Source organism: Chthoniobacterales bacterium (assembly GCA_018883245.1).
Taxonomy (GTDB): Bacteria; Verrucomicrobiota; Verrucomicrobiia; order Chthoniobacterales; family JACTMZ01; genus JACTMZ01.
In genome coordinates, this window is the sequence record VEQL01000021.1 from 1 (window position 1) to 49,148 (window position 49,148).

A 49,148-nucleotide genomic window follows, 5' to 3' on the forward strand; every position below is an offset into this window, starting at 1 on the left:
TTTGAACTCGAGCAAGTTGGCGATGTAGCGTCCTTTGGCCGCACGGCCCATCTCCGGAATATTGTAGGCTTTCTCCACGTAGCATCGGCCCTTTTTGGTGAAGAACACGAGGTAATCGTGCGTGCTGGCGGTGAAGAGGTGTTCGACGAAATCGTCTTCCTCGTTCTCGGTCGTGGCCTCGCGGGTCTGCATGCCGATGACGCCTTTGCCGCCGCGTTTCTGGGCGCGGTAGTTGCTGACCGCGGTGCGTTTGATGAACCCGCGGTGGGTCACGGTGATGATGCAGCCTTCGTTGGTGATGAGGTCTTCGATGTTGATCTCGCCTTCGTCGGGGACGATGTCGGTGAGGCGGGGGCCGGCGTATTTGGTCTTAATCTCGCGCAGCTCGGTCTTGATGATGTCGAGGACGCGCTCCTCGCGGGCGAGGATGTCCATGAGGTCCTCGATGGTGGAGAGCAGTTCTTTGTATTCTCCGAGGACCTTGTCGCTTTCCAGTCCGGTCAGTTGGTAGAGGCGGAGTTCGAGGATGTCGTCGACCTGCTGTTCGCTGAGGAGGTATTCGCCGTCGGTCAGGCGCACTTCGCTGCGGATTTTGACCCCGAATTTCTCGACCTGCTTGCGGGTGAATTCGAAGGCGAGGAGTTTGACTTTGGCTTCTTCGCGGTTTTTCGATCCGCGGATGATGCGGATGAATTCGTCGAGGTTGGCCAAGGCGATGAGGAAAGCCTCGAGTTTCTCGGCGCGGACTTCGGCTTCGCCGAGGAGGTGGGACGTGCGGCGGAGGACGACTTCGCGGCGGTGCTCGATGTAGCAGAAGATGGCTTCTTTAAGCGAAAGGAGCTTCGGCTTCCCGTGGTCGATGGCCAGCATCGTGATGGGGAAGGAGGATTCGAGCGCGGTGTGCTTGTAGAGGTTGTTGATGACAACCTTCGGGTTGGCGTCGCGTTTGAGTTCGACCACGACGCGCGTTTTTTCGTCCGACTCGTCGCGGATGGCGCTGATGTCGGTGATCGTCTTCTGGTTGACCAGATCGGCGATGCGCTCGACGAGGGTGGCGCGGTTGACGTTGTAGGGGATCTCGGTGATGACGATCTGCTCGCGGTTGCCCTTGAGTTCCTCCACTCCGGCTTTGCCGCGGACTTTGACCGAACCGCGGCCGGTTTCGAGGTATTGGCGGATGCCGCCGACGCCGCAAAGTTGGCAGCCCGTCGGGAAGTCCGGGCCTTTGACGTGCTTCATCAGGCCGTCGAGCGTGATGTCGGGCTTGTCGATCTGCGCGCAGATGGCGTCGATGACCTCGCCGAGATTGTGCGGCGGCATGTTGGTGGCCATGCCGACGGCGATGCCGGTGCCGCCGTTGACAAGGAGATTCGGGAACGCGGCAGGAAAGACGACCGGTTCGGTCAGGCGCTCGTCATAGTTCGGGACAAAATCGACGGTGGACTTGTCCATGTCGGCCATGAGAGCCGTGCCCAGATGGGTGAGGCGCGCCTCGGTGTAACGCATGGCGGCCGGCGGATCGCCTTCCACCGAGCCGAAGTTTCCCTGGCCATCGACGAGCGTCTCGCGCATGGCCCAGTCCTGCGCCATGTGCACGAGTGTGGGGTAGATGACCGCTTCGCCGTGCGGATGGTAGTTGCCGCTGGTGTCACCGCAAATTTTTGCGCACTTGATGTGCTGCCGCCCGGGAAACAAGCGCAGGTCGTGCATCGCGTAGAGGATGCGGCGCTGGGCGGGCTTGAGTCCGTCGCGCGCATCAGGCAAGGCGCGGGAGATGATGACGGACATGGAGTAATCGAGGAAGGAGCGTGACATCTCCTCCGCGACATCGATGGGTTCGACTTTTTCGTTCTGCGTATACACGGGTTGAAACGGCGTTGAATAGAGAACCGGACGTGGTCCGGTGAAGCGGAAAGGATTGTGTTCGTTGGGAGCGCTTTACTCCAGCGCAAAGGAGGCTGTCGTTGCGGTTTTTTGACGTTGCATTCGGACAAAGAAAAACGGCGCCGGATTTCTCCGGCGCCGTTTGTGAATCGAATCAGACGTTCAATTAGAACGCGAAGCGGACGCCATAACGCCACTGCATCTGATTGTTAGCGAGGCCGCTAACATTCGAGAAGAGATAGCGCAGGTCGCTGAACAGACCGATGTTTTCGGTCACGCGATATTCCAGACCGCCGCCGACATGGCCGAAGCCTTGACCGGACATACGATAGCGCTGACCGGTGGTGCCACTCAAAGTGCCACTAGTATATCCAGCACTGTTAGGAACATTGCCGTATTGCGCACCGCCACCGACCAAGAGGTAGGGAGCGAGGTTCCACGAGCAGATCGGGTAACGCAGAATGAGGTTACCAGTGGTCTGCCAGCGGGTGTAGCCGTAGTTGCCGATGTCAGTGCTACCGGTTCCAGCTGAGTTACGCCCGAAGACGCTCTGTTCGATGCCCAAGCCGACATACTTCATGAAGAAGTAGTTCACGCCGAGGCCACCACCCCAAGCCGGACGGCCCGAGAGCTGACGGCTGGTCGTGTTGGGAATGAAGAAGTTGCCGGAGTTACCTTTGTAGAAATCTCCCAGACCGAAAAGGTCGAGTTGGATTTCTTGGTCGCGGAAGAGGCAAGGCTCTTCGACGGCAACCACTTCTTTGGAGGCGGTGGCAGTGCCCGCGAACGCCGAGGTAGCGGCGACAGCGGCCATGACACCTGTGATGATGTATTTTTTCATGATGGTTTTAGGTTTGTTTGCGTTACGGAATTGTTCCGTGACGCCAAAGTAGTGCAAACGTTCAAAACCCGGCAAGGATTTTTTTCACAAAACGGGAAATTCTTCGCACTTTGTTTTCGCTGTTTTTGCACGATTCCTCGAACTTTCAGGCATTGGCCGATTTTTTCCCAGTGAGCACTCACAATCTGCGGGACTTTGGCCGGGCGGGAACCCACGGCGGGGATCGGTCCTCCAGCCAGCAAGGGCGCGATATAAAAAGTCACTTCATCGGCCAGACTTTCTTTGAATAGCTGCCCCAAGGTGTGTCCGCCGCCTTCGACCAAGACCGATTGAATGCCGCGCTTGGCAAGATCACGAAGGACGCCTTTTAGCGTCTGGTTCGTGGCAACGATCGTTTTGTGGCGCCAGCGATCTTTGAACACTTTGCTTTTGGCTGGCGGTCTTCCACGCGGCGCCCAAATCACGCGCCAAGGCTGCGCAGCACCGCGGATGCCGCGCACGGTCAATGCTGGATCATCGGTCCGCACAGTATTGGCGCCGACCAGCATGGCATCGACCCGGGCGCGGAGTTTCATGGCGTCCGCCCGCGCGGCCTTGGAAGTTATCCACTGACTTTCGCCCGGCGGGCGGCTGAGGCGCCCGTCGAGCGACATTCCGCATTTGGCAACGACCCACGGTCGTCCGGTGGACATGAAATGGTTGAACTCCGGGTTCAGTGCCGCGCATTCCTTATCCAACACGCCGGATGTGAGCGCCAAACCCGCCTTTCGAAGAATGCGCAATCCGCGTCCGCGGTGTTTCGGATTCGGGTCGATGGCTCCTGCCACAACGCGTGCAACGCCGGCGGCGATCAGCGCCTCGGTGCACGGTCCGGTGCGCCCGCGGGTCGAGCACGGTTCGAGAGTCACATACAGCGTTGCTCCCAGCGCGGCGCGCGAATTTTTCAGAGAGCGCAGCGCTTCGATCTCCGCATGTGGTGCTCCCGCGCGCCGGTGCCATCCGCGTCCGATGATGCGTCCGTCCTTGACGATCACGCATCCCACGGCGGGGTTCGGGCGCGTGTGTCCGTGACCCTTGCACGCAAGCCGGATCGCCTCGCGCATGAATTTTTCGTCGCGGGTCATGGTCAGGTTAATCTATGCAAACCATGTTTTCGACGCCGAGCGCGGTATGATGGAACGGGTGGCCGACGGGACTCGAACCCGCAACAACCGGAATCACAATCCGGGGCTCTGCCATTGAGCTACGGCCACCATTATCGGGGTGGGAATTCTTAAGCAGCGCGGCGCGTGGTGTCAAACGCGCCCGCGCCGCAGTTGCGCTGCGCGGCGGGAAGGTGTAGCCAAGCGTGTATGCGCCTGCTTGCGCTTTTGTTGCCGCTGCTTCTGCTCTGCGGTTGCGCGCGTCTGAGCGACACGGAGATTTATTACACGCCGGTGGCGGGTCCGGTTTACCCGCCCCTGGACAAGAAAGCGCCGGTGCCCGTGCTGTCCGAGCCGCCTTCGTGGCCGCACCGGGTGATCGGTCGCTTCGCAACGGTGTCGGACCAGGGCTATCCGTTCCTTTACCGTGCGTTGCTTTACAATGCTCGGCGCGCGGGCGCGGATGCCGTGATCCTGCGCAAGCTGGCCTTCGACACACGCCAGAACTTCAACTACATCCCGGCGCACTGGGAGAACATCCCGCAGACCAACATTTTCTACCAGACGGTGCAAAACAGTCAGGGCCAGTGGGTGACGGTGCCTCAGGTTTACACCACGTTTGTCCCTGTTTTCCGGCCCGAGCAAACAGTCGTGACCGACGTGCAATGGACGGAGATTGCGGCCGAAATGATCGTGCGCAAGGGCAAAGCGCCCCTGGCCATCGCGCCGGTGGACAGCCGTTAGCCGCCATGGAAGAGACGCATCTCCGCAAGCAGAGGCAGACGGTCAAACTCGGGCTGATCAAGGCGGTGTCGGATCTGTTTCCCGACTATCGTTTGAAGACGGCCTATTCGATCCAGGAGGGCGTGTATTGCAATCTCGTCGGATCGACGCTGTCCGAGCGCGAGGTGCGGCGCATCGAAGAGCATCTCGATGCGTGGGTGGCGTCCGACCGTCCCGTGCATTTTCTGCGCCATGAGGACGGCTATTACCATTATGACGTGGACGGCTTGCTGGTCCGCGCTCTTTACCCCGCGGAAAACCGTTCCTCGCTTGTCGAGCCGTTCAACATCATCCCTTTTTCCTCCGGCTTCATCGTGGACTTCGGCGACGTGAAGTGCAGCGGCGACACGCCTTTGATCCCGCCGGAGAAGTTGGCGGAATCCTACGAAAAGACCCAGCGGTGGCTGCGCAACATCAACATCGAGCTGGTGGCCGATGTGAACGAATTCATGGACTCCGGCCGGAGCCACGAAATCCTCGGCATCTCGGAGGCTTTGCAGGAAAAAGAGATTTCCGACATCGCGGACATGATTTTGCAACAGCGCCGCGCCCTGCGTGTGCTGCTCATTTCCGGTCCCTCGTCGTCCGGCAAAACAAGTTTTGCCCAGCGACTGGCCACGCAGCTCAAGGTCAACGGTCTGCGTCCGGTCCCGCTCTCGCTCGACGACTACTTTCTCGACCGCGAGCAGACGCCGCGCGATGCGTCGGGGCGGCCCGATTTCGAGAGTCTCGGGGCGCTCGACTTGCACCTGCTTCAGGATCATGTCGCGCGGCTTGTGGAGGGTGAAGAGGTTGCGGCCCCGCGATTCGATTTCCATTGCGGTTGCCGCATCGCCGAAACGCGCCCCATGCGCCTCGGGCGCGGGGAGATCCTGGTGATCGAGGGTATCCACGCTCTCAATCCGCAACTTCTTCCAGGTCTCGAGCGCAACGTCTGCTGGAAAATCTACATCAACGCCCTTTTCGAGTTGAACCTCGACCTGATGAACCGCATTCCCACTACCGAGGTGCGGCTTATCCGGCGTCTTGTGCGCGGCGACCTGTTCCGCGGGACGCATCCGGAGAAGACCATCGACCAATGGTCGAGCGTCCGGCGCGGCGAATACCTCCATGTGTTCAAATACCAGGAGGAGGCGGACGCGATGTTCAACTCGAGCATGCTTTACGAGATGAATGCGTTGCGTCCGTTTGCCGAGAAGTCCCTTTGCAAAATCCCCGACCGCAGCACTCATGTGGCGACCCGCGACCGCCTGCTCAACCTGCTGGGATTTTTCCGTCCGATGCCGTCGGACAAAGTGCCGTGGAATTCGATCCTTCGCGAATTCATCGGGGGAAGTGTCTATTTCGACCCTGCCAACGGCGGCCACAAGCTGCCGCACTGAAGAAACTCAGCCCGGAGGCCAGTCCATGGGGCGTCCGCCCAGCAGATGAATGTGCAGGTGGGGGACGCTTTCGCCCGCGTCCGGGCCGTTGTTCATGACAAGCCGGTAGCCGCTTTTGTCGAGCCCCAACTCCACGGCGATTTCGCGGGCGGCAAGAAGGAGTTTTCCGAGCAATGGTCCGTCGGAATCGCGCGCCGCGCCGATGCGCGGGATGGCGCGTTGGGGGATGATAAGAACGTGCACCGGGGCCTGGGGATTGATGTCGTGGAATGCGAGGACATCGTCGTCGTTGCGGACGATATTCGCGGGGATTTCCCCCGCGGCGATGCGTTCGAAGATGGTCATGTGAGTTCCAGATCGAGCGTGCGGCGGCGCCCGAGGCGGGCGGCTTGACCGCGCACGTGGGCGACGATCTCGTTGCGCAGTTGCGCGCAGTCCTTGCGCCATGCGCGGGCGCGGCGCAGGCGTTTCACGCATGCGGCGAGATCGCAGAATTCAACCCGCGCCGTGCGGGTGGCGAGAATTCGGTGAAGTGTGCGGTCGAGTTCGCGGAAGAACGCGAGTTCGTATCCCGTGCCCGCCGTTTCGGCCAGCGCCGCCAGCGAGATGCGGACGGGCGGTTCCGGAAGGCGGAACCCGCGGGCCACATCCGGGTAGCCGATGACTTGCAGCACGCTTGAGACGAGGGTGTGGAGGCATTGGCTGGCGATGACATTCTCATCGAACTCGCGCTCGAGGTAGCTGGTGACGCTTTCCGCCACGTGGGGTGCGAGCCACCAGCGGTCGTAGCCGGCCGCGCCCGCGGCGTCGGCGACCGCGCGCTCGAGCCAGTGGCGCTCGAACCGCACGGCGCGGCTGTCGGAAAGGCGGACCAGCGGCAAGTTGTCGGCGAGGGCGATCAAGAGAAGTTGAGGTATGAGAGTTGAGAGAAAAGTTGAAAGAGAGATCAGGCGGGGACGGCTGATTCTTTCGCGACTTTGGACGGGACGTTGAAAAGCTCGGGTTGGTCGGGGCGGCGCGGGCTGCGCTTTTTCATCTGCTCGACTTCATCGACAAATTCGCCGGCCTCCTGGAACTGCCGGTAGATCGAGGCGTAGCGCACGTAGGCCACGGGATCGACCGCCTGCAATTTTTCCATGGCCCTCAGGCCGATGAGGCGGCTGGGCACTTCGCGTCCTGTTTCCGCGCCGAGTTCGGTGACGATTTCGTCCACCAGGCGCTCGAGAGTTTCCAGTTTGATCGGGCGCTTTTCGCAGGCTTTCGAGAGGCTGCTGAGCAATTTGTAACGGTGGAAAGGCTCGATCCGCCCGTTGCGCTTGAGCACGCGGAGTTCGATCTGCTCTATGGCCTCGTAGGTCGTGTAGCGGGTGCGGCAGGCGACACACTGGCGACGGCGGCGGATCCGCTCGCCTTCCTGGATGACTCGCGAGTCGATGACGCGATCGCGCAGGTCTCCACATCGGGGGCAACGCATAGTGTTGTCGTAAGAACTAACATGGTTGATACCACAAGGGATTGTGGCGTCAATTGCCGATCTGGCAGATTTTTCCCGTCTCCGGATCCCGCTGCAAGTGTCTCAGGCCGTCGGCTCCCGCGACGATCAAGTCGTCGGTCATGCCGAGAAAGAGCCCGTGGTCCACAACGCCGGCCCGATTGCACAATTCGGCCCCGAGTTCCTCGGGATTTTCGATGGGGCCGAAGTCGCAGTCGTAGATGAAGTTGCCCTCGTCTGTCTTGAAAGGCTGTCCGTCTTTTCCGAGGCGCAGGACGGGATTGCCTCCGAGGGCGGCGAGAAATTCCTTTTGGCTGCCGCGTCCGAAAGGAATCACCTCGACGGGAAGGTGGTGGATTGTTCCAAGGCGCGGGGACAGCTTCGATTCGTCGACCACGATGATCTGCCTCTTCGTGGCCTGCGCGACGACCTTCTCGTGCAGCAATGCGCCGCCGCCGCCCTTGATCACGTTGAGTTCCGGATCCACCTCGTCGGCACCGTCGATCGTCAGGTCGATGAAAGCCGGTCCTTCGTCATCGACGAGCGGCAGTCCGGCCTCGGCCGCGGCACGGGCGACCTCGTGCGAAGTGGCGAATGTGCGCAGTCCGGGCAATTCGCCGGCGCCATAACGGCGGGCGATCTCGCGCACCGCGTGGATCGCCGTCGAGCCGGTGCCGAGTCCGACGAGCATTCCCGGTTCGACAAAATCCACGGCACGCACGGCGGCGGCGCGTTTGAGGGCATCACGGTCTGGCTTGGACATCGGCGCATTGTGCCATGTCCCGTCGCGGACGGGAGAATTTTCGCCTGCGATCCGCCGGTCTTGACCTCCCTTGGAGCCGCGCGGAGTATCGGCCATCGGCGCGAAAGCGCGCAACGTTCCCATGGAAGAAGTCCTGCGCAACCAGATCCGCGAGTTTCTCGCAAGCAAGGGGCTGCGCAAGACCACGCAGCGCGACGCGATCATCGAAGCGGCCTTCAGCACCGACAAACACTATACGGCCGACGAACTGCTCGACATGGCGCGCGGGGTCGACCCCACCGTGAGTCGCGCCACGGTTTACCGCACGCTTCCCATTCTCGTGGAAAGCGGTCTTTTGCGCGAATTGGACCTGGCCCAGGGCCGCAAAGTTTACGACCCGAATTTTGTCGATCACCCGCATCACAACCACCTCATTTGCCTCGACTGCCATGCGATCCTGGAGTTCGAGGATCTCAACATGGAGCTTCTGGAAAACTGCATGGCCAAGCGCATGGGGTTCACCCCGGCCAACAAGCAGGTGCGCATCGAGGCGCGCTGCGACGAACTGCGGCTGAGCGGCATCTGCCACAAGCGGCGCGACGGAGTGGCGGGGGCTGTCTGAATTATGTGGCACGGCAGATTTTCCAAGGATCCTTCGGAGCGGTTGCGCGCCTTCGGCGAGTCGGTGTCTTTCGACAAACGTTTGGCGCTTCATGACATCGCGGGATCCAAAGCGCACGCGGCGGCGCTGCAACGGGCGGGGTTGATCGGCGCAGAAGAGTTGGCGGCGATGCGGTCCGGGCTCGACCAAATCGCTGACGAGATCCGCGCCGGCAATTTTGTTTGGCGCGAGGAACTCGAGGATGTCCACATGAACATCGAGTCGGCGCTCACGGCAAAAATCGGGGCGCCCGGAGCCAAGCTGCACACCGCGCGTTCCCGCAACGACCAAGTCGCGACCGACCTGCGCCTGTGGCTCCGCGATGAGACGGCTTCACTCGTCGATGCGGTGCGGGACTTGCAGCGCTCTTTGACCGGTCTCGCCGCCAAAGCGGCGGATGCAATTATGCCGGGCTACACGCATTTGCAGCGGGCCCAGCCCGTGCCGGCCGCCCATCATCTCCTGGCTTACGTGGAAATGCTCGAACGCGATGCGGGCCGCCTGCTCGATGCGTCGCGCCGCGCCAATGTGCTGCCGCTGGGTTCCGGCGCCATCGCGGGTTCGACCATCGTGCTCGACCGCGCGAAGGTTGCCGAGGAACTCGGTTTCGACGGCGTGACGCAGAACAGCATGGATGCCGTGTCCGACCGCGATTTCGCCTGCGAATACCTTTCCGCCTGCGCGATCTGCGGGATGCACCTGTCGCGCCTTTGCGAGGACGTCATCCTCTGGGCCTCCTCCGAATTCGGGTTCATCCGCCTGAGCGATGCGCACACCACGGGCTCGAGTTTGATGCCGCAGAAAAAGAATCCCGACATCGCGGAGCTTGCGCGCGGCAAGACGGGACGGCTCTACGGCAATCTTGTTTCGCTGCTCACAACGCTCAAGGGTCTGCCGCTGGCTTACAACCGCGACATGCAGGAAGACAAAGAGCCGGTGTTCGACTCGGCGGACACGCTGGGTGCATCGCTGGCGATCCTTGCCGAGATGTTCTCCGCCGCGGAATGGGATACCGATCGCATGCGCGCCGCTGCGGATGACCCATTGCTTGTGGCAACCGACTGGGCGGATTACCTGGTGCGCAAGGGAATGCCTTTCCGCGAGGCGCACGAGGTGGTTGGAAAATTGGTGGCGCTCGCCGCCGGACGCGGCGTGACGCTGCGCGAGTTGAAAGATGCCGACCTCGCCGCGGCCAGCAAGCTGTTCGGTCCCGATGCCAAGAATTGCCTCGATGCCGTGCGATCACTTGCGGCACGCACGGCCGAGGGTGCCCCTTCGCCCGCAAATGTGGCGAAGCGTCTGGACTGGTGGCGCAAGCATCTGTCGTCCGGAAAATGAGCGCCGGTTGGGAAGTCATCGGCGAAGACGTCCTTCTCGACACGCCGCATCTGCGGGTGACGAGGGAAACGGTGCGCACCCCGGCGAACCCTGCGGGAAGGGAGTGGACGAAAGTCACGCGCCGGGTGGGAGTGACGGTGGCGCCGAGGCTGGCGGACGGCGCGTTCATCCTGATCCGCGAGGAGCGGGTGCCGGCGCGCCGCGAGTTCTGGCAATTTCCGGCGGGCCAGGTGGAGCAGGAGCCGACGCGGCACGCGGTCGAGCAGGCGGCGCGGCGCGAACTGCTCGAGGAAGCGGGTTGCACGGTGACCGGATGCCTCGAATATCTCGGGAAATTTTTCACTTCGCCCGGCTTCACCGACGAACATGCACACCAATTCCTCGCGACCGAGGTCCGCTGGGATCGCGCAGCGGCAGTGCATGACGGCGAGGAGGAAATTCTCGAGGTGAAGGCGTTCTCCGCCGAGGATTTGCGCGAAATGATCACGCACGGGGTGATAGAAGACGCCAACACGCTGGCGCTTTACGCGCGCCTGGCGGCGGGGAGGTGGCTGTGAGCCTCGGGAAGTTCCTGCGTTACCGCGAGCTTCGCGATTCGCCCAAGCCCTTCCTCGAGCACCTCGAGGATCTGCGGACCATGGTGATCCGGATGGCCGTGGTGGTTTTTGTCGCCATGGGAGCGGCCTTCTTTTTCCGATCGGCCATCGCGCGTTTCGTGCAGGCTCCGCTGCTTGCGGTCGATCCCTCGCGCGCTGACAACTTGCAGTCGCTGGGCGTGGCCGACTCCATGACGATCTCGCTGCAACTCTCCTTTTATGCCGGTCTGGTTTTCTCTTTTCCGGTGCTGCTTTATTTTCTCGCGGAGTTTGTGATGCCTGCGCTGAGCCCGCGCGAGCGGCGCGTGGTGATGGTGGCGGCGCTGATCGGCTTCGGTCTGTTTCTTGCCGGCGCGGCGTTTGCTTTCTTCGGCGTCCTTCCGGGAACGTTGGAATTCTTTTTCCGCGATGCGCAATCGATGAATTGGCGGCCGACATGGACGGTCGGCGAGTATTACAGCTTCGTCACGCAGTTCACCCTGGGGTTCGGCCTGGCGTTCGAATTGCCGGTGGTGGTGCTTGCGCTGGTGAAGATGGGGCTTCTCGGGCACGCGCAGATGCGGGCGACGCGACCTTACGCCGTGGTCGTGATCTTCCTGCTGGCCGCTGTCATAACGCCCACCACCGATGTTTTCACCCTTTTGCTCATGGGCGGACCGATGGTGCTCCTCTACGAGGCGTGCATCTGGATCGCCAAGCGCATGGAACCCAAGGAACCGCCGGCCGATCTCTCCGGCGATGCAGCATGAGACTCCACCGTTCCATCTCGCTGGAGAAGCCTCTGCTGGTCGTCGCGCTCGAAGAGGAGGCGCAGCACCTCCACGTCTCCGGTCTGCCGGTTCTCGTGACCGGCGTTGGGAAGATCTGCGCGGCGCATGCCTTGGCTGCGGTGCTCGCGCGCAAGCGCCCTTCCCGTGTGATCAACGTCGGAACGGCCGGCGCCCTGCATGAAGGGCTTTCGGGCACGCAGGTGGTCGGGCGCGTTTTGCAGCACGACTTCGATGATGACGGAATCGCCGCGCTGACGGGGGAGCATTTCGGGGAACCGATCGATCTCGAGGGCGATGGCCCGACCTTGGGTTCCGGGGATGTCTTTGTCTCGGGCGGGGACGCGCGCGGGCGACTTGTTGCGCGGGGCATCGACCTGGTTGACATGGAGGGCTATGCCGTGGCCCGGGTGGCACGCGAGTTCGGACTGCCCGTCACGATCGTCAAAGAAATCAGCGATCGCGCCGGCGAGGGTGCGGACAAGACTTGGAAGCAATCCCTGGACGATTGCGCCGAGCGGTTGGGTGCCTGGCTGAGGCGCGAAATTCCGGGTGCTTGACGCCGTGTGCCATTGCAGGGGAGCTTGAGGCGACATGAATATCGACGCCTACACCAAGATTGTTCTCACCGTGATTGCCGGATGCCTGCTGTGGATCGTGGCGAGGGACATCGTCATCCTGCCGCCCGCGCACGCACAGGCCACCGCGACCGTGACGGATATCAACATCGCGCAAATCGGCGGAGCCCCCGTCACCGCGCCGGTCGATAGCAGGACAGTGGCCACCTTGCCGGTCCGCGTTCTCGACTGAGTTGCCCCCGCTGCAAAAAAAAGCGCCGCCGGGTCGGAACCGCGGCGGCGCGTGAATGATCTTTGGCTTTGTCCTCTTACTCGGACTTCTTGGCCTTGGTTTTCTTGGGTTCCGTTTCGGCTTCGGTTTCCACGCTTGCTGTGTCCACCCACTCGAGGACAGCCATGGGAGCGCTGTCGCTCTTGCGCGGTCCGAGCTTGATGATGCGCGTGTAGCCTCCGGCGCGTGACGCAGAGCGCGGAGCGATCTCCTCGAAGAGCGCTTTTACCGCGGCATCCTGGTTCAGGTAGGCGGCGGCTGTGCGGCGCGCATGGATTGTTCCCTTTTTGCCGAGAGTGACCATTTTTTCCGCCAAGGGCCGCGCGGCCTTGGCCTTGGCCAAGGTCGTGCGGATGCGTTGGTGGATGATCAGGCTGCAGACCTGGTTGGCGAGCAGCGCGTCGCGGTGGGCTTGGGAGCGCCCGAGTTTGACGGTCTTTTTCCGGTGCCTCATGGCTTACTTTTTCTTTTTGGTTTCTTTCTCCTCATCCTCGGCTTCCGGCTCGGCGGCGGTGATTTCGATGAGGCCGGGCTCGAACTTCATGCCGAGACCGAGACCGAGTTCCTCGAGCTTGTCCTTGATCTCGTTGAGCGACTTCTTGCCGAAGTTGCGGTATTTGAGCATTTCGGCCTCCGACTTCAGCGCGAGCTGGCCGACGGTGGTGATGTTCGCGTTGTTCAGGCAGTTGGCCGCGCGCACGCTCAGCTCGATCTCGTTGACCGACATGTTGAGAAGTTTGCGCAGTTTGGCGTTTTCCTGGCTGACGGCTTCCGGCGTCTGGTCGAACTCCACCTGCGAGTCGTCGTGGCCGACGAACACATCAAGGTGGTGGCGAAGGATCGCCGCGGACTGGAGGAGAGCCTCGTCGGGAGTGATGCGTCCGTCCGTCCAAATCTCGAGCACGAGCTTGTCATAGTCGGTGCGCTGGCCGACGCGCGTGGCCTCGACCGCGTATTTCACGCGGGTGACGGGCGAGAAGATCGAGTCGATCGCGATCACGCCGATGGCCTGGTCGGCCGTCTTGTTCTCGTCGCCGGTGGCAAAACCGCGGCCCTTGCGCACGTTCATCTCGGCGGAGAACTTCATTTTCTTGTCGAGGGTGGCGATGTGCTGCTTCGGGTTGAGGACTTCGCACTGGGCGGTGGACTCGATGTCCTTGGCGGTGACTTCGCCCTCCTTGTTCACGTTGAGCACGACGCGGTGGGAGTCATGATCGTGCGTGTTGAATTTGACCTTCTTGAGGTTGAGGATGATTTCGACGACGTCCTCGACCACTCCGGGAATGGTCTGGAACTCGTGGTTCACCCCCTCGATCTGGATCGAGGTGATGGCGGCGCCTTCGAGTGAGGAGAGAAGCACGCGGCGGAGCGAGTTGCCGACCGTGTGGCCGTAGCCGGCCTCGAAGGGTTCAGCGATGAATTTCGCGTAGGTGTCCGTGGAAGTCTTCTCGTCCTTCACGAGCGACTTGGGCATTTCAAAACGTCCGAGACGAATGGGCATGGTATTGAATCTGATCTTCGCCGGGTTTCCCTTGGCGCGTTTGACTCCGCCAGCGAGGCGGCGGAACCCAAGGACCAACGGCGCGGTTTTTGTCGCGCAATCGGTAATATGTCGGCGAGCCCGCGCACCGACAAGAGAAATCTACTCGTCCGTGAGAACTCCTTCCGCCCGGATGCCGTCGCGGGTGGCGCGGAATACCTCGCGACTGACGGGATGCACGGCCATGTGGTGCTTTTCCAGAAGCATGGCTGCTTCGGCTGCGGGGATGCCGCCCGCGAGGCGCGGATAGAGGGCGATGGTCGTGCGGTCCGGGACAACGACGTAAAAGCCGTCGCCCAAAATGGGCTCGAACCGGCGGTAAAAAGCGGGCGTCATTGGCAGGGCCATTGTCAGTGTTCCGTCACCCGTGATCAAAATGCGTTTCACCACGCGTTTTTTATCGCGGAGGAATTCGATGTTTGCCCCCGAAAGCCAGTCGTCGCCCTGCTCGCGTGCGGTTTCGCGGGCGCGGCGCCAGGCGCCGCGGGTGGTCGCGTATTCGAGTCCGCCGTAATCGATCTCGCGGGCTGCGGCGATGATGGCTGTTTCCGAGCCGGGAATCCTTTCGTGTTGGGCCGGGCGTTCGAACGATGGAACGAGCATCAAACGCCACCCCGGGTCGGGCGGCCCCTCGGCGCGGGCAAGCGAAGCAGCGGTGCATATCGCAAGAAAAGCGCGCTTGCCGTAATGGCGCGGTCTGTTAGCGATCATTTTCAGTGATTACTTATCTCGAGGGAGTTTTGCGCGAGGTCCTTCCGACCCAAGTGGTCATCGAGGTCCGCGGAGTAGGCTACGAGGTTTTTATCCCGCTCTCCAGCTACGATCGGCTCCCGCCGCCCGGCCAATCGGTGCGCCTGCTCACGCATCTGCAGGTTCGCGAGGACGCTCACATTCTTTTCGGCTTCGCGTCGTCCGAGGAGCGGGATCTCTTCCGCCTGCTCGTCACCCGGGTCAGCGGAGTCGGGCCGAAGCTGGCTTTGGCCGTCTTGAGCGGGATGGACGTCATGCGCTTCAAGGCTGCGGTGGTCGATGCTGATATCGCTTCGATCGCCAAGATCAGCGGGCTGGGAAAGAAGACCGCCGAGCGGATAGTTCTCGAGTTGAAAGACAAACTCGGTGTGGCTGCGGCGTGGGAGGCGGCCGGCGCGGACAAGGCCCCGTCCGCCGAGGCGCGCGCGGCCAACGATGCTGTCCTGGCGCTCATCGCTCTCGGCTACAAGCAGGTCGATGCCGCCAAGGCCGTGCGGGAGGTGGCGTTGAAAAACAAGGACGCGGGGGCCGAAGATCTCGTGCGCTTGGCGCTCAAGTCGTTGGTGTGAGCGCGAACGCGACGGAACCCGAGCGCGTCGCACGCGCGCAACGCATACGCGCGGCCATGCCGCACGGCGGACTTTTTGCCGGCAAGGAATGGCGTGTCGCTCCCGAACCGCTCCTCCTTCCTCCGGAACTGGGCGAGGATCTGGCGAAACTGGGTTTCCGCCTGCGCAAGTTCACGGAGGCTTGCAACTTGCTCTACAGACTCAGCGTGTCGGGAAAACGTCCCGCGTGGATCGCGGAGCTTCTCGACCGCGGCAAGCCGCGGGAGTTGGTCGAGTTGGCGCGCTCCAAGGCCATCGCCGAGGACGTGCCGCGCGTCCTGCGTCCGGATGTGATCCTTGCCGAAGGCGGATTCACGATCACGGAGTTGGACAATGTTCCCGGCGGGATAGGCCTCACCTCGTGGCTCAACGGGACTTATGCAGACGAAGGTTTCCACGTGCTGGGCGGGAAAGGTATGGACGAGGGGTTCCGTGCCCTCATCGAGGCCGGCGACATCGTCCTTTCCGAAGAGGCCGCCGATTACCGTCCGGAGATGGAATGGATGGCCGGGCGCATCGGTGCGCGGGTTGTCGATGCGCACCGGTTGCCGGACGACTTGCGTGCAAACGTTTACCGGTTCTTCGAGCTTTTCGATTTGCCGAACATCCCGGGATCGGCCGACTTGCTGCGCGAGGTGGCCGACGGGAAGCGGAGCATGACTCCACCGCCGAAGCCGTGGATCGAAGAGAAGCTTTGGTTTGCGCTCTTTTGGTTGCGCCCGCTCGCCGATTTTTGGCGGCGCGAACTGGGCGAAAAACATTTTCTCGCGCTTCAAAAAGTCATCCCGCGCACGTGGCTGATGGATCCGCATCCGTTGCCGCCCACCGGGGTTTACCCGGGCTTGGACATCCAAAGTTGGGACGAGTTGAAGAGATTCAGCCAACGCGAGCGCGAACTGGTGCTGAAAATCAGCGGTTTCAGCGAGTTGGCGTGGGGCTCTCGCAGTGTGCGTGTCGGGCAGGATCTCTCCCAAGAAGATTGGGCCCGCTCGATTGACGAGGCGCTCGCCGATTGGGAGAAACACCCGTGGATCCTCCAGAAGTTCCACCATTCGCGCGTTTTCGAGATCGATTACGTCGAAGGTGGTGAAATATATCGCATGAAAGGTCGCGTGAGATTGTGCCCCTATTATTTTTGCGGGGACCGCGAGACCAAACTCGGCGGAGTGCTTGCGACGGTCTGCCCGGCTGACAAAAAGCTTCTGCATGGCATGCGCGATGCGGTCCTCGCGCCGGTCGTGATCGGAGAGTCCTGATCGGTGCTGGCAACGTCGCAATCCGGAGGCAAAATGCCGCGAGGATGAACAACCGTTGCGCGTGGACATCCCGGTTTTATGTCGCCGTGCCACCGGCGGCCGCGGTCGCGCTGTTTTTCCTGGCGCCTTTCGCTCGCGGCGAGGTGGTCACCTGGGCAGAATGCGTGCGTGAAGCCGCGATGAACAATCCCGGCATTGCGGCGGCGGTGCAGGAAATCGGGAGATCCGATGCCGTGCGCAAGGGAGCCTACAGCACGTTCATACCGCGCCTGACTGTCTCGGGAGGAATGAGCCGCGCGAAAGCGGAAGAGATCGTATCGACGTCGGGCGGTTCCACGGAGGTGGTCGGTTCGACCTTCGGCGAGTCGGGTTTCTGGTCGAATTACGCGGACAGCTACACCGCCCAGGTCGAACTGCAGCAGACTGTGTTCGACGGGTTTGCCACGCGCGGCAACGTCGCCAAGGCGCGCGCGGAAACGTCCGTTGCCGTGGCCAAGCTGCTCACGCAGAAAGCAGGGGCGAGTTACGAGTTGAAAAGCGCGTTTGCGCAGCTCCTTTATGCCCAGGAGCTGATGAAAATTCTCGCCGACATCATCGACCAGCGCGAAAGGAACCTGCGGATGGTCGAGCTGAAATACGAAAACGGGAGGGAGAACAAAGGTGCGCTGCTTTTGAGCAAGGCCCAGTTGAGCCAGGCTCGTCTCGATCTCACGCAAGCGGGCCGCCTCCTGCGGGTGTCGCGCATCCAGCTCGCCACGGTCATGGGCCGATCGTCTTTCGGCGATTTCGAGGCGAAGGGAAAACTCGCGACCTCGGTGCCCGTGAAAGATCCGGACTACCGCAAGCTGGCTTTGCGCACGCCCGCGAGTTTCCAGCAGGCGGCGGTCGCGGACGCGGCCAAGGCGGGTATCACCGTGGCGCAAAGCGACTTTTACCCGCAGATCGCCGCCTTCGCCAATATCAGCAGCCAAGGCGCGACCGGTTTCGAAGCGCCGGAAGGTTGGGCGGTCGGTTTGAGCGGAACCTGGGCCGTCTTCGACGGCACGAAAACCTACTTCAACGTGCGTGCCGCGCGTTCCGCCCACGAAGTTTCGCTCTCCACCCTGCGCCAGACCCTCGATGAAACGATCCGGGCCTTGGCCGAGAACTACCGGACCTATGTCAATGCCGTGGACCAAATCGCGGTGGGTGCGGAGCTTTACGCGGCCTCGTTGCTGCGTGCGCAGATCGCCGAGGCGCAATACCGCAACGGCCTCGTTTCCTTCCAGGATTTCGACACCATAACAAACGACAAAATCAACCGCCAAAAGCAGGATCTGTTGAACCGCCGCGATGCCGTGCTGGCCGAGGCCGCGTGGGAGCAGTCGCTGGGGGCGGGGGCCATTCCATGAAAAAAACCACTTACCTCATACTTTTTGCGGCGGCCGTGTTGTTCCTTTGGTCGTGGCAATGCAAACGCGGCAAGGCGATCTCCGCCGAGGCTGACCGTGACAACACCGAGACGGTCGCCGTGCAGCGAGGTGACGTTGTAACCGAGGTGACGTCGAGCGCGATGATCACGCCGGAGAACAGGCTCGACATCAAGCCGCCCATCGCCGGCCGCGCCGAATCGGTGCTCGTGGATATCGGGCAGGAGGTGAAGCGCGGCCAGCCTCTCGCCATGATGAGTTCATCCGAGCGTGCGGCGCTGTTGGATGCGGCGCGGGCCAAAGGGCCGAAGGAGGTCGCCTTTTGGGAGGATGTTTACAAGGCCGCGCCGCTCGTCGCGCCCCTCGACGGTGTGATTATTTCCCGCACGCTCGTGCCCGGCCAAGTGGTCTCAACCACCGACGTCGCGTTCATCATGTCCGACCGCCTTATTGCCAAGGCCAGTTTGGACGAGACGGACTTGGCCAAAGTTTACATGGGTCAGCCGGCGACGGTGACGCTCGACAGCTACCCCGATGACAAGATCGCCGGCGAGGTGTCGAAAATCGCCTACAACAGCACGACGACCAACAACGTCACCACTTATCCCGTGGACGTCAGTATGCAAAAAATACCCGACTTCGCGCGCAGCGGGATGACGGCGAACGTGGGATTTGTTCTCGAGGGCAAAACGAATGTGCTGGTGCTGCCGGCGGATGCGGTCGGCGAGGACGGCACCGTGCAGCTTGCGCCGCAGGAAGCCGGGGCTGATCCGGTCGTGCGGAAAGTTGTGACCGGTTTGTCGGACGGAAAAAACATCGAGATCAAGGAGGGGCTGATCGAGGGCCAGCGCGTGATGCGGAAAGCCTACCAGCTCCCCGAGCAGAAAAAGACCGAGGGCTTTTCGCTCCTGCCCCGGCCCAAGCGGGTCACCGGCACCAACGCACAGGGCCGCGGTGGTCCGCCGTCACCGTGACACGGTCGCCATGATCGAGCTCGAGCACATCGATAAAATTTACCGCATGGGCCGGCTCGAAGTCGCGGCCCTCCGCGACGTCTCGTTGAGCATCGCGCCGGGCGAGTTTGTGGCCATCACGGGACAATCCGGATCCGGCAAATCGACGCTTTTGCATATCCTCGGATTGCTGGACAGGCCGACCAGCGGCCGTTTCCTTTTCTCCGGACGCGATGTCTCGCGATTGGACGACGCGGAATTGGCCGCCTTGCGTTCCGGTGAAATCGGTTTTGTTTTTCAGCAATTCCACCTGCTCCGACGGACCAATGCGGTGGACAATGTGAATCTCCCTCTCGTTTACAGCCCGGAGCGCGAAGAGGAGCGTGGCATGGAGTTGCTGCGGAAGGTTGGCTTGGCCGACCGGGCCCGGCACCGGCCGGGGGAACTTTCGGGCGGACAACAGCAGCGCGTCGCGATTGCGCGTTCCCTGGTGCGCAACCCGCGTCTTCTTCTTGCCGACGAGCCCACGGGCAATCTCGACTCGTCAAGCGGCGGTGAAATCATGGCGCTTTTCCGCGAACTCAACTCGGAGGGCATCACGGTGGTGCTGGTGACGCACGAACCGGAAATCGCCGCCCTGGCCAGGCGCGAGATCCGCATCGCGGACGGACGCGTGGAACGCGATGTGAGCAAAGCCGTGGCCGTTGCCTTGCCCGAGTTGCCCGCGAGACCCACCGCGCGCCCGCGGCATGTCGGTCGCCTGCGGCGCATTCGCTCGCATTTCCATCAGGCTGTGCGTGCGCTGCTGCTGAATAAAATGCGCACATTCCTGTCGGCCATAGGAATCATCATCGGTGTCGGTGCGGTCATCGGAATGTTGTCCCTCGGCAAAGGTGCCCAGGCATCCATCGCCGACCAGTTGTCGGGTATCGGTTCGAACCGGCTTTCCATCCGCCCCGAAGCGCAGACCGTCGGCGGCGTGGTCCAGCAGATCGGAGGAGTCAGCCGCATCACCCAGGAGCAAGCGGAGGAAATTCTGGCGAAAGTTCCCCTGGTCAAGGCTGCTGCTGCCAGCGTGCGTGGTCGCGGCCAAGTGGTGTGGCGCAACGCGAATGCGAACACCGAAATCATCGGCACAATGCCCGGCTATGCGGATATCTACAATGCGCCGGCTGTCGCCGGTCGGTTTTTTACCGCCGAAGAAAATCGCCGGCGCGACCGTGTCGCCCTGGTCGGTCGCACCGTGGCGGAAAAAGTTTTCGGAAACGCGAATCCGGTCGGTGAAACGATCAAACTCAACAAAGTTCCGTTCCGCGTCATCGGAGTTCTCAAGCCCCGGGGCGACCAAGGACCTTGGGATGCCGATGATGTCGTGGTGATTCCTCTGCAGACCGCGATGTATCGCGTCATGGGAAAGCGCTACGTCGATTCGATCGACGTGGCGGTGCGCGATTCCGACATGGTCGATCAGGCGCAAGCGCAGATTTGGGATCTTTTTTCCTCCTGGCCCAAAGCGCCGGGTGTCATCGGCGAAGGTTTCCGCATCGCCAACTACGCCTCGATGCAGGAAGCCTTCACGTCGATCATCCGCAGTGTCTCGATCCTTCTTGCCACGGTTGCGGCGATTTCGCTCGTCGTCGGCGGCATCGGGGTGATGAACATCATGCTGGTCTCGGTGACCGAGCGCACGCGGGAGATCGGATTGCGGAAGGCCTTGGGAGCGAACAACGGCGATATCCTGGCGCAGTTTCTCGTGGAAGCCGTCACGCTCTGTCTCGGCGGCGGCGCCATCGGACTGGGGCTCGGCGTGCTGCTGACTTACAGCGGCTCGTGGTTGACCGGTTGGTCGCTGTCCGTCACCGCGGGCTCGGTTGTTCTTGCCGTCGGGTTTTCCGTCGCTGTCGGACTCGTCTTCGGAATCTGGCCGGCGCGCAAAGCATCACTTCTGAATCCGATCGAGGCCTTGCGGCACGAATAAGCGGCGCGGACAACAGCCGCCACCGCTCGCAATTTGGTGTGGATTGGGCCCGCAAAGCATGAGTCAATCAGCTGCCCTTCCCGCGCTGCCCGATGAGTTCCACCATGCGATTTCTTCGTCCATTCACGCCGGCTGTTGCCGTTTGTGCGCTGTTGCTGGCCTCCGGTTGCGCGGCAAAAAAAGGACTCATCGTCGAACCTTCGAAGCCCGAGATTGTCTATGACGCGACACCGGTTTCCGTGCTCCACGGCAAGGCGTCGTATTATTACGGACGCTGGATCGGACGGTTGACAGCCAACGGTGAAACTTACCGGGCGACCGATGTGACGGCGGCGCACAAGACGCTTCCGTTCAACACCATGGTGCGCGTGACCAATCTGAAGAACGGCAAGTCGGTCATCGTGCGCATCAACAACCGCGGACCCTACGTCAAGGGCCGCATCCTCGATCTCAGTCTCGTCGCTGCGCAGAAGATCGAAATGACCACCGCCGGTGTCGTTCCGGTGAAGGCCGAGATTTTGAAGAGGATCGACGTTGTCGCGAAACCCAACGTCAAGCTCACTGCATCCGAAAAGCGTGCTGCCGAGAAGCGCTTGGCGCAGGCGGCCAAGGAGGCCCGCGAGAAGAAGGCGAAGCAGTCCCCCGGGCTCAGCAAGGTGTTTTCATTCCTCCGGCCTGCGCAATAGCGCGCCGACCTGCATCGAAAGTCAGGAATTGCTCCACGCCGAGTTGCAGGGCGGTGCGGTTTCAAGTCGATGCCGCGGAAGAAGGTGACTTTGACGCGTTTGGTCAGGCAGTGGATACCGAGGAGCCAGTCACCTTTGGCAATCTGAGGGTTGCCGCTGGAGTGGAGTTTGGGTTTTTCCTTTGGCGTTCAATGCCCAAAAAGCCAGGGGTTGAGCTCAGTAGTTATCAAACCAGGACTCATTGACGGAGATTTCTTCTACTGTTTTCTGCTCGACCGAAATCCCCAAGCGGTAGTCTTTCAGCATTTGCACGAACTCATCGCCGTCGATCAAGTCAAGCGGAGGTGCTCCGTCACGAAGAGCTTCAGCCTTTGCCTCTCTGGTGAATGTTCCAGTTGTTAGAATTATGCCTTTGTCTGCTCGCCCAACCATTGCGCCCCGAAAGTCACGTATTACGGGCGCTGGGACGGTGTCTTTGTAGCGTTTGCATTGAAAGTGAACATGGAACGAAAGAATTGCTCCGAGTTTTACTACTCCGCGTCCATCGATGCCTCCGTCTCCGGACCTCCCCGTCACTTCGACCTGGATAAATCCTGACTCGCGAAGCACGCGTTGGCAGAGTCTTTCGAATGCTTCGGGAGACATCTTCTTGAGCGAGTTGAGGACTTCCTCCTCCCATCCTGTTTCGTCAGGGCTTTCAGTTTCTTGAGATTCTCTCTCCGCCTTCTTCTTTCGATCCTCGTCCTGCACCAATTTTTTCACGGCCTCTTTCTTAACGGTCGAGGTCTTCTGACCTTTGCTTGTCAGCGCCCAAACACCTCGCGAGGAGTTTTCGATTAACCCGAATCTTTTCAGGTAAGTTCTGGCCCACGCCAGATTGTAGGAAAACTTCGTTCGGTTGCCGTCGTGAGGTTCCTCCAAGTCTGCTTCAGAAAGCTTGAGAATTTTAGCGACTTGCTGTTCCAGCTCGGAAATTGACGCTGAACTTCCCAGCTCATGTAGAGCAGCAAGAAGTGGATTAAAAAGGTCGTCGTATTTGGGAACGGCCATCTCGGTGCAAGCTGATCAGAGTTGATACTCGGGCGTCAAGAATGACTCCCACAACCAACTCCCCCATGTTATCGCGGTGTAAGGATGCGCACGAGCAACTGCTGCAGAATAAGCGCCGGGTCGGAGCCGGTGGACATGATGGATGTGGCGGCTTCGGCGCAGGCGATAGTGGCGTCGGCCAGTTCGCGGACTTTGAAGCGTTTGGCTTCCTGCGCGGACATGTAGAACCCGTAGGCGTTGAGGGTGCCGTCTTTTTTGCGCGGGAGGATTTCTTTGGCATCCTCCGGGAGTTGTTCGAGAGCTGACTGGAAAGCAGGGTAGCTCGGGGGCACACGCAGTCCATATTCCTCGATGAGGATGGCAGCGGCGGTCATGCGCTGGATGGTCGGCATGATGGCGGCGTAGAGGAGTCCGACAGAGTCCTCGCCTTGGGCGAGAAGTTTTTGCAGGCAGTTGCTGGCCGACTGCAGATTGCGGCGGGCGATGCAGTTGCCCAGCTCGAAGATGATGCCGCGGCGGGTTTGGGGGACGAGGAGGGTGATGTCTTCCTCGCTGATGTCGCGGCGTTCGTCGCCGAGGTAGGTGTCGATCTTGTCGAGTTCGTTGAGGACTTGGCGCGTGTCGGAGCCGACATAGGCAGCGAAACGCTCCAAGGCGTCGGGCGCGAACTTCAGTTTTCGCTCGCGCGCGGCGGACACGGCCGCCTGACGCGCCGCATCGTCTTCGTCGAAGCGCGGCCCGCCGCTCGGTTTGTCGAGGACTTCAGCCGCCGCAAGTTTGGTCAGCGATTTGTAGAACGTGCGGCGCTTGTCCGGACTGATCGCGCTGAAGAGCAAACGCGTTCCTTCCGGTAATCCGCCTTCGAGGATTTTTTGCAATGCCTCAAGCGCTTCGAGGACGGTTTTGCTTCCGCCAAGTTGCGTGTCGGAAAGAAAATTGGCGCTCTTCAGCCAGACGAGTTTCTCCGAGGCGAGGAATCCCGGCATGCTGAGCGAGAGGATGGCCTCGCGGATGATCGAGGCGGCGTGCTCGGCATTGTCGGCATGCGCATCGAGCGTCTCGACGGCGAACTCACCGCCTTCAGCGGGCGCCAACTCCGCTGCCAATTCCTTGGCCCGTGCTTTGACCGCCATTTCGTCATTGCCGGCGACGAGCTGGACATTTGCAGTTTTGGCGGTTTTTTTGGGTTTGGTTGCCATTCTTGTCAAGTAGCGGCGACCTCGCCGCCGGTTGTTGTTCGATCCGCCGCTGAGGACGTCGGCGCTACTCAATTATCGTAGCTGCGGCACTCTGTGTAGCGCCAGAAAGGAAAACGCAGCACGGATTGCCGCATCCCCGGGCTTGCGCGTTGCCGGTTGGCGTCGTTCCGAGTAGCGTTTTGCCATGAAGGAGCCTCACAACGTGCTCGCCGATTCTGTCTTGCAGGGGGTGGCCGACCGGCTCGGACAGGAAAGAGCGGTTGCCGCCGCCTACCTTCTGGGTTCGGCCGCGAACGGGCGTCTGCGTGCGGACAGCGATGTGGATATCGCGTTGCTGCCGGTGCGAGGCGCAGCCATCAGCGGCTTGGAGCGTGTGGATCTTGCGGCGGACCTCGAACTCCTCCTCGGTCGACCGGTGGACTTGGGCATCCTTCACACGGGAAATCTCGTCTATGCGAAGGAGGCGGTGGCGCATGGAAAATTGCTTTTCGAGCGTGATCGAACCGCCCGCGTCCGCTTTGGCGCACTCGTGTTGTCTATGTATGCGGATTTGCAGGAAAATCGTCGGGAGGTGATTCATGCCTACGCCGCCTGACGATATCCTTCTCAACAAGGCGGCGATCATCGAGCGGTGCATCCGACGTCTGGGCGAGGAGGCGCGGGCCTGTCCGGATTACGATGATTTCACCCACGTCGATGCCCTCACGCTCAATATCGAACGTGCATGCCAAGCGGCCATTGTTTTCTTCCGTGGCTGCGTCGCTGCGCCCGGGACTGTATTGCAGAGGATGCAACCGCTTCGCTTGCTCCTTGCCACAAACGAAAATTATCCGCAGCGCCACCCTTGAGGTTTTGGGACAGGTCCTAGCGCCGGCGCTTCTTCGCGCCGTAGGTCACAAGGCGGCGGGTCGGGGAGATTTTTTCCAAGCCTGTGCCGGCTTTGAGTTCGGTGATCTGGTCGCGGAGGAGGGCGGCGCGCTCGAATTCGAGGGCGGAGGAGGCTTCTTCCATTTCCTGGGTCAGCTCGGCCAGCAACTCGGAGAGGGAAAGTCCGGCGCCGTCCTCGGCCACGCGCGCGGTTTCTTCGGATTTGCCCTTGAGGATGACGTGGAGGCTTTCCTGCACGGCCCGCTGCACACTGCGGGGGGTGATGCCGTGCTCCTCGTTATATGCCATCTGACGGCGCCGGCGGTAATCGCTGATCTCGATGAGGGCGCGGATGCTGCCGGTCATGTTGTCGGCAAAAAGGACGACCTCGCCATCGACGTGCCGCGCGGCGCGTCCGGCCGTCTGGATGAGCGAGGTTTGGCTGCGCAGGTAGCCCTCCTTGTCGGCGTCGAGGATGCAGACGAGTCCGACCTCGGGAAGGTCGAGGCCTTCACGCAGGAGGTTGATGCCGACGAGGATGTCGAACTCGCCGGCGCGGAGGGCGCGGAGGATTTCCACGCGCTCGATGGTGTCGATCTCGCTGTGCAGGTAGCGGACCTTGAGCCCGATGTCGCGCAGGTAGTCGGCGAGGTCCTCGGCCGTGCGTTTGGTGAGCGTCGTGACGAGGACGCGCTGCTTTTTCTCGATGCGCTGGCGGCAGAGTTCGATCGTCTCGTCAATCTGCTCCTTCAACGGACGCATGGTGATCTTCGGGTCGAGCAGTCCGGTGGGACGGATGATCTGCTCTGCGACAAGCGGCGCGCCGGACGTGGCGGTGTCGAAATTGTCCCGCGCGCGCTGTAGCAGGTCGGCGCTTTCCTCGATGGTCAGGCGGTTGTCGCTGCGGCTCGAGGGAAGAAAAGTCGTGTTGCCCACATGGCTGTTGCGAAGTTCGAAGTCCCCCGGCGTGGCGCTCATGTAAAGAAGCTGGTTGGTCATTTCCATGAACTCGGGGAAATTGAGCGGGCGGTTGTCGAGGGCGCTGGGAAGACGGAACCCGTAGTCCACGAGCACTTGTTTGCGTGATCGGTCGCCGGCATACATGCCGCCGATCTGCGGAATCGAGGCATGGGATTCATCGATGACGCAGAGATAGTCCTCGGGAAAGAAGTCGAGCAGGGTGAACGGACGCGATCTGGGCGGGCGTCCGCTGAGGTGGCGCGAATAATTTTCTATGCCGTTGCAGAATCCCATTTCTTCCATCATTTCGAGGTCGAATTCGGTGCGCATTTTGAGCCGCTGGGATTCGAGGAGCTTGCCCTGCGATTCGAGTTCGGCGAGCCGTCCGTCGAGTTCGGTGCGTATGGTGCCGAGTGCGCGGCGGAGTTTGTCCTGCGGGGTCACGAACTGTTTGGCGGGGAAAATAGTCAGGCCGGGCACGGAATCCGAAGCGTGTCCGGTCAGCGGATCGATGATGCTGATGCGGTCGATCTCATCACCGAAGAATTCCACGCGGACGGCTTCGTCGTCCATGTTGGCGGGGTGGACTTCGACAACATCACCGCGCACCCGGAATTTGCCGCGGCCGAAGGCGATGTCGTTGCGCTCGTAGAGCAGATCGACGAGACGTCCGAGAAATTTCTCCCGCGACATGGTCTCGCCGGTCTTCAGCGGAAGCAGCATGTTCTTGTAATCCTCGGGAGAGCCCAATCCGTAGATGCAGGACACGCTGGCCACGACGAGGACATCGCGGCGCGAGAGCAGTGAACTTGTCGCCGAGAGTCGCAGGCGCTCGATCTCCTCGTTGATCGACGAATCTTTCTCGATGTATGTGTCGGTGCGGGGGATGTAGGCCTCGGGCTGGTAGTAGTCGAAGTAGCTGACGAAATACTCGACGGCATTGTCGGGGAAGAATTGCTTGAATTCGGAGTAAAGCTGCGCGGCCAGCGTCTTGTTGTGCGAGATGACGAGCGTGGGCCGGTCGAGATTGCGGATGATGTTGGCCGCGGTGAAGGTTTTGCCCGAACCGGTCACGCCGAGCAGTGTCTGGTGCCGGTTGCCAGCCTCGAGAGCGCGCGTCAGCTTTTCGATGGCCGGACCTTGGTCCCCGCAGGGCGCATGGGGTGAGGCGAGACGGAACGAATTGGCCATAACTTTCCAACTTACGCGCGCCGCACGCCGGACGCCAGCGGGAGGAACAATGTTGAGAAAAAATCGGGGCAGCTTTACTTTGCCTTCTGCGCCGTGTCCTCATGACGCGGGAATTTTCTCAAAGTTTTATGGTCAAAATCGTCACTCAACTCGCCGTCTTCATCGAAAACAAACCGGGCACCCTCGCCGCCGTATGCGACGCGCTGGCAAAGGAAGGGATCAATATCTGGGGGTTGGCCACTTCCGACACCACGGACCACAACGTGGTTCGTCTCGTGCTCAGCGATCCGAAACGCGCATTGGATGTCTTCGAAGAGCGCGGAACCCTCGTCGTCGAAAGCGACGTGCTGATGGTGGAAAACCGCAACAGTCCCGGTGCCTTGGTGAAAATCGCCAAAGCCCTCGCCAAGAAGAAGATCAACATCGAATACGCCTACCTCGCGAGCCATCCGGGAGACGTGCGCGGATTGCTCATCCTGCGCGTCAACAACGCGAAAGCCGCGCTCGGCACGCTCAAAACTTTGAGGATCTGACCGCGGTCAGGGCGGGGTCATTCCCGTGCCGCCGTGAACATCGGTGACATATTCGCGCACCGCGCCGGTGATGGCTGACGCGATATCGGCGCGCTGCTTGGCGAACTTCGGTTTGAACCACGGAAACAAGCCGACGAGGTCGTGCAGGACGAGAATCTGTCCGTCGCAACCTTCGCCGCTGCCGATGCCTATGGTGGGGATTTGCAGCGTCGGTGTGATTTCGGCGGCGAGGCCGGGGATGACGATCTCCATGACCACAGCGAACGCGCCGGCTTCCTGCACGGCCGCAGCGTCGCGCCGGATGGCCTCGGCCTCTTCGGTGGTGCGCCCCTTCACTTTGTATCCGCCCTCTTCGCGGATGTGTTGCGGGAGCATGCCGATGTGGGCCAGCACGGGAATGCCCGCGGCGACAAGCGAGCCGATCTGTGACGCGACGGCCGCACCGCCTTCGAGCTTCACGGCCTGCGCGCCGGCTGCGACGAGCCGGCGGGCACTGTCATGCGCTTCGTCCGGGGTGCGGTAAGTGTCGATCGGCAGATCGGCGACGATGATGGATTTTTTCGCTCCGCGAGCTACCGCGCCGGTGTGTCGGATCATGTCGTCGAGGCTGACTGAAGTGGTGTCCGGATACCCGAGCACAACCATGCCTAGGGAATCGCCGACAAGAATCAGATCGACGCCCGCGTCGTCCAGCAGACGCGCGGTTGGATAATCATACGCGGTCAGTGCCGCGACTTTGCGTCCGCTTCGCTTGAGATTCCGGAAATGGATGTCGAGGTCGTTCATCATCTTGCGGAATGCAATTTCGTTTCCCGCGGTGCGGACGGCAAGCTTGCTCGCGCTACCAGTCGGAGGCAAAGAGCCGGACGCCGGACTTGTCGGGAAGCTCCGCGAGGAGTTCGGCGATCGTCATCGTCTGCCCGGGCAGGACGAGTTCCGGTCTGATGTCGGCCAAGGGTTGCAGGACGAACCGTCGAAGGTGCAGGCGGGGGTGGGGAAGGGTTATCGCTTCACCAGCCATCCGCGTGTCGCCCGCGTAAAGGATGTCGAGATCAAGAGGGCGCGGGCTGTTTTTTGCGCTGCCCCCGGCTCGCCCTAGTCGCTGCTCGCATCCGGCAAGTTTTTCGAGAAGCTCCGCGGGTCGCAGCGTGGTTTCGATCTCCATCACCGCGTTGAGAAATGCGGGCGATCCGGGCGGACAGCCGACCGGCGAAGTTTCGTAAACAGCGGAGACGGCAGCCGGCAAAGTTCCCTCATGCAGCTTCAACAGCAGATCGCGGCCGTCCCCGAGGTTGGCCAGACGGTCGCCGAGATTTGATCCGAGTGCGATGCCCGTGCGCATTCGCGGCATCATTCCATCGCGGGGCAACGCGGCCAAGCGGCATCCGCGGATTTGCCGCTGCGCTTCCGGCGTGGTAGGGACTGGTGCGTGCGCGCACTTTTCATTCTTTCCGTGTGTCTGCTGACAGTCGCGCCCTGTCTTTTCGCGCAGGAGGACGAGGACGTTTCGCCCTACAGGGAAATGAAGACCCTGGCGCGGGCGGTAGAGCTGATCCGTCAGGATTACGTGGACGAGGACAAGACCGGCTACGAGGAGCTTATCTACAGCGCGATGCGCGGAATGCTCGAGGAGTTGGATCCGCACAGCGACTTCATGGACCCGAAGGACTTCAAGGGTATGCAGGAGGACACAAAGAGCGAGTTCGGGGGGCTCGGTGTCGTGGTGGGCATGAAAAACGAACGGCTCACGATCGTGTCGCCGATGGAGGGAACGCCGGGTTTCCGCGCGGGGCTTTTGCCCGGCGATGTGCTGCTCGAAATCGACGGTCGCTCAACCGAAAAAATGACCTTGCGCGATGCGGTGGACAAACTTCGCGGCGAACCGGGCACCGCGGTGAAACTCGCCATCGGGCGCTCCGATGCGCCGAAGCCGATCAACTTCAACATCGAGCGCGAAGTCATCAAGGTTCCCAGCGTGCGCGGCGCCAAGATCTTGGACGATGTGGCCGGGCCGAAGATCGGCTACGTCCGGATCTCGCAGTTCAGCGAGCCGACGGTCAAAGAGTTCGCCAAGGCGTTGTCCCAGCTTGAGAAGCAGGGGATGGAGGCGCTGATCCTCGATCTGCGGTTCAATCCGGGCGGCTTGCTCGGCAGCGCCGTCGAGGTTGCGGGAGAATTTTTGCCCGGCGGTGCGCTCGTGGCTTACACGGAAGGTCGCTCGCCGTCGGCCGGGCGGCGCTACCTTGCGCCCGGCAAAGGCCGCAAACCGCGGAATTATCCGCTTGCCGTGCTGGTCAACGGCTCGAGCGCGAGCGGCGCCGAGATCGTGGCCGGCGCACTCAAGGATTCCGGAAGGGCTTTGCTCGTAGGCGAGACGACTTTCGGCAAAGGTTCGGTGCAGAGCGTGGTGTCCCTGCCAGACGGTTCGGCGGTGCGGCTGACCACCGCAAAATATTTCACGCCCGGCAAGCAACCGATCCACGAAAAGGGAGTCTCGCCGCACGTCCGCGCCCCGATGACGGGGGAAGACGAGGCGCGCCTGCTGGCGGAGCGCAGGCGCGAGGATCTGCCGGCGGGAAGCGAAAAAGAAGAGATCGGGGGAGTGGATGATGTGCCTCTGCAGCGCGCTGCCGATGCGCTGCGCGGAGTGCTGCTCCATGCGCGGGAGGGGACGGGCGGGCCGTCCAGCGAGGGTTGAACGATCCCTTGGTCCTCGCCTTGGAGACCTCGTGCGACGAAACTGCCGCCGCGATCTTGCAGGGTCCCGACCGTCTGCGGGCCAGTGTCATATCTTCCCAGGCCGCGCTCCATGCCGCATACGGAGGCGTGGTTCCCGAGGTGGCGTCGCGCAATCACTTGGCATCGATCCGGCAGGTCGTTGCCGGCGCGATGGAGCAAGCCGGCGTGCGGTTGGACAAGATTGATTTTTTTGCCGCGACCAACGGTCCGGGTTTGGCCAGCGCCCTGCTCGTGGGGTTGTCGGCCGCCAAAGGCTTGGCCATCGCACTGGAAAAACCTTTCCTCGCCGTCAATCACGTGGAGGGGCACCTGCTGTCGCCGTTTTTCGGACAAAAGGAGATTCCGCCCTCCGTGGGTCTGGTTGTGAGCGGGGGCCACACGCTCCTGGTCGATATCGAGGCCGCCGGTCGCTACCGCCTGCTCGGCCGCACGCTGGATGATGCGGCAGGCGAGGCCTTCGACAAGGTGGCCAAGTTGCTGGGCTTGGGGTATCCGGGCGGTCCGGAAATCGAGGCGCGCGCGCGTCTCGGCGATGCCGAGCGCTTCAATTTTCCGCGGGGCATGAAAGACTCCGGAGACTTCAACTTCAGCTTCAGCGGCCTGAAGACCGCGGTGCGCTATATGCAGCCGGAAACTTCTTCGGGCGACATTGCCGATCTGTGTGCCTCCTTCCAAGAAGCCGTTGTGGACGTTCTGGCTCACAAAGCGGTGGGCGCGGCGATCCAGTGCCGTCGCAACTTGATCGCCGTGAGCGGCGGGGTTTGTCTGAACAAAAGACTTCGTGGAGAGCTTTTGTCCCGCGCCCGTGCCGCGGGTGTCGAGGTTGTGTTCGCCGCACCGGAATTTTGCGCGGACAACGCCGCGATGATCGCCTACACGGCGATGCAGCATTGGCGGCGGGGTGCATCCTCCCGACTCGAAACGGATATTTTTCCCACCCTGGGCGACGATTTGTTCGGCTCGCGCTGATAATTGGCTCGAAAATTGCTTGCAGTAAACGCCGCATCCGTGCGTTTTAGCTGAGATGCCCGGTCTCGAGCAAAGCGCGCACATGGCGCAGCAGCAGGTGCTATCACCGCAGATGCGCCAGAGCCTGGAGATTCTGCAGGCCGCTTCGCTCGATCTTCAACAAATGGTGAGGCGGGAACTCGAAAGCAATCCCGCTCTTGAGGAGGAAGAACAGCTGAACGAGGAGTCCCCGGACGAGGAAACTCCGGAAGGCGGGACCGACGAGACCGACGAACTGAACAGGCTTGAAGAGGACTGGGGCGATTTTTCCGCCGAGGGCGCGCAGGCTTTTGATTCGGCGTCCGATTTGCGGCGCCGTCATTTTCTCGAGGGCGTGGCACCGGAGGAAACCCTCGCGCAGCATCTCGAGAAGCAGTTGGCGAGGTTGGCGCTTGATCCCGTGCAGCGGCGGATCGCGGCGCTTCTGGTCGGAAATCTCGACGAAGACGGCCGCTTGGCGGCAACGCCCGAGGAGGTGGCCGACGAGGCGGGAGTGGAGACCGAGGAGGTTCAAGAGGTGCTCGCCCTGCTGCAAACGCTCGATCCGGCCGGGGTGGGGGCTCGCAACCTCCCGGAGTGTCTCATGCTGCAGCTTGCAAGACGCGGTCAGGCGGACAGCGTGGCTGCCCGTATTGTCGGGAGTCATCTCGAGTTGCTCGGGCGGAAGAAATTTCCCGAAATCGCCGCTTTGCTCGGAGTGCCGCAGGACGAGGTCCGGGCGGCGGGTTCCTTGATCGCCTCGCTTGATCCCAAACCCGCGCGGGCCTTTGCCGGCGAGGTCGCCCAGGCGTTGTCGCCCGATGTCGTGATTGAAAAGTCGGGCGGCGACTTTGTTGTATCGCTGGTGCACGACAACATCCCGCGTTTACGGATCAGCCGCGCGTGCCGCGACCTGCTCGGCAAGGAAAACGCGGAAGCCGAGGTGCGCGGCTATCTGCGCGAGAAAATCCGCGGCGGGAAATTCCTCATCAGGAGCATCCAGCAACGGCAGCAGACCATACTCGCCATCGCGCGCGAGATCGCGGCCCGGCAGCGCGCTTTTCTCGAGCACGGTGTTTCGGCGTTGGCGCCGATGACCATGGCCCAGGTCGCGGAAGCCGTGGGGGTGCACGAGACGACTGTGAGCCGCGCGATCGCCGGCAAGGCCGTGGCCACGCCCCACGGTGTCTTCGACATGAAATTCTTTTTCACAACCGGTTACCGTTCGGATGACGGTGCCGAAGTGAGCAGCGCAAGCGTGAAGGATGCGATAGCCGCGCTGGTCCGCGGTGAGGACGCGCATCGCCCGATGAGCGACCAGCAGATCGTGGAAAAACTCAAGTCCGAGGGATTGTCCGTGGCGCGTCGCACGGTCACGAAATACCGCGAGGCGCTGGGGATACTTCCCAGCCATCTGCGAAAATCTTTTTGAGCGCCGCCGCCGCGGCGGCTATCAACGCCGCATGTCGTCAATCAACGCGGAGACCGTCAGGGAAGCGCTGCGGGTGGTCAAATACCCCGGATTCAGCAGGGATATCGTATCGTTCGGGCTGGTCGAGTCCGCCCAGGTGAAAGGGGACGAGGTCTTCGTGAAGCTCTCGCTTGCCGTCACGGACCCGAAAATCGCGCAACAGATCCACCGCGAATGTATGGAAGTGCTTTCCGCCGTGCCCGGCGTGCGCGTTCCCCGCGTGCAGGTCGATTTGAAAAAGCCGCCCGAGGCCGCGTCGCCCGGGGCGACGAAAATCGAGGGTGTGAAGAATGTTGTCGCCGTGGCCAGCGGCAAAGGCGGGGTCGGCAAGAGCACGGTCGCCTCCAATCTGGCCCACGCCCTGAGTCTGGGCGGGGCGCGCACGGGTTTGTGCGACTGCGACCTTTACGGGCCGAGCATCGCCTTGATGTTCGGCACCACCGAGCAGCCGGTCGCGACGGAAGACAATCGCATCGTTCCCGTCGAGCGCTACGGAGTGAAGTTGATGTCGATGGGATTCCTCGCCGACCCGGATACGCCGGCGGTTCTGCGCGGCCCGATGGTGACGCGCTACACGCAGCAGTTCCTGCGTCAGGTGGATTGGGGAGAACTGGACTACCTCATCCTGGACTTGCCGCCGGGCACGGGCGACATCCAGCTCACGGTCGTTCAAACTGTCGCGCTCGCCGGCGCGGTGGTTGTCACCACGCCGCAGGAAGTCGCGCTGATCGACGCGCGCAAAGCGGTGGCAATGTTCCAAAAGACGAATGTCAGGGTTCTCGGGATCGTGGAAAATATGAGCTGTTTCGTGTGCCCGAGCGACGGCAAGCGCTACGATATTTTCGGGCGTGGCGGCGGGCAGCGCGAGGCCGACCGTTTGGGTGTCCCGCTGCTCGGCGAGGTTCCGATCGACATCGCGACCCGCGAGGCCGGCGATACGGGAATGCCCGTCGTGGGGCGTGCGGGGGAAAGTGCCGTCGCGCGCGAGTTCATCAAAATCGCGGAAGCTTTGCGCAAAGAGGTCGCATGTTAGCAGCAGCGGAGACGCGTTTCTTGACCTCGCGGCAGATCCATGCGATCAAATGCCTTCATGAAAAGCCCCCACGGCGAGGGTGATAACCTCGTCAGAAACTCCATGTTGTATCGCGAGTTTCTCGCGGAAAGAGAAGAGATCCTCCGGCACAAGTGGATCGAGAGCGAGAAGGCCGGTCACGATATCGGCTTTGAGAAAGCCCTTCTCGACTGGGTGATGCGCCATCGCGGCGGCTGGCGCGCCAGTCGTCCCCGCTACGAGCGTTCCGCCGCATCCGCCAATTGAATGCGGTGCTGACGCGCGGGCAGCCTTTGTGGCAGACTCCCCGGGCATGATTTCACCGACCGACCTTCGCCCGCTTCACGATGCGGAGGCCATTAGTCAGGCCGTCGGGCGCGTGGCAGACGCGATCGCGCAGGAGTTGCAAGGCCGCGGTCCGGTTTTTCTCGCGGGCATCCCGACCCGCGGTGCGGTGCTGGCGCAAAGACTGGAAAATTTGCTACGCGCGCGCGGCGTCGACTGCGGATGCGGCACGGTGGATATCTCGATGCACCGCGACGACTTGGGGTTGCGCGGAGGTTTGGTGGAGCTGAAGGGCACCACGCTTCCGGTCGATCTTGAAAATTGGAACGTGGTGCTTGTCGATGACGTGCAGCAGACCGGCCGCACGGCACGTGCGGCCATCGAGGCCGTTCTGGCCTTCGGTCGTCCCAAGAGGATTCTTTACGCCGTCCTGGCCGACCGCGGAGGGCGCGAATTGCCGGTGCGCCCCGATTTCACCGGCCTTGTTCTTTCGGTGCCGGCGTCCGCGCGTGTGCGGGTCCGTTTGGCCGGGGCGGACGAGGGGGAGGAGGGGATTTTCGCGTGACCTCTTGGAATCGCAAAGATCTCACGGACCTCGCGGGACTGTCCGCCGAAGAAATCGTCCACGTGCTCGATACGGCAGTCGAGTTCAAGAGTGTCGGCCAAAGGAAGCTCAAGAAGGTGCCCAGCTTGCGGGGGAAGACGCTGGTGAATCTCTTCGTCGAAGCAAGCACGCGGACCCGCACTTCTTTCGAGTTGGCGGCGGTGCGGTTGAGTGCCGACGTGGTCAATATCACCGCGACAAGCTCCAGCTTGTCGAAGGGCGAGAGTCTCAAGGACACTGCGAAAAATTTGGAAGCATTGTCTGTCGACCTAATCGTCCTGCGGCACGCTGCCGCCGGTGCGCCGCAGTTCCTGGCGGATCGACTTCGTGCCGGAGTCATCAGCGCGGGCGACGGCTCCCACGAACACCCGACTCAGGGATTGCTCGACGTTTTCACCATACGCGAACGCCTCGGTCGCCTTGAAGGCGTCAAAGTCGGTATCGTGGGTGACATCCGCTTCAGCCGTGTGGCGCGGTCGAATATCCATGCGCTGACCAAACTCGGCGCCGAGGTCACGCTCATCGGTCCCCCGACCCTTGTGCCGCGCGAATTCGAGAAACTCGGGGCGCGCATCACCCACCGCCTCGACGACGTGCTTGCCGGTTTGGACGTGATCAATCTCCTGCGCATCCAGCACGAACGGCAGAAAGCCGGCTATTTCCCCGGGACGGGCGAATACGCCGCGCTTTTCGGTCTCAACGCCGCGCGTGCCGCGCGACTCAAACCCGGGGCTTTGGTCATGCATCCGGGGCCGATTCATCGCGGCACTGAATTGGATGGCGCGGTGGCCGACGGACCGCACAGCGTGATTCTCGACCAAGTGACAAACGGCCTCGCCGTGCGCATGGCCGTGCTCTACCTGTGCGCTTCGGTGGCGCAAAAGGAGGACGCATGAGCGCGTGTGTGAACATTCGTGGCGGCCGTGTCATCGATCCGGCCACAGGACGCGACGACAAGGGCGATGTCTTCATTGTGGATGGAAAATTTTCCGATGTTCCCGCGCCCGGAGCGCAGGAGATTGACGCGGCGGGCCTCGTTGTCTGTCCAGGATTCATCGATATCCATGTCCACCTTCGGGAACCGGGGCAATCCGCGAAGGAAACCATCGAAACCGGAACCCGGGCGGCGGCGGCCGGCGGCTTCACGAGCGTCGTGGCCATGCCCAACACCCAACCCGTTGCCGATCACCCGGGTATTATCGCGTGGGTGCAGGAGCGCGCCGCGGCGGCGGGTGCGGTCAATGTTTTCCCCACCGGTGCGATCACGGTCGGTTCGAAAGGTGAACAACTCGCGCCGATCGGCGCGATGGCCGCGGCCGGAATCGTGGCGGTCACGGACGATGGGCGGTGCGTGCAGAACCATGAAGTGATGCGGCGCGCCGCGGAATACTGCCGCATGTTCGACCTTCCACTCTTCGACCACTGCCAGGACACATCGGTGGCGGGGGCCGAGGCTGCGATGCACGAGGGATTCTGGAGCACGGTGCTCGGGCTTCCGGGTTGGCCGCGCATGGCGGAGGAGATCATTGTCGCGCGCGATGCGATGCTTGCAGAACTGACCGGTGCGCGCATCCACTGCCAGCATCTTTCGGCCGCGGGCAGCGTGCGCATCATGCGCGAGGCGCGGGCCCGCGGGGTTTCCCTCAGCGGCGAGGTTTGCCCGCACCACATCGCGCTCACCGATGAATCGCTCAAAGATTACAGCACGGATTTCAAAATGAACCCGCCGCTGCGCGAACAGACGGATATCGACGCCTTGCTTGGCGGTTTGGCGGATGGGACCATCGACATTCTGGCGACGGACCACGCGCCGCACACGGTTTACGAGAAAGAAGTCGAATTCGCCGCCGCGCCTTTTGGTATCGTGGGCCTGGAGACGGCGGTCGGGTTGTTCTGCGAGATTCTCCTCCACCGCACGGGGGCGGTTGATCTTCCGCGGATGGTTGCGATGCTGACGGTGAATCCCGCGCGATTGCTCGGTCTGGATCGCGGGACGCTGGGCGCTGGTAGGCCGGGTGATGTCACCATTCTCGACCCTGCGCGTGAGTGGGTGGTGGACAAGGAACTGTTCGCCACGAAGGGCCGCAACACGCCGTTCCACGGGTGGAAATTGCGCGGGCGCGCGCTGCGCACGATCGTCGGCGGGCGCACGGCTTGGGAAATCTCGCGGTGAGCGCACAACATTTCGAGGTGTTGGCGACGGACGCCTCATCGGCCGCGCGGCGCGGGCGTCTGCGCACCCGTCGGGGAGTGATCGAAACTCCGGTGTTCATGCCGGTGGGAACGCAGGGCACGGTGAAAGCCGTGAGCCCGCGCGAACTCCACGAACTCCGGGCGCAGGTCGTTCTCGGCAACACTTACCACCTCTTTGTGCGTCCCGGTCTCGAGGTGATCCGCAAACTCGGCGGTCTGCACCGCTTCATGGGTTGGGATGGTCCGATTCTCACTGACAGCGGCGGGTTCCAGGTTTTCTCGCTCTCCAAACTCAGGCGCATCACCGAGGAGGGCGTCCATTTCCAAAACCACCTCGACGGTGCGCCCTGCTTCATAGGTCCGGAGACATCAATGGAGATCCAGGACACGCTCGGATCGGATATCGTCATGGCCTTCGACGAGTGCCCTCCGCACCCTTGTCCCCGCGAAGAGGCCGCGCGCAGCCTCGACCTGACACTGCGCTGGGAGCGGAGATGCCTTGATTGGTGGGCGTCGCGCGACCGGAGCGGTCCGCGCCCCTTGCTTTTCGGGATCGTGCAGGGTTCGTCCTACGCGGACCTGCGGGAGAAGTCGGCACGTGATTTGGTGGCGATGGATTGGGACGGCTACGCTGTCGGCGGCGTGAGCGTGGGGGAACCTGAGGAAGAGATGATGAAAGCCGTGGAGAATTCGGTGCCGTGGCTTCCTTCCGACCGGCCGCGCTACGCCATGGGTCTCGGCACTCCGCCGCAATTGGTCGAGATGGTGGCGCGCGGGATCGATATGTTCGACTGCGTCCTGCCCACGCGCGTGGCGCGCAACGGAACGGCATTCACCGACTCGGGAACCCTGAATTTGAAAAATGCGTGCTTCACGCTCGACGAAGGACCGATCGAGGAAGGTTGCACATGCTACGCCTGCGCGAATTTCTCACGTGCTTATGTGCGGCATCTCGTCAAGGCGGAGGAAATCTTGGGCCTGAGGCTGATCACGCTTCACAACCTGCATTTTTACCTCGCCCTCATGGAGCGCATGCGCACCTCGCTGGAGGCGGGAAATTTTTCGGAATTCCGCACTCGCTTCGTGCGCGGTTACAAGCCGCACCGGGAGTGAGGGGACAAGATCAGGGGTCCTGCTGGTCGTCGCGGACGTATGGGTAACGCGTCTCGAAGAGCAACTCCGGCGGGAATTCCGAATATCCGCTCCAGATCCACTGCACGTTGCTGCGGTAGGGAGGCGCATACGTCCCTTTGTAGGTCGGGAAAGGGAAAAGAAGAGTGTCGTAGAGTCCGTAGCCGAGGCGCGCAAGCGTGCGGCCCAGACCGCGGACGATGCCGTAGCTGAAAGCGGCGGAGTTTCCCTCGAAGTAGTTCACCGACATCATGGAATCGGGCAACTCGGTGATGCCGTAGCAGATGTTGCCCAGGCCCCGGCCCAGCTTGCGCGTGGGCCCCCATTCGGAGGAAGGCGGTTGCTGGATGTCGGCGCTGGCCAATGAGGCGGTTGCCACAAGAGCGGCGAGGGCGGGGAGAAATTTCATGGTCCTTTTCTTATCATCGCGATGCCCGCGCTGGCAAGAAAGGAAGGGTCTCAGTCGCCGAGTTCCACATTCCAGCAGCCTACGTCCACGAAATGCCGCCAACTGTCGTGGATTGAAGACGAGTAGGTGAGGTGGATGAACGGACGCCAACGCGGCCGCTTCGGCTCTTTGAGGAGAATCATGTTCGCTTCGTGCGGAAGGCGGTTGCCTTTGCGTGTGTTGCAGGGAATGCACGAGCAGACAACGTTTTCCCAAGTGGTCTGTCCGCCCCTCTGCCTGGGCAAAACATGGTCGAGATTGAGTTCGTGGCGGTCGAGCGTGCGGGCGCAATACTGGCAAGTGTGCGCGTCGCGCTCGTAAATGTTCTGCCGCGTGAACTTGACTTCCTTGCTTGGCAAGCGGTCGAAAAGGACGAGGACGATCACCGTCGGGACTCGGATCTTGAAGCGCACCGATTGGACCATTTCAGCCTCGGGTGACTTTTCTGAAAAGTCGTGCCAGCTGCCGAAGTCGTGGGTGAGGTAATTGTTGTCCGGATCACGCCATACCACCTGCGCGTGGCCTTGGTAGAGCAGGGTGAAAGCCCGGCGTGCGCTGCAGACGTTTACCGCCTGCCAAAGCCGGTTGAGGACCAACACATGCCTTTCGAGCAGGGACTCCATGGGGATTAGCCGGACCCGATTTTCATCCAGAAGCCGACTCCGCGAAACCTACCCGCCCCGACCTCCGCTGTCAAACTGGCCGGAACTCCCGTGCCTGCCCGCCCATTGCATTTTTCCGGCTCCTGAATTAAGTGTTATGGTCCATGAAATCCGGCATTTTGTCGCTCTTGGCGTTTGCGGCAACGGTGGTCCTCGCCGCCGATGTGGCGGCGCAGGATGACCCGGCTGGAATATTTTTTTCCGCTTACCAGGAATACCAGCGTGCGGAGCGGCTCGAGCGCGATGGCCAGCAGTCCGAGGCGGCGGCAAAGTTCCGCTTTGTGGCGAGCCAGTTGGGTCAGCTCAAGTCGCAAAATCCCGACTGGCAGCCGCTGGTCGTGGACTTCCGTCTCAAGAAAACGCAGGAAGCGCTGGTGCGCCTGGAGGGTAGCTTGGATTCGCCGACTCTCGGGCCGCCGCCCGACCTTCCCGACTTGTCGGGTGAGGAGGACACTCTTCCGCCGGTGGCTCCGCCGCGAAAGTCCGCGGGCGCCGCGCCCCCGAGCATTTCCATTTCGGCCGACTCGACAGAGGACCCCGCGTCGCCGGATACACCGGTGGCCGCCGCTCCCGCAGGCGGCGAAGATGCCGGTCAACTGCTCGGGCAACTCGAGGCGGAAAAAAGCCGCGGGGCCGAACTCGAAGAAAAACTGCGCCGCGCCGAGGCCGAGTTCACCGGCGCGAGCATGGAACTCGAGAAAACCAAGGTCCTCGTCACGGACCTCCAGTTCCGGCTGCAGCAGGCCGAGCAGGGCGGAGGAGCAGCGTCGTCCGGCGGCAAAGCGCTCGAGGAAAAATTGGCCGCGGCCATGGCTGACAAAGAGGAAGCCGCAGCACGCATGGCGGAAAGCGCCAAGCAGATCGAGGCGTTGACCGGCGATTTGCAGACAGCGCAAGCCGCGGCCGAATCGCTGAAGGCCGAAGCCGAGCAGGCCAAGTCGCGCGTGGCCGAACTCGAGAAGGAAAAGGAATCGCTTGTTTCGGCGCGCGACGAGGCGGTCGCCCAAGCGGACACCGCCAAGCAGGAGGCGCAGCAACTCACCGCTCGCGTTGCCGAGTTGGAGGCCGAAAGGACGCAGCTGATCGCCGCCCGCGACGAAGCCGAAAAACAGGTTGCCGAGGCCAAGACGGCGCTCGAAAAAAACGCCGAGCTTATCGAGGCCAATCGCCAGCTTGAAAGCAAGCTGACCGAGGCCGCGGCAAAAATCACGGGCATGGAAAGCGATGCCTCCGCCAAAGAGCAGGTCATCGCAGGCTTGCAGGGCGACCTCGACAAGGTGCGTTCCGAATTGGCCGATGCCCAGACCAAGCTCAAGGATGACCGGCATCGTTTCGACGAGTTGCAGGCGATGAACGACCAATTGCTCGCGCAGTATGACGAAGTCACCGGGGCTTTGGCGGCGGTCAAGCTCGGCGACGTCACCGCCGCCGAAGCCAAGCTTATTCAGGAAGAAAACGAGATCCTGCGGGGCATCATCATGCGGCAGATCAAGGAACAGGCGCGCCGCGAGCAGGCCTACCGGCTCGCCCAAGAGGAGATGGAGCGCCTTGAGATCCGCTCGGACACGCTCAACGACAAAATCAACGAACTTGCCAAACCCACGCTCAAGCTCACCGACGCCGAGCAGGAGATGCTCAAGTCTCCGGTGGTCACGCTGCTCGACGCCGACGCGGCAAAGATGTCGGCCCGCGTTGAAGTCCTCAAACCCGAGGTTGACGGTGTGGCCCCTGCGGACAAATCGACGGATGAGCAAAAGCAGGATGGCGAGCTGCAAACCGCCGATTCATCAGCTGCGGTTGACGGACAGTCGCCCGATGCCACGGCGCCGGCGCAGCCGGATGAGTCGTCTGCCCAGTCCCCCGCACCCGGCTCGGAGGCTGCCGCTGCAGCCCAGTCGCTCGATGCCGCCGCGGACCAGTCTCCCGAAACCATCGCACTCGTCAACGAGGCGCGTGACGAGTTTGTTCGCGGCAACTTCGCACGTGCAGAGCAGCTTTACCAGAAGCTGGCGGACCTTCAGCCCAACAACGTGGTTGCATTGGCCAACTTGGGTGTCGCGCAATTCCGCCAAGGCAAACTCACTGCGGCACAGCTTGCCTTGGAAAAAGCAATCAAGGTCGATCCCAACGACGCATTCAGTCTGACCACTCTTGGCGCGGTGATGATCGAGCAAAACCGCAGTGAGGATGCGGTGGCCCTCCTGGAAAAAGCGAACACCGTGGTCGCCGACGATCCGATCACACTCAATTACCTCGGGGTCGCCTCAAGCCAGCTCGGGCAATTTGGAAAAGCCGAGGGTTCCCTGCGCCGTGCCATCACCGTGAAGCCGGACTATGCCGAGGCGCATTTCAACCTTGCTGTCATCTACGCCACGGCCAAGCCCCCTTCGATCGCCTTGGCGAAACGTCACTACGAAAAGGCTCTCGAGCTGGGCGCCGGACCCGATAAAAGGCTGGCGTCAATGTTGCAAAAGACGCCCGGAAGTTAGGCGCGTGAAGCCGGAAAGGGTGGCGACCTCTCAGCAGTCCGCGCTCTCGCAGGCCGCATCGACGCGGTCGGCGGCTGACTCCAACTGAACCTTGATATCGTGCAGCGCCTTCCAAGACTCGGCGATGTCCGGTCCCCACTCGCCCTCGAGACCTTCGAGCTTGGCGTTGGGCGAAGGGTGACAGGCAAGATTCTCCTCGATCAGACAGGCGATGGTTCTCAGTGCGGGGCCGTGGTAAGGGAGGTGCAACTTGAGTCGGTGTGAGATCACGTTCGAAGTGGCCATGACCGACTTTTCCATTGATCGGGCCGCTGTGCAAGCGGTTGGGTCAGGATTTTTTCGCCTGCGCCATGTCGCGCAGAAGTGCGGGGTTTGCCTCCGCCAGACTTCCCACCGCCTTGTCGGCCTCTTTCAATGAAGAAAGAGGTTCGGTCGTGGCCACGGCAAGGACGGGCATCCCCGCGCGATTGGCCGCCTCCAAACCGACGAGCGCATCTTCGATCACAACACAGTCGGTCGGCGGCACGCCCAGACGCTTCGCTGCGAGCAGGAAAATGGAGGGATCGGGCTTGCCGTGGGTGACGTCCTCGCCCGAGACGATGACGCGGAAGAAACGCCGAAGGTCCATCAAGTCGAGGAGCAAGTCGAGGTTTGCGCGCTCGGTGGAAGATCCGATAGCGCAGGGGATTTTTTCCGCCTCCAGTGAGACCAAGAGTTCGCGCACTCCGGGGAGGGGATGGATGCCGTGTTCGCGAACCAAAGCCCGGTAGATTTCCTCCTTCTCGCGCGCCAAGGCGTCCACCTCCGCCGGGTCCGTGGCCCATCCGAGATCGGGGATGATCACGTTGTTCTTTTTTCCGAAGCCCCGCTTGAAGTGCCCCGGCGGCAGGGGCAGTGCGCGTTTTGCAGCAAGGATCTCCCAGCTGCGCTCATGGTGAGAGGAGGAATCGACGACGACGCCGTCCCAGTCGAAAATGACCGCGCGGAGCATCAGAACCCCGCGTCGGTCACGGCCCCCTGCGAGGCTGTGGTCACGTGGTCCGCGTATTTGGCGAGGATTCCCCGGCGGTAGTGCGGCGCCGGGCGCTTCCACTTGGCGCGCCGCTTTTTCAGTTCTGCGGCGGTGACATCCAATGTAAGCGTGTGTTTCACGGCATCGATCTCGATGGTGTCGCCGTTCTTCACAAGCGCAAGCGGACCGCCGTCGAATGCCTCGGGGGTGATGTGGCCGACGACAAAGCCGTGCGTTCCCCCGGAAAAGCGGCCGTCGGTGATGAGCGCGACATCCGTGCCGAGTCCTTTGCCCATCACGGCCGATGTCGGGGCCAGCATTTCGCGCATGCCCGGGCCGCCCTTGGGTCCCTCGTAGCGAATGACAACGACATCACCCTTCCTGACGGTGCCGTCGAGGATTGCAGCGAGCACTTTCTCTTCCGACTCGAAGACGCGCGCCTTGCCGCGGAACTTTTCACCCTCCTTGCCGGAAATTTTCGCGACCGCACCACCCGGAGCCAGATTCCCGTAGAGAATGACAAGGTGGCTGTTTTTTTTGATCGGATCCGAGAGCGGGCGGACGATCTTCTGGCCCTTCGGATAGGCCGGGAATGCCGCGAGGTTCTGCTTGAGCGTCTTGCCGGTCACGGTGAGGCAGTCGCCATGGAGCAGCTTTGCCGCGAGCAACTCTTTCATCATCGGCACGATGCCGCCGATAGCCACCAACTCGGACACGACGAACTTGCCGCTCGGCTTGAGGTCGGCAAGCACAGGGACGCGCTTTCCGATGCGTGTGAAGTCATCGATCGAGAGTTTCACATTGGCTGCGTGGGCCATGGCGAGGAGGTGGAGCACGGCGTTTGTCGATCCGCCCAGAGCGATGACGACCGTGATCGCGTTCTCGAAGGCTTCGCGCGTCATGATGTCGGAAGGGCGGATGCCGCGGCGCAGGAGATTGAGAACCGCCGCGCCCGCTTCACGGGCATCCTGCTTTTTGTGTTTGGAGACAGCGGCCTGCGCCGAACTGTTCGGCAGGCTCATGCCCATGGCTTCAATGGCGGATGCCATGGTGTTGGCGGTATACATTCCGCCGCACGATCCCGCTCCGGGGATGGCGCAAGATTCGATTTTTTGCAGCTGACGGTCGTCGATGGAATGAGCCGCACGTTTGCCCACGGCCTCGAAAACCGAAACGATGTCGAGATTTTGTCCGTTGAGGCACCCGGGAAGGATGGTGCCGCCATAAACGAAGACCGCGGGGCGGTTCAGACGTGAAATGGCGATCATGCATCCCGGCATGTTTTTGTCGCAGCCTCCGATTGCCACAAAGCCGTCGAACCCTTCGCACCCGACCACGGTTTCGACCGAGTCGGCGATTACTTCGCGCGAAACGAGCGAGTATTTCATCCCCTCGGTGCCCATCGATATGCCGTCGGAGATCGTGATGGTGTTGAAAATTGTCGCTTTGCCTCCGGCGGCGTTGATGCCGCCGGCCGCTTCGCGCGCGAGTTCGTCGATGTGCATGTTGCACGGCGTGACCATGCTCCATGTGGAGGCGACGCCGACCTGCGGCTTGGCAAAATCGCTCTCGCGGTAGCCCACGGCGTAGAGCATGGCTCGGCTCGGGGCGCGTTCCGGCCCGTCGAGAACGGGGGACGAGTAGCGGCGCATTTCGGATTTGGCGGGTCGGGCGGATTTTTTCTTCACGTCCGGAAATGTAAGCCGCGGGCTGCCGCGCGTTAAGCAGAAACGGAAGTCACGGCCTCTCCGCCGCCGCGCGGACGCGCTCGACTTCTTCGCGGATCTGTTCGCGCTGCCTGTCGGATAATCCCGGCGCCGCGGCGGCTTTCTCCAAGGCCCGCAAGGCCGGACGACCCAAGCCCTGCTTGGCGTAGGATTGACCGAGGTAGAGCTGGTAGAAGCTCGCATCGCCGCCCCGCCCCTCCGTCAACGCGACGAGTTTTTCGAGTATTTCCGCCTCGCTTTGCAATGCGCGTGCGGCGTTCGCGGCGCGGGCCGCGAGCCACAACGCACCGGCATCGCCCGGCGCCAAAGTCATCAGGCGCCTTGCGCAGGCGTAGGCGTCGTCCGATTGCCCCGCGTGCAGCAATGCCTCGGTGCGTGATTCCCATGCCTCCGGAAGCGAAGGATCCAGCTGCGTTGCGAGTGCGGACATCTTCACCGCCTCGCGCACATCTCCCGCGGACACGAGCACGAGCGCCCGCGCGGCAGCCGCCACGGCAGAGTGGTCGGAACTTTTCACGGATGCCGCGGAAAGTTCGTCCGCTTCGGGCACGGCACCTGCAGCCAGACAGGCCAAGGCGGAGCCGGCGAGAAATACCGACTTGTTCGCGCCGCCCCACATCTCGCGTGCGGCCTGCCGCGCGGGCTCCGTGGCAAATTCCCCCGTTCGCGGCGCGCGGGTAAAAACAACTCCCGTTGCGTCCGCGGCAGTCAGCCTCCAATCGGCCGACTCTCCAAGGTGTCGGGCCAATGGCGCATAATCGGATTTTTCGCCAAGAAGCCAGACCGACTTGTATCTCTCGCGGCGGTCTTGCTCCCGCCAGAGAGACGGTTCGCGTCCGAGCCGGAGCATCGCCGCATCGTCTTGCCCGGAACCCGCCGGTGGCAGTGGGCCGGCGAACCGCGCCAGAGCCCGTCCGCGCGGGTTGATGTAAATTGGACCGTCATGCTCGGGCTGCCTTGTCAGCGTCGGCATGACAACCGCGTCGCTCATCGCCAAGCTATACCACTTAGGCAATGCGCGGGCGGCGGTGGCGGATGCAAGCGCGACCGCGCAAACAAGCAGTGCGGACTGCATCCACCAACGGATGTTCAGGCCGCTGCGGCGCAGTTGCTCCTTCGCTTGGACCCAGCACGGAATCATGAATAGTGCCGCCGGCCAGAGAAACTCGGTTTGGCCAAACGTGGAGCAAAGAAAAAGCAAAGAGGGCGCGGCAGCAGCCCCGATGGCCCTGTCCTGTGCGAGCGAGCGCCACGCCAGCGGCAGGCAAGCCAGACTTGCCAAGAGAGCGATGACCGCCTCCGGGGACAAATCCGGCTGCGGCGACCAGCAGGCAAAGATCTGTGTATTCGACCAGACGGACATTCCCCATGGCGTGAGTTGGCAGGCCAAAAAGCCCAAGCCGGTCGCGAGCAAGATTTGCCGGCGTGGCATGACGCGGGACAGGTCCAGAAGAAGCGCCGCGACGACCGGCAGGGCTCCGGGTGACAGCCAAGAAGACAGCCATGCGGCGCAGACAATCGCCGCAACGCTGAGCGGTGCGGATTTTCCTAATGCAACCAAGCGTGCGACCGACAAAACCAGCACTGCCAAGCCGAATCCGGCGAGGCCCGAAGAAGAGCTGGAAAGCACAACCGCAAGCAGTGCGGGAACAAGCGGCGTCAACCCCCTCCACGCGCGGTCGGGTAGTTGCATGAGCCAGCAAACCAGTGACGCCCACGCCACAACGACGTGTGCGTTCTGCCAACCGCGAGGGCCGAAAAGGGAATAAGGCGGCTGTGCAAATATTGAAAAGACCGCGGACGGATGCCAGGCCGAGGGGCCGGAAAGTTTCCACGCGCCGATTGTTTCGGCGATGTTCGAGCCGATCGTGTCCGGACCGCGGATCGCAACCAGGGCGGCGAGAGTCAACAGCGCCGAGAAAAGCACCCCTGCAGCCCTCTTCCAACCCGGGCGCTTGTCTGTTCGTTCAGTTCGCGTCACCAGCGGATGAGATTAAACAAGCGGGTGGCTTTTGTCGCGCCCGCTTCGGGACCTCGCCCCGACTGCGAGGCTCAATCTTCAGAGACCTTCACCACGGATTGGCCGGGGCGACGCGCCACATTCACCGAGACGGGCGTGTCGTCGTCATCATCCACCCCGCCGATCTGGACCGTGGGTCCGAACGGAACCGTGCGGATGTTCAATCCCGAAGCGTTTTGCGAGACATGCGGCGAGCAACCTGCGCCAGCCACGACGACCATGGCCGCCGTGGCAGCGAGTATTTTCGGGGTCGGGGTTTTCATTGCTTCGTTCGTGATCGATCTCATGCGGAAGGGACCAACTTAATGTCATCAAGATACAGCACGCCGTCGGGTGCCATGAGTTCGAATATGATTTCGATGACACCTTCCGAGGTGAGCTTTTCTTTGTTCAGCTCGCGCTCGTTTTTGAAATCAACCTTGATCTGCTTGTTGACGGTTCCCCATGAGGATCCGGCGCTGAAATCAAAGGATTCGTTGCGGGCTTCAGCGATCGCGTTCGCTTTCCTTTCCACGGCCCCGCGTTCTTTCCGCACAAGGCGGTCCTCGCCCAGTTTTTTGTAGCCGCGCCATGCAATGGTCACTTTTTCGTTCGAAACTTTCGCACCTTTTGCCTGGAAGCTGAATGTGTATGTCTTGCCGATCTCTAATTGGATACTCTGGCGGATGATAAAAATGTTGGGCGGGCTTATCCGCCCGCGCTCCTCGGCGGATGCCCGGAAAAGAGCGTCATCGTCCGGCGCTTGCCCAGTGTTTCCGGACGCCGTCGAGCTCCATATCGGCCGTGGCATCACTTTGTTGGGACATGGTGCGTATCCGAGTTTGAGCACTTTGGAACCCTCGCGCGGTTCCGCGCTGGCGTCTTCCTGGGATCCCACACAACTCGCGTAGGCGAAAAAATTGCCTTTCATCAGACCGACTTCGATGTCCCACTGCGAAGGCAAGAGCCAGACGCCGGGTGTCGGCGCGGTGCCTTTTAGGTCGGCGGGAGTTTCGAACTTCGGCTGCTCCTTCGTTCCTTTATTGGCAAGCCACATCATGCGGCCGGTGTTCTTTCCCGTGACCAGATCGAATAACCCGTCGCCGTTCAGATCGCCCGCAGCTATTGCGTGGATTCCCGCGCCAAGAACCAGCGCCTGGTTTTCGTCTTGGGTGAGGCCGCCGCTCTTCGCCAGATACCCGGAAGGTTTGATCGTGTCTCCGAATTTCCACCCTTGCGGCCGCAAATAAGCGGTGAGACGTCCGCGCCGGTCGGCCACAACCAAATCGAGTTGGCCGTCGCCGTTGGCATCGGCCAAAGCCGGGCGCAGTTGCTCCCGACCTTCGCCCAGAGCCAAAGGCTGGCGTTTTTCTTCGCTGAACATCGGGGCCAGTGCCGTGCCAGAATTCAGAAAAAGGTGCACATTATTGGCTGAGTAAGAGCCTTCGCCGACGAGAAGATCGGGCTTCTTGTCGCCGTCCCAGTCATACATCAAAGGCGCAAAGACATTCCCCCACCGGGAATCCGGGTTCTTCGTGAGTTTCAGATTGGCTTTCGCCAACGATTGTGGTTGAGCAAACAGCGGTGCCTTGGCGCTCCCGGTATTGGGGATGAGAAATATCTCGCCGTTGTAGGTGCCGGCGACCAAGTCGAGTTTCCCGGCGTTGCCGTTGTCCGCGAGGGCAACAGACACACCTTTGCGCCTGTTGACCCAAAGATAACCCCAGCGCCCCGCCTCGACTCCCCCGAATGTGGGAAGCGTCCACGGCGGCTGACCCTCACGAAGCGCGAGGTAGGGCATGGTCAGTTCCCCGAAGGTGAACTTGGGTTCCGTCGCCGTCCCGCTGTTGAAATAAATGCGGATGTAGCCGACGGGATCCGAGGCAAGGATATCCGGTAAATTGTCCCCATTGAGGTCACCGATGGCGGGAGAAATCGGAAGCGGCGTGTCGGCTATGTTTCCGCTTTCGTTCAGAACCGGCATTTGCGTGCGAAAACCGGCCAGATTTCCATCCTTGTCAATGCCGCTCCAGAGATTCGGGGACTGAAATGACCGCTCGAAACCTCCATTCAGCACGGTCCTCACCGGTGGCGGCGGCGCCGCGGGTTTCTCTGCGTGAACTGTTGACGCAGCAAGGCAGAGCAATGCGGCTGTCCGGGGAAAATTCATCGTCGAGAAGCTAAACGAATCTGCTCCTTTGCGCGAGCAGACAGTTGCAGTGCTTGCCTCGCTGCGGCGGTTGGCGCGATGGTGCGCGATACAGGGTTCGAACCTGTGACCCCTACCGTGTCAAGGTAGCTGTTCTACTCTGTTAAGGCTTGCAAAGTGCCAACGAAGTGCCAATAAATCGCGCTGATGAAGACGAAAACACTCCGCAAAAGCAAAGCCAACGGAAAGCAGGACGAGACGCATCAATGGCCGTTTATCCGTTGGATCGAATCCCGTCAACGCTGGATGGTCGATGCGCGCACCGCCACCGGGGGCGAGCGCAAATTCTACGCGACCAAAGACGAAGCCGAGGGCGCGGCGATCATCGCCCGCACCAAGCGGCAGAATGAAGGCGCATCGGCTTTCGACCACGAGGAATTGAGCCGCTACGGATGGACAATTCAGCGCGCGATTAAGTTTGCGCTCGATCACTTGAAGCGCCAATCGGCGAGCGTGGCCGTGACTGATGCGGTCAAAAGCCTGTTGGAAAGCAAACGCGCGGCGGGGCGGGACGAGAATTATTGCACCCGCCTTTCGATCAATCTGGGCAAACTCACCGAGGCCTTCCCGGACAAGACCATTGCCAGCATCGGCACTCTCGATCTGGGTGCGTTCCTCACCAAGTTGCCCCTTGCTCCCGGCACGAAGAACACCGTCCGCTCCGACTGCGCGACCCTCTGGAGC

At 61.8% G+C, this 49,148-nt stretch carries 51 protein-coding genes, 2 tRNA genes and 1 pseudogene; 28 read left to right on the forward strand and 26 right to left on the reverse strand.

Annotation, left to right across the window (positions count from 1 at the left end; translation table 11 throughout):
- The 4 genes from FGM15_08360 to FGM15_08375 all read right to left on the reverse strand — a co-directional run.
- Nucleotides 1-1,815: DNA topoisomerase 4 subunit A (locus FGM15_08360; GenBank protein ID MBU3665869.1), on the reverse strand; the 1,815-nt coding region annotated here is incomplete at its 3' end.
- A gap of 235 nt (nt 1,816-2,050) precedes the next feature.
- Nucleotides 2,051-2,725 carry a hypothetical protein gene (locus FGM15_08365; protein MBU3665870.1) on the reverse strand — a complete coding sequence of 225 codons (675 nt, stop codon included), beginning with the start codon at nt 2,723-2,725 and terminating at the stop codon, nt 2,051-2,053.
- Entirely contained in the window at nt 2,722-3,849 is a 1,128-nt protein-coding gene (gene ribD / locus FGM15_08370; protein MBU3665871.1) for a bifunctional diaminohydroxyphosphoribosylaminopyrimidine deaminase/5-amino-6-(5-phosphoribosylamino)uracil reductase RibD, read from the reverse strand. The genes FGM15_08365 and ribD overlap by 4 nt, the downstream gene beginning before the upstream one ends.
- A 57-nt stretch (nt 3,850-3,906) precedes the next feature.
- Nucleotides 3,907-3,978 (reverse strand) — tRNA-His (locus tag FGM15_08375).
- 99 nt (nt 3,979-4,077) lie between these two features.
- Between FGM15_08375 and FGM15_08380 the strand changes: the two genes are divergently transcribed.
- Together FGM15_08380 and FGM15_08385 are read left to right on the forward strand one after the other, a co-directional pair.
- The gene (locus FGM15_08380) at nt 4,078-4,611 is read left to right on the forward strand and encodes a hypothetical protein (protein MBU3665872.1); all 534 of its coding nucleotides are present in this window, start codon (nt 4,078-4,080) and stop codon (nt 4,609-4,611) included.
- 5 nt (nt 4,612-4,616) lie between these two features.
- Entirely contained in the window at nt 4,617-6,032 is a 1,416-nt protein-coding gene (locus tag FGM15_08385) for a nucleoside kinase (GenBank protein ID MBU3665873.1), read from the forward strand.
- A 6-nt stretch (nt 6,033-6,038) separates the two neighbouring features.
- On the opposite strand, the gene FGM15_08390 is transcribed toward FGM15_08385, so the two are convergent.
- The 4 genes from FGM15_08390 to rpiA are packed head-to-tail and all read right to left on the reverse strand — an operon-like array spanning nt 6,039 to nt 8,287.
- Entirely contained in the window at nt 6,039-6,377 is a 339-nt protein-coding gene (locus tag FGM15_08390) for a histidine triad nucleotide-binding protein (protein ID MBU3665874.1), read from the reverse strand.
- A complete protein-coding gene (locus FGM15_08395; GenBank protein ID MBU3665875.1) occupies nt 6,374-6,934 on the reverse strand; it encodes a hypothetical protein in 561 nt (186 codons plus the stop codon). The genes FGM15_08390 and FGM15_08395 overlap by 4 nt, the downstream gene beginning before the upstream one ends.
- A gap of 44 nt (nt 6,935-6,978) precedes the next feature.
- On the reverse strand, nt 6,979-7,506 hold the full coding sequence (gene nrdR / locus FGM15_08400; protein MBU3665876.1) for a transcriptional repressor NrdR: 528 nt from the start codon (nt 7,504-7,506) through the stop codon (nt 6,979-6,981).
- 49 nt (nt 7,507-7,555) lie between these two features.
- Nucleotides 7,556-8,287, reverse strand: a complete 732-nt coding sequence (gene rpiA, locus FGM15_08405; GenBank protein ID MBU3665877.1) for a ribose-5-phosphate isomerase RpiA — start codon at nt 8,285-8,287, stop codon at nt 7,556-7,558.
- 121 nt (nt 8,288-8,408) lie between these two features.
- Between rpiA and FGM15_08410 the strand changes: the two genes are divergently transcribed.
- The 6 genes from FGM15_08410 to FGM15_08435 are packed head-to-tail and all read left to right on the forward strand — an operon-like array spanning nt 8,409 to nt 12,438.
- Nucleotides 8,409-8,888: a transcriptional repressor gene (locus tag FGM15_08410; GenBank protein MBU3665878.1), complete on the forward strand. Its 480-nt coding sequence runs from the start codon at nt 8,409-8,411 to the stop codon at nt 8,886-8,888.
- Between the two features lie 3 nt (nt 8,889-8,891).
- Nucleotides 8,892-10,265, forward strand: a complete 1,374-nt coding sequence (gene argH / locus FGM15_08415; protein ID MBU3665879.1) for an argininosuccinate lyase — start codon at nt 8,892-8,894, stop codon at nt 10,263-10,265.
- A complete protein-coding gene (locus FGM15_08420; protein MBU3665880.1) occupies nt 10,262-10,822 on the forward strand; it encodes an NUDIX hydrolase in 561 nt (186 codons plus the stop codon). The genes argH and FGM15_08420 overlap by 4 nt, the downstream gene beginning before the upstream one ends.
- Nucleotides 10,819-11,610: a twin-arginine translocase subunit TatC gene (gene tatC / locus FGM15_08425; protein ID MBU3665881.1), complete on the forward strand. Its 792-nt coding sequence runs from the start codon at nt 10,819-10,821 to the stop codon at nt 11,608-11,610. Before FGM15_08420 ends, tatC begins: the two co-directional genes overlap by 4 nt.
- The gene (locus tag FGM15_08430; protein ID MBU3665882.1) at nt 11,607-12,188 is read left to right on the forward strand and encodes a nucleoside phosphorylase; all 582 of its coding nucleotides are present in this window, start codon (nt 11,607-11,609) and stop codon (nt 12,186-12,188) included. Before tatC ends, FGM15_08430 begins: the two co-directional genes overlap by 4 nt.
- Before the next feature lie 34 nt (nt 12,189-12,222).
- On the forward strand, nt 12,223-12,438 hold the full coding sequence (locus FGM15_08435; GenBank protein MBU3665883.1) for a hypothetical protein: 216 nt from the start codon (nt 12,223-12,225) through the stop codon (nt 12,436-12,438).
- 76 nt (nt 12,439-12,514) lie between these two features.
- On the opposite strand, the gene FGM15_08440 is transcribed toward FGM15_08435, so the two are convergent.
- From FGM15_08440 to FGM15_08450, 3 genes are all read right to left on the reverse strand, one after another.
- Nucleotides 12,515-12,931, reverse strand: a complete 417-nt coding sequence (locus FGM15_08440; protein MBU3665884.1) for a 50S ribosomal protein L17 — start codon at nt 12,929-12,931, stop codon at nt 12,515-12,517.
- Between the two features lie 3 nt (nt 12,932-12,934).
- On the reverse strand, nt 12,935-13,978 hold the full coding sequence (locus FGM15_08445) for a DNA-directed RNA polymerase subunit alpha (protein ID MBU3665885.1): 1,044 nt from the start codon (nt 13,976-13,978) through the stop codon (nt 12,935-12,937).
- 141 nt (nt 13,979-14,119) lie between these two features.
- The gene (locus FGM15_08450) at nt 14,120-14,728 is read right to left on the reverse strand and encodes a hypothetical protein (GenBank protein MBU3665886.1); all 609 of its coding nucleotides are present in this window, start codon (nt 14,726-14,728) and stop codon (nt 14,120-14,122) included.
- Between the two features lie 5 nt (nt 14,729-14,733).
- Between FGM15_08450 and ruvA the strand changes: the two genes are divergently transcribed.
- The 6 genes from ruvA to FGM15_08480 all read left to right on the forward strand — a co-directional run bounded on the left by ruvA (nt 14,734) and on the right by FGM15_08480 (nt 21,657).
- Complete coding sequence (gene ruvA, locus FGM15_08455; protein ID MBU3665887.1) at nt 14,734-15,336, forward strand: Holliday junction branch migration protein RuvA; 603 nt, start codon at nt 14,734-14,736, stop codon at nt 15,334-15,336.
- A complete protein-coding gene (locus tag FGM15_08460) occupies nt 15,333-16,631 on the forward strand; it encodes a hypothetical protein (protein MBU3665888.1) in 1,299 nt (432 codons plus the stop codon). Before ruvA ends, FGM15_08460 begins: the two co-directional genes overlap by 4 nt.
- Nucleotides 16,632-16,675: 44 nt before the next feature.
- On the forward strand, nt 16,676-18,022 hold the full coding sequence (locus FGM15_08465; GenBank protein MBU3665889.1) for a TolC family protein: 1,347 nt from the start codon (nt 16,676-16,678) through the stop codon (nt 18,020-18,022).
- Nucleotides 18,019-19,014, forward strand: a complete 996-nt coding sequence (locus FGM15_08470) for an HlyD family efflux transporter periplasmic adaptor subunit (GenBank protein MBU3665890.1) — start codon at nt 18,019-18,021, stop codon at nt 19,012-19,014. Before FGM15_08465 ends, FGM15_08470 begins: the two co-directional genes overlap by 4 nt.
- Nucleotides 19,015-19,024: 10 nt before the next feature.
- Entirely contained in the window at nt 19,025-20,971 is a 1,947-nt protein-coding gene (locus FGM15_08475) for an ATP-binding cassette domain-containing protein (protein MBU3665891.1), read from the forward strand.
- 104 nt (nt 20,972-21,075) lie between these two features.
- Nucleotides 21,076-21,657, forward strand: a complete 582-nt coding sequence (locus FGM15_08480; protein MBU3665892.1) for a septal ring lytic transglycosylase RlpA family protein — start codon at nt 21,076-21,078, stop codon at nt 21,655-21,657.
- A gap of 71 nt (nt 21,658-21,728) precedes the next feature.
- On the opposite strand, the pseudogene FGM15_08485 reads toward FGM15_08480, so the two are convergent.
- The 3 genes and pseudogenes from FGM15_08485 to holA form a co-directional block, all read right to left on the reverse strand.
- A pseudogene (locus FGM15_08485) lies at nt 21,729-21,800 on the reverse strand (DUF1801 domain-containing protein).
- 73 nt (nt 21,801-21,873) lie between these two features.
- On the reverse strand, nt 21,874-22,707 hold the full coding sequence (locus FGM15_08490) for a restriction endonuclease (GenBank protein MBU3665893.1): 834 nt from the start codon (nt 22,705-22,707) through the stop codon (nt 21,874-21,876).
- Between the two features lie 68 nt (nt 22,708-22,775).
- A complete protein-coding gene (gene holA / locus FGM15_08495) occupies nt 22,776-23,906 on the reverse strand; it encodes a DNA polymerase III subunit delta (GenBank protein ID MBU3665894.1) in 1,131 nt (376 codons plus the stop codon).
- A 184-nt stretch (nt 23,907-24,090) separates the two neighbouring features.
- Between holA and FGM15_08500 the strand changes: the two genes are divergently transcribed.
- Together FGM15_08500 and FGM15_08505 are read left to right on the forward strand one after the other, a co-directional pair.
- Nucleotides 24,091-24,501, forward strand: coding sequence for a nucleotidyltransferase domain-containing protein (locus FGM15_08500; protein ID MBU3665895.1), 411 nt, complete (start codon nt 24,091-24,093; stop codon nt 24,499-24,501).
- A complete protein-coding gene (locus FGM15_08505) occupies nt 24,485-24,754 on the forward strand; it encodes a hypothetical protein (protein ID MBU3665896.1) in 270 nt (89 codons plus the stop codon). The genes FGM15_08500 and FGM15_08505 overlap by 17 nt, the downstream gene beginning before the upstream one ends.
- 16 nt (nt 24,755-24,770) lie before the next feature.
- On the opposite strand, the gene uvrB is transcribed toward FGM15_08505, so the two are convergent.
- Nucleotides 24,771-26,924, reverse strand: a complete 2,154-nt coding sequence (uvrB, locus tag FGM15_08510; GenBank protein ID MBU3665897.1) for an excinuclease ABC subunit UvrB — start codon at nt 26,922-26,924, stop codon at nt 24,771-24,773.
- 128 nt (nt 26,925-27,052) lie between these two features.
- On the opposite strand from uvrB, the gene FGM15_08515 reads away from it, so the two are divergent.
- A complete protein-coding gene (locus FGM15_08515) occupies nt 27,053-27,457 on the forward strand; it encodes an ACT domain-containing protein (GenBank protein ID MBU3665898.1) in 405 nt (134 codons plus the stop codon).
- 6 nt (nt 27,458-27,463) lie between these two features.
- On the opposite strand, the gene panB is transcribed toward FGM15_08515, so the two are convergent.
- Together panB and folK are read right to left on the reverse strand one after the other, a co-directional pair.
- On the reverse strand, nt 27,464-28,243 hold the full coding sequence (panB, locus tag FGM15_08520) for a 3-methyl-2-oxobutanoate hydroxymethyltransferase (GenBank protein MBU3665899.1): 780 nt from the start codon (nt 28,241-28,243) through the stop codon (nt 27,464-27,466).
- Nucleotides 28,244-28,298: 55 nt separating this feature from the next.
- Entirely contained in the window at nt 28,299-28,799 is a 501-nt protein-coding gene (gene folK, locus FGM15_08525) for a 2-amino-4-hydroxy-6-hydroxymethyldihydropteridine diphosphokinase (GenBank protein MBU3665900.1), read from the reverse strand.
- Nucleotides 28,800-28,910: 111 nt separating this feature from the next.
- Between folK and FGM15_08530 the strand changes: the two genes are divergently transcribed.
- Genes FGM15_08530 through tgt form a run of 9 tightly spaced genes read left to right on the forward strand, consistent with a single transcriptional unit; the run spans nt 28,911 to nt 37,900 of the window.
- Nucleotides 28,911-30,155, forward strand: coding sequence for a S41 family peptidase (locus tag FGM15_08530; protein MBU3665901.1), 1,245 nt, complete (start codon nt 28,911-28,913; stop codon nt 30,153-30,155).
- On the forward strand, nt 30,152-31,165 hold the full coding sequence (gene tsaD, locus FGM15_08535) for a tRNA (adenosine(37)-N6)-threonylcarbamoyltransferase complex transferase subunit TsaD (protein ID MBU3665902.1): 1,014 nt from the start codon (nt 30,152-30,154) through the stop codon (nt 31,163-31,165). The genes FGM15_08530 and tsaD overlap by 4 nt, the downstream gene beginning before the upstream one ends.
- A gap of 55 nt (nt 31,166-31,220) precedes the next feature.
- Nucleotides 31,221-32,615: an RNA polymerase factor sigma-54 gene (rpoN, locus tag FGM15_08540; protein ID MBU3665903.1), complete on the forward strand. Its 1,395-nt coding sequence runs from the start codon at nt 31,221-31,223 to the stop codon at nt 32,613-32,615.
- Nucleotides 32,616-32,646: 31 nt separating this feature from the next.
- On the forward strand, nt 32,647-33,687 hold the full coding sequence (locus FGM15_08545; protein MBU3665904.1) for an Mrp/NBP35 family ATP-binding protein: 1,041 nt from the start codon (nt 32,647-32,649) through the stop codon (nt 33,685-33,687).
- Nucleotides 33,688-33,744: 57 nt separating this feature from the next.
- On the forward strand, nt 33,745-33,972 hold the full coding sequence (locus FGM15_08550; GenBank protein MBU3665905.1) for a hypothetical protein: 228 nt from the start codon (nt 33,745-33,747) through the stop codon (nt 33,970-33,972).
- 46 nt (nt 33,973-34,018) lie between these two features.
- A complete protein-coding gene (gene pyrR / locus FGM15_08555) occupies nt 34,019-34,555 on the forward strand; it encodes a bifunctional pyr operon transcriptional regulator/uracil phosphoribosyltransferase PyrR (GenBank protein MBU3665906.1) in 537 nt (178 codons plus the stop codon).
- Complete coding sequence (locus FGM15_08560; protein MBU3665907.1) at nt 34,552-35,490, forward strand: aspartate carbamoyltransferase catalytic subunit; 939 nt, start codon at nt 34,552-34,554, stop codon at nt 35,488-35,490. The genes pyrR and FGM15_08560 overlap by 4 nt, the downstream gene beginning before the upstream one ends.
- Entirely contained in the window at nt 35,487-36,767 is a 1,281-nt protein-coding gene (locus FGM15_08565; GenBank protein ID MBU3665908.1) for a dihydroorotase, read from the forward strand. The genes FGM15_08560 and FGM15_08565 overlap by 4 nt, the downstream gene beginning before the upstream one ends.
- The gene (gene tgt, locus FGM15_08570) at nt 36,764-37,900 is read left to right on the forward strand and encodes a tRNA guanosine(34) transglycosylase Tgt (GenBank protein MBU3665909.1); all 1,137 of its coding nucleotides are present in this window, start codon (nt 36,764-36,766) and stop codon (nt 37,898-37,900) included. The genes FGM15_08565 and tgt overlap by 4 nt, the downstream gene beginning before the upstream one ends.
- Nucleotides 37,901-37,910: 10 nt before the next feature.
- Here tgt and FGM15_08575 read toward each other — a convergent pair whose 3' ends face one another.
- Together FGM15_08575 and FGM15_08580 are read right to left on the reverse strand one after the other, a co-directional pair.
- Complete coding sequence (locus tag FGM15_08575) at nt 37,911-38,327, reverse strand: exosortase system-associated protein, TIGR04073 family (GenBank protein ID MBU3665910.1); 417 nt, start codon at nt 38,325-38,327, stop codon at nt 37,911-37,913.
- 50 nt (nt 38,328-38,377) lie between these two features.
- Complete coding sequence (locus tag FGM15_08580) at nt 38,378-38,989, reverse strand: HNH endonuclease (GenBank protein ID MBU3665911.1); 612 nt, start codon at nt 38,987-38,989, stop codon at nt 38,378-38,380.
- A 143-nt stretch (nt 38,990-39,132) separates the two neighbouring features.
- On the opposite strand from FGM15_08580, the gene FGM15_08585 reads away from it, so the two are divergent.
- Entirely contained in the window at nt 39,133-41,517 is a 2,385-nt protein-coding gene (locus FGM15_08585; protein MBU3665912.1) for a tetratricopeptide repeat protein, read from the forward strand.
- A gap of 30 nt (nt 41,518-41,547) precedes the next feature.
- Here FGM15_08585 and FGM15_08590 read toward each other — a convergent pair whose 3' ends face one another.
- From FGM15_08590 to FGM15_08620, 7 genes are all read right to left on the reverse strand, one after another.
- Nucleotides 41,548-41,802: a hypothetical protein gene (locus tag FGM15_08590; protein ID MBU3665913.1), complete on the reverse strand. Its 255-nt coding sequence runs from the start codon at nt 41,800-41,802 to the stop codon at nt 41,548-41,550.
- Between the two features lie 43 nt (nt 41,803-41,845).
- Complete coding sequence (locus FGM15_08595; protein MBU3665914.1) at nt 41,846-42,508, reverse strand: HAD family phosphatase; 663 nt, start codon at nt 42,506-42,508, stop codon at nt 41,846-41,848.
- Nucleotides 42,508-44,181 (reverse strand): dihydroxy-acid dehydratase, encoded by a 1,674-nt coding sequence (gene ilvD, locus FGM15_08600; protein ID MBU3665915.1) that lies wholly within the window; start codon nt 44,179-44,181, stop codon nt 42,508-42,510. The genes FGM15_08595 and ilvD overlap by 1 nt, the downstream gene beginning before the upstream one ends.
- A gap of 85 nt (nt 44,182-44,266) precedes the next feature.
- Nucleotides 44,267-46,165, reverse strand: a complete 1,899-nt coding sequence (locus FGM15_08605) for a hypothetical protein (GenBank protein MBU3665916.1) — start codon at nt 46,163-46,165, stop codon at nt 44,267-44,269.
- A 143-nt stretch (nt 46,166-46,308) separates the two neighbouring features.
- Nucleotides 46,309-46,563 (reverse strand): hypothetical protein, encoded by a 255-nt coding sequence (locus FGM15_08610; GenBank protein ID MBU3665917.1) that lies wholly within the window; start codon nt 46,561-46,563, stop codon nt 46,309-46,311.
- The gene (locus FGM15_08615; GenBank protein MBU3665918.1) at nt 46,560-48,425 is read right to left on the reverse strand and encodes a VCBS repeat-containing protein; all 1,866 of its coding nucleotides are present in this window, start codon (nt 48,423-48,425) and stop codon (nt 46,560-46,562) included. Before FGM15_08615 ends, FGM15_08610 begins: the two co-directional genes overlap by 4 nt.
- A gap of 79 nt (nt 48,426-48,504) precedes the next feature.
- Nucleotides 48,505-48,578 (reverse strand) — tRNA-Ser (locus FGM15_08620).
- Between the two features lie 33 nt (nt 48,579-48,611).
- Here FGM15_08620 and FGM15_08625 point away from each other — a divergent pair.
- The coding region (locus tag FGM15_08625) for a hypothetical protein (GenBank protein ID MBU3665919.1) at nt 48,612-49,148 on the forward strand (537 nt) is incomplete at its 3' end.

Bases quoted from the DNA above. Each gene is read 5' to 3' on its own strand.
- ilvD (MBU3665915.1), bottom strand. From the start codon at position 44,181: ATGCGCCGCTACTCGTCCCCCGTTCTCGACGGGCCGGAACGCGCCCCG.
- FGM15_08435 (MBU3665883.1), top strand. From the start codon at position 12,223: ATGAATATCGACGCCTACACCAAGATTGTTCTCACCGTGATTGCCGGA.
- FGM15_08365 (MBU3665870.1), bottom strand. From the start codon at position 2,725: ATGAAAAAATACATCATCACAGGTGTCATGGCCGCTGTCGCCGCTACC.
- FGM15_08580 (MBU3665911.1), bottom strand. From the start codon at position 38,989: ATGGAGTCCCTGCTCGAAAGGCATGTGTTGGTCCTCAACCGGCTTTGG.
- ribD (MBU3665871.1), bottom strand. From the start codon at position 3,849: ATGACCCGCGACGAAAAATTCATGCGCGAGGCGATCCGGCTTGCGTGC.
- FGM15_08545 (MBU3665904.1), top strand. From the start codon at position 32,647: ATGTCGTCAATCAACGCGGAGACCGTCAGGGAAGCGCTGCGGGTGGTC.
- FGM15_08490 (MBU3665893.1), bottom strand. From the start codon at position 22,707: ATGGCCGTTCCCAAATACGACGACCTTTTTAATCCACTTCTTGCTGCT.
- FGM15_08380 (MBU3665872.1), top strand. From the start codon at position 4,078: ATGCGCCTGCTTGCGCTTTTGTTGCCGCTGCTTCTGCTCTGCGGTTGC.
- FGM15_08595 (MBU3665914.1), bottom strand. From the start codon at position 42,508: ATGCTCCGCGCGGTCATTTTCGACTGGGACGGCGTCGTCGTCGATTCC.
- FGM15_08500 (MBU3665895.1), top strand. From the start codon at position 24,091: ATGAAGGAGCCTCACAACGTGCTCGCCGATTCTGTCTTGCAGGGGGTG.
- FGM15_08420 (MBU3665880.1), top strand. From the start codon at position 10,262: ATGAGCGCCGGTTGGGAAGTCATCGGCGAAGACGTCCTTCTCGACACG.
- FGM15_08550 (MBU3665905.1), top strand. From the start codon at position 33,745: ATGAAAAGCCCCCACGGCGAGGGTGATAACCTCGTCAGAAACTCCATG.
- uvrB (MBU3665897.1), bottom strand. From the start codon at position 26,924: ATGGCCAATTCGTTCCGTCTCGCCTCACCCCATGCGCCCTGCGGGGAC.
- nrdR (MBU3665876.1), bottom strand. From the start codon at position 7,506: ATGCGTTGCCCCCGATGTGGAGACCTGCGCGATCGCGTCATCGACTCG.
- FGM15_08445 (MBU3665885.1), bottom strand. From the start codon at position 13,978: ATGCCCATTCGTCTCGGACGTTTTGAAATGCCCAAGTCGCTCGTGAAG.
- FGM15_08470 (MBU3665890.1), top strand. From the start codon at position 18,019: ATGAAAAAAACCACTTACCTCATACTTTTTGCGGCGGCCGTGTTGTTC.
- holA (MBU3665894.1), bottom strand. From the start codon at position 23,906: ATGGCAACCAAACCCAAAAAAACCGCCAAAACTGCAAATGTCCAGCTC.
- FGM15_08610 (MBU3665917.1), bottom strand. From the start codon at position 46,563: ATGAGATCGATCACGAACGAAGCAATGAAAACCCCGACCCCGAAAATA.
- FGM15_08575 (MBU3665910.1), bottom strand. From the start codon at position 38,327: ATGAAATTTCTCCCCGCCCTCGCCGCTCTTGTGGCAACCGCCTCATTG.
- FGM15_08440 (MBU3665884.1), bottom strand. From the start codon at position 12,931: ATGAGGCACCGGAAAAAGACCGTCAAACTCGGGCGCTCCCAAGCCCAC.
- FGM15_08475 (MBU3665891.1), top strand. From the start codon at position 19,025: ATGATCGAGCTCGAGCACATCGATAAAATTTACCGCATGGGCCGGCTC.
- FGM15_08615 (MBU3665918.1), bottom strand. From the start codon at position 48,425: ATGAATTTTCCCCGGACAGCCGCATTGCTCTGCCTTGCTGCGTCAACA.
- folK (MBU3665900.1), bottom strand. From the start codon at position 28,799: ATGCGCACGGGCATCGCACTCGGATCAAATCTCGGCGACCGTCTGGCC.
- FGM15_08585 (MBU3665912.1), top strand. From the start codon at position 39,133: ATGAAATCCGGCATTTTGTCGCTCTTGGCGTTTGCGGCAACGGTGGTC.
- FGM15_08465 (MBU3665889.1), top strand. From the start codon at position 16,676: ATGAACAACCGTTGCGCGTGGACATCCCGGTTTTATGTCGCCGTGCCA.
- pyrR (MBU3665906.1), top strand. From the start codon at position 34,019: ATGATTTCACCGACCGACCTTCGCCCGCTTCACGATGCGGAGGCCATT.
- argH (MBU3665879.1), top strand. From the start codon at position 8,892: ATGTGGCACGGCAGATTTTCCAAGGATCCTTCGGAGCGGTTGCGCGCC.
- FGM15_08390 (MBU3665874.1), bottom strand. From the start codon at position 6,377: ATGACCATCTTCGAACGCATCGCCGCGGGGGAAATCCCCGCGAATATC.
- FGM15_08565 (MBU3665908.1), top strand. From the start codon at position 35,487: ATGAGCGCGTGTGTGAACATTCGTGGCGGCCGTGTCATCGATCCGGCC.
- rpiA (MBU3665877.1), bottom strand. From the start codon at position 8,287: ATGTCCAAGCCAGACCGTGATGCCCTCAAACGCGCCGCCGCCGTGCGT.
- FGM15_08430 (MBU3665882.1), top strand. From the start codon at position 11,607: ATGAGACTCCACCGTTCCATCTCGCTGGAGAAGCCTCTGCTGGTCGTC.
- FGM15_08515 (MBU3665898.1), top strand. From the start codon at position 27,053: ATGGTCAAAATCGTCACTCAACTCGCCGTCTTCATCGAAAACAAACCG.
- FGM15_08410 (MBU3665878.1), top strand. From the start codon at position 8,409: ATGGAAGAAGTCCTGCGCAACCAGATCCGCGAGTTTCTCGCAAGCAAG.
- FGM15_08385 (MBU3665873.1), top strand. From the start codon at position 4,617: ATGGAAGAGACGCATCTCCGCAAGCAGAGGCAGACGGTCAAACTCGGG.
- panB (MBU3665899.1), bottom strand. From the start codon at position 28,243: ATGAACGACCTCGACATCCATTTCCGGAATCTCAAGCGAAGCGGACGC.
- FGM15_08450 (MBU3665886.1), bottom strand. From the start codon at position 14,728: ATGATCGCTAACAGACCGCGCCATTACGGCAAGCGCGCTTTTCTTGCG.
- FGM15_08590 (MBU3665913.1), bottom strand. From the start codon at position 41,802: ATGGCCACTTCGAACGTGATCTCACACCGACTCAAGTTGCACCTCCCT.
- FGM15_08480 (MBU3665892.1), top strand. From the start codon at position 21,076: ATGCGATTTCTTCGTCCATTCACGCCGGCTGTTGCCGTTTGTGCGCTG.
- rpoN (MBU3665903.1), top strand. From the start codon at position 31,221: ATGCCCGGTCTCGAGCAAAGCGCGCACATGGCGCAGCAGCAGGTGCTA.
- FGM15_08505 (MBU3665896.1), top strand. From the start codon at position 24,485: ATGCCTACGCCGCCTGACGATATCCTTCTCAACAAGGCGGCGATCATC.